The following is a 51,666-nucleotide window of genomic DNA, read 5'->3' as shown; positions in this document are numbered from 1 at the left end:
CTTCGATCTCTTCATGGTCTCTCTCCGTCTCCTCGGCCCAAGCCTAAACTGGAAAAGTCCAGCTCGGCGCGGTCCAGAAAACGGGCAGCAGGTCAATCGCCAAGGCTGTCGTGACGGTGCGGAGCAAGGACACCGAGGAGAGAACCCCCCGGATGTTCTCCGCAGCACCGTGAGAGGGCAATCATGTCTAAGGCTTCCCGCGTGAGTCCCCCGTGTGGGGGTGGGGCCTGATGGGCGAGGGGCGAGGCGGCATGAGGCAGGCGGATGTTGCTTGGATCGGGCGCATCGCTCCCCGGCCTTGAGGATGGGCGCTGCGCCGCCCCCGCCCGTCGTGTCTGACCCCTCTTTGTAACACTCACAACGAACGTTGACGTTTGCAACAGCCTGCCCTAAACCTCTTGTCACAGGCACAGGGGTTCAGCGATGCAGCGTTATGTAACTTACTTCCGGGTCAGCACGAAGGAGCAAGGCCGGTCAGGGTTGGGCCTTGAGGCGCAGGAGCGGGACGTGAAGCTGTTCCTTGAAGGATTTGCCGATGTTCCGTGGGAAGTGATGGGCACCTTCACGGACGTGCAGAGCGGGACCGAGGACGAGAGGCCCGAGCTAGGAAAGGCACTGGCACTGGTCCGCCAGACAGGTGCAACGCTGCTGGTTGCCAAGCTCGACAGGCTGTCCCGCAAGGTGTCGTTCATCGCCCCCCTCATGGACGACCCAAAGGTGCGCCTACGGGTTGCAGTCATGCCCCACGCGGACAAGTTCCAACTTCATATCTATGCCGCTCTTGCCGAGCAGGAACGGGAGTTCATCAGCGCTAGAACCAGGGCCGCTCTTGGACAGGCCAAAGCCCGTGGCGTGAAGCTCGGGGGGCTGCGGGACAAGACAGATGCCCGGAACGTCGCTGTCCAGGCTCAGGCCAGGGCCAACGCGGAACGGGTCGCCGGGATCGTCCAGCCCCTGCGGTCACAAGGGGAGACCTTGCGGGCCATTGCGGATGCGCTGAACGGGGCTGGGGTGTCCACCGCGCGGGGCGGAACGTGGTCGGCCTCGCAAGTCCAGCGGGTGCTTGAACGGCTGGCAGGCGGGGAAGTCCTCCCGTGACCCCTTATCCACCGGGGTTCTACACCAGCCTTGCCAGAGGCGCGACGAAAGCCTTACAAACAAGGGGTCCGAAGCCAAAACCGGGGCGTTCAATCCTCTCTCGCAGCACCATCTTTTTCCTCGTCCTTTCAAGAAGACGCACTGCGGCAGCGTATTGGATCCCTTCGCGTTCGGCACCGGGGTTCACCGCCGCCCGAACACCCGAACGGCACCGCCGTTCGCCGATGGCGCGGGGGCGATGCCTGGGGCGCCGTGCCGGTCACGCCCGTCGGCTCATCCGCCACGGTCCCGGAACGGATCGGGCCGGCGGCCGGGCCCGCGCGGCGGGCGCCGTCACGGCGGCCCGGACGCGAGATCCTCGGACTGCCGCAGATCGACATGGGCCTCGGGGACCGTCGGGCGGAAGCTCAGGTCCACCCAGTAGTTCGACGACACGAAGGTCTCGGAGGGCGCGACCAGCGCACCGCCGTAGCGGAAGACCCCGTTCCCGCCCGGAGCCGCGTCCGGCAACGCCCGGATCACGCCGAAGGGGTCCGAGAAGGCCCCGTCCTCCACCCCGTCGAAAGCCGCCTCGTTCGCGGCGGCGAAGAACCCCGATGTCGCCAGGTAGTCGTTCGCCGTCAGGTAGGACACGATGTAGCCCGTCCCCGGCTCCAGCGGCACCGGCTCGGGCAGGGTCCCCTCCTGCCAGCCGACCTGCCCCGACCCCGAGGCGATGGTCGCCGTCCCCAGCAGAGCGCCGTCGCCGTCCCGCCACAGGTGCCCCAGGCGGATGTCGGAGTCGCCCGCGTCCGCGTCGGTGCGCCAGTAGCGGATGCCGGTGGCCTCGCCCGGCAGGCCGACCTGGAACCTCATGCCGAGCTGCACCGACCGGCCGTCGTCGAAGACCACCGTGTCGGCCTGCGGCGGACGGGTCGCCTCGAACAGGCTGAAGGTCGCGGGCCGGAGCGGGGCCGTCACCTGCACCCGTCCGCCGTCGAGGGCCAGCCCGGCGACGTTCAGGCTGTCGTCTATCGCCCGCGCCCGGATCTCGTGCGGCCCCTCCGCCTCGGGCTGCCAGGCGTAGCGCCAGCGCGTCGTGCCCTGCGCCGGGTGCCAGCTCCGGCCGCCGTCCACCGAGACCTCGACCAGCGCCACCACGCCGTCCGTCGTCGCCGGGTCGCCGTCGTCGTCCGTCGCCGTCCCGGTCAGGAGGACGGGCGACTGCGCCGGGACGTGCGTGGGCAGCCCGTCCAGCGTCGCCCGCGCGCCCGCCCGGTCGGTCGAGGGCCGGGCCCGGGCCAGCCCCGGCTCGGGCGTGGCGGGCTGGACGCCCATGTCGGCCAGCAGGTTGACGGTGAACTGCTTGATCGCCGCGCTCTCGGCCCGGGCGTCGTAAGGCGACCCGTCATGCGCGTCGCTCAGGCCCCAGGACCAGAACACCGTCCCCGCCCCGAACACGAGCGCCCCGCTCTCGGCCCGGTAAAGCGTGAGGTTGTGCGTGGCCCGGCCCGGTGCGGCGAGGTTGCCCATGTCGTTGACGAGCTGGCCCCAGGGCAGGACCGTCTCGGACAACTCCACGAGGCCCGGCGGCCGGTTGGCGTCGTCGGGGACCAGGTCCCATTCGTAGCCGATGATCCCCGGCGCCAGGTCGAATTCGCCGTCCGCCGCCGCCGTGTTCCGCCAGACCCGCAGCGCCCCGTGCGAGGCGGGCACGTCCAGCGCGCCCCCGAACTCGCCGGTCCCGTCGGCCACGAAGAACTGCCCGGTGAGCGCGTTCTCCGCGCAATGGCAGTTGGGATAAAGGCCCGAGATCGGATCGGGCGCGGTGCCGCCGGCGATGTAGGTGCCGGCCTCGTCCCGCGCCCGCAGGAAGCGCGTGTCGCGCCACGTCCCCGTCCAGATGCTTGAGGGATCGAGGTTGGCATAGTCCTCGGGCGCGGCGTTGGGGTCGGCGTTGGCCCAGGTTTCCTTGTAGCAGACCAGCGTGCGGTGCGCCGTCCCGTCGGCGCTGATCGACGCCTCCCAGCGGGTCTTCCAGTAGACCTCGTTCCCCGACCAGAACAGCAGGTGGACGCCCGCGTCCCGCGCCGCCTCCACGTTGGCCCTCTGGTCGCCCGACCAGTATTCGTCGTGGCCGACCGAGATGAAGGCGTCGTATTTCAGCAGGTAGTCCGCCCCGAGCCGGTCGGTGTCCACGCCCGAGATGTAGGACACGTCGTAGCCGTTCTCCTCCAGCCACGAGATCGCGGCGTAGTCGGCGCCGAACAGGTAGTTCTGCCCGCCCCAGGCCGCGCCGCCGCCGCCGCGCGTGATGAAGGGCCGGTTGTAGCTCAGCGCATAGGCGCGGTTCTGCGCCCCGAGGCCCGGATCGGCCACCGGCGGGTGGTTCACCCGGCCCGAGGGGTCGCCGTAGAAGTTCGGCCCCGCCTCGCCGTTGTTCCCCGCCCAGGCGTTGTAGGCGTGCCACGTCGTGTCCGAGGTCTGGAGCACGATGTCCGCCGCCCGGTCGTCCTCGCGCACGACGAACGGGATCTGGTTGGTCGCCCCCTCGACGGGGGCCCCCTCCGCGTCGAGCCGCTGGAGCCGCGCGAGATAGACACCCGACACCGCGTCGGCGGGCACCACCCATTCGTCGGTCACCGACCAGTTGCCCGCGTCCACCAGCGCCCGCGCCTCGTCCCAAAGGGGCGGCGGCTGCACCGTGCCGTCGGGGTTCAGGATCTCGGCCACCTCGCGCGCGCCCGCGCCGCCGTAATGGCCCAGCCGAAAGATCTCCATCCGATAGGGCAGGTCGTCGGCCGCCGCGCCGTTCACGTTGACCTTGAAGCGGACCGCCTCGCCGGCATCGACGCTGAACTCGGTCGCGAAGCCCTCGATCTGGTCGCTCTGGGGCGCGTCCCAGTAGGACTGCTCCGCGCGGCCCTCCAGGACCGCGTTCTCCAGGGCGATCACGCCTTCGATCATGCGCGCCTCCGCTCCTCCGTCCTCGCCCGGCCAGCCGCCCGCTCCGGCGCGAAGGCCGGTCGCGCGCGGACGCCCGATGGAGCGTGGAAGGACCATAGGCCCGCCCGCGCGCCGCATCATAGCCCCGCCGCGCGGCCCTAGGCAACTTGCCGCACATGGTTGCCCCGGGAGGGCCGGAACATTACCTGAACGCCATGACCACGCTCAGCCTCCATGACAAGCTCGCGATCCTCTCGGACGCGGCCCGCTACGACGCCTCCTGCGCCTCCTCGGGAACATCCCGGCGCGACTCGCGCGATGGCAAGGGCCTGGGATCGACCGACGGCAACGGAATCTGCCACAGCTTCACGCCGGACGGCCGCTGCGTGTCGCTGCTCAAGATCCTGATGACCAACTTCTGCGTCTTCGACTGCGCCTACTGCGTCAACCGGGTGTCGTCGAACGTCCAGCGCGCCCGCTTCACCCCCGAGGAGGTGGTGGAGTTGACGCTCGAATTCTACCGCCGCAACTACATCGAGGGGCTGTTTCTGTCGTCCGGCATCATCAGGAGCCCGGACGACACCATGCGCGACATGGTGCGGATCGCGCGGACGCTGCGCGAGGAGCACGACTTCCGCGGCTACATCCACCTCAAGACTATCCCCGGCGCCGACCCCGACCTGATCGCCGAGGCCGGCCGCCACGCCGACCGCCTGTCGGTCAACATCGAGCTGCCCACGGAACAGGGCCTCGCCACCTTCGCCCCCGAGAAGGACCCCGGCACCATCCGCCGCCACATGGCCGACATCCGCCTCCGTCGCGAGGCGGCGCAGGACCGGACCCACAGCGGCAAGCCCGCGCCCCGATTCGTCCCCGCCGGCCAGTCCACACAGATGATCGTGGGCGCGGACCCGACCGACGACGCGACGATCCTCAAGCAGTCGGCCCGCCTCTACGGGTCCTACGGGCTCAAGCGCGTCTACTACTCCGCCTTCTCGCCCATCCCGGACTCGAGCGCCAAGCTCCCGCTGGTGAAGCCGCCGCTCCTGCGCGAGCATCGGCTCTACCAGGCCGACTGGCTCATGCGCTTCTACGACTTCGCGCCCGAGGAGATCGCGGGCGAGGGCAACCTCGACCTCGCCATCGACCCCAAGCTCGCCTGGGCGCTCCGGCACCGCGAGCGGTTCCCCGTGGAGGTCCAGCGCGCGCCCCGCGAGATGCTGCTCCGCGTCCCGGGCTTCGGCACCAAGACGGTGGACCGCATCCTGCGCGCCCGCCCGCACCGGACGCTCCGCTACGACGACCTCCTCCGCATGGGCGCGTCGCTGACCAAGGCCCGCCCCTTCATCACCCTGCCCGACTGGAGCCCCGGCGCGCTCCTCGACAGCGAGGGCCTTCGCGCCCGCTTCGCTCCCGAGCCCGAGCAGCTTTCGCTGTTCTGAGGCGTTCCGGCCACGACCTGGGACCCCTTCCCCCTCGGGGGCGTTTTCGCCATGTTGCGACTCGGATGCGCGAACAATACATGAACATGATGCCCCATGTGACGCTCCCCAAGGTCGGCACCGCCGAGGCCTGGCGCGAGGCCGCGCGCGCCTGCCTCTCCGCGCGCATCCCGCCCGAGGCGATCACCTGGAGCCGCGGCCCCGCCGAGTCCGTCCTCTGGGCCGAGGACGAGCCGCCCCCCGCCGCCAAGGCCGGCGCGATCCGCGTCCCGGAAAGCTTCGTCCACCTCGCCGCCCAGGTCTGCTGGCACGCCCACCCCGAGCGGTTCGCCCGCCTCTACGCCGTGCTCTGGCGGCTGCGGACCGAGCCCACGCTCATGCGGGACCCCGCCGACCGCGACCTCCTCGCGCTCCGCCAGATGGAGCGGGCGGTCCACCGCGACCTGCACAAGCTCAAGGCCTTCGTCCGCTTCCGCGAGATCGGCGACCGCACCGCCCCCCGCCGCCGCTTCGCCGCCTGGTTCGAGCCCGCGCATTTCACGCTGGAGCCCGCCGCCCCCTTCTTCGCCCGCCGCTTCGCCGACATGGACTTCTCCATCGCGACGCCCGACCTGATCCTCCACTGCGAGGACGGGGCGGTGCGCTTCGAGGACGGAGCCGAGAAGCCCGACCTGCCCGAGGACGCGGCCGAGGATCTATGGCTCACCTACTTCCGCCACATCTTCAACCCGGCGCGCGTCAAGACAGCGCGGATGCTGGCCGAGATGCCCAAGCGCTACTGGAAGAACCTCCCCGAGACCGCCGCCATCCCCGACCTCCTGGCCAACGCCGAGACCCGCGTCCGCGACATGGCCGAGGCCGCGCCGACCCGCGCGCCCTTCTACGCCAAGGCCATCGCCGCCCGCCCCAAGGCTCCCGCGTTGCTGCCCGAGACCGGGAGCCTCGCCGCCCTCCACGCCGAGGAGGCCGCCTGCGCGCGCTGCCCGCTCCACGCGGACGCGACCCAGGTCGTCCCCGGCGAGGGGCCGCCGAACGCCGCGCTCATGCTGGTGGGCGAACAGCCGGGCGACCAGGAGGACCTCCAGGGCCGCCCCTTTGTCGGCCCCGCCGGCCAGCTCCTCGACGACATCCTCGCCCAGGCGGGGCTCGACCGGCGCGAGCTGTTCCTGACCAACGCCGTCAAGCACTTCAAGTTCGCGCTCAAGGGCCGCCGCCGCATCCACGCCAGCCCCGCCAGCGGCGAGATCGCCGCCTGCCGCTGGTGGCTCCGCCAGGAGATCGAGCTGGTGCGCCCCCGCCTGGTCGTCGCCCTCGGCGCCACCGCCGCCGAATCGCTGACCGGCTCGCGCGAGGGCATCCTCAAGCGGCGGGGCACCATCGAGGAAGGCCCGGAGGGCCTGCCGGTGTTCCTGACCGTGCACCCGAGCTTCCTCCTCCGCCTCCCCGACCCGGTGGCCCGCGAGATGGAGACGGAACGGTTCCGCCAGGACCTCCTCGCCGCGCGCGAGCACCTGGAGCGGCTGATGGCGGCCTGAGCGGGAGGCGCCGCAGGGGGGCGTCGCCCCCCGTCGCTGCGCGACTCCCCCCAGGATATTTGAAGCCAAAGAAGGGCCAGGAGCGAGTTCCGATCGGGCCGGAGCGCGCTACCTTTCCGCCCGACCCCGCTTCAGCCGCGCGACGCGCCCATGCCCGAGACCGTCCTCCTCCCCAAGCCCGAGACGCGGACCGGGCGTCCGCGGCTCTTCAAGGTCATCCTTCTCAACGACGACTTCACGCCCCGCGATTTCGTGGTGAAGGTGCTCAAGGCGGTGTTCCGCATGACCGAGGGCGAGGCCCTGGGCGTCATGCTCACCGCCCATCGCAAGGGGGCCTGCGTCGTCGCGGTCTACACGCAGGAGGTCGCCGAGACCAAGGCGCGGCAGGCCACCGACATGGGCGCGCGCGCGGGCTATCCCCTGGCCTTCACGACGGAGAAGGAGGGGTGACGGGCTGCGTCACGGAAGCTCCGCCCCGTCGCGCCTCCTGCTCGCAGCCTTCCTCGCTGGAAACCAGCCCCCGGATGGTTCTCCGGGCGCCCGGAACTCCTCGGACGTCCGACGTTGGAAGAAGAGCCGGAAGCGACCCCCCCCCCCGGTCGCCTGGGGCGCCAGGGGTGGCCTCCTTCAGCACGGTCATCGGCGTCCCCGCCTGTCCCGTGACCCCGTCCTGCCCGACTCGGGTCGACAAAGGCCTGACGCCCTTCTTCAGCACCAAACATCCCGGGGGTGAGGCCCGGCACGGGCCGAGGGAGCAGAGCCCCCTGCCCTTACGTGTTGAACAGGAAGTGCATCACGTCCCCGTCCCGCACCACATATCCCTTCCCTTCCAGCCGCAGCTTGCCCGCGTCCCGCGCCCCGGACTCGCCGCCATTCGCCACGTAGTCGTCGTAGGCGACCGTCTCCGCCCGGATGAACCCCTTCTCGAAGTCGCCGTGGATCACCCCGGCCGCCTGCGGCGCCAGCGTCCCCGCCGGGATCGTCCAGGCCCGCGCCTCCTTGGGGCCGACCGTGAAGTAGGTCTGGAGATGCAGCAGCTCGTAGCCCGCCCGGATCAGCCGGTCGAGCCCCGCCTCCTCCAGCCCCATCGTCTCCAGGAACTCCGCCTGCTCCTCGGGCGGCAGTTGCGCGATTTCCTCCTCGATCCGGGCCGAGATCACCACGTGCGAGTTGCCCTCGGCGGCCGCCATCGCGGCGACCCGCGCCGACAGGGCGTTGCCCGTGGCCGCATCTTCCTCGGCCACGTTGCACACATAGAGCACCGGCTTGGCGGTCAGCAGTTGCAGCAGCCGCCACGCCCGCCGCTCGTCCTCCGCGACCTCCACGGTCCGCGCCGGCCGCCCCTCGGACAGCGCCGCCTGCGCGCGCTTGAGCAGCCCTTCCTGCTCCAGCGCCTCCTTGTCGCCGCCCTTGACCTTGCGCGCGAGGTTCTGGAGCCGCCGCTCGACCGATTCCAGGTCGGCCAGCATCAGCTCCGTCTCGATGGTCTGGGCGTCGGCCACCGGATCGACGCGCCCCTCGACATGGGTGATGTCCCCATCCTCGAAGCAGCGCAGTACATGGGCGATGGCGTCGGTCTCGCGGATGTTGGCGAGGAACTGGTTCCCCAGGCCCTGCCCCTGGCTCGCGCCCTTCACGAGGCCCGCGATGTCCACGAAGGTCATCCGCGTGGGGATGATCTGGCGGCTCTTGGCCAGCCCCGCCAGCTTGTCCAGCCGCGCGTCGGGCACCGCCACCTCGCCCACGTTGGGCTCGATGGTGCAGAACGGAAAGTTCGCGGCCTGCGCGGCGGCGGTGCGCGTCAGCGCGTTGAACAGGGTGGACTTGCCCACGTTGGGCAGCCCCACGATCCCCATGCGAAAGCCCATGTCGCCCTCCGTGGCCAAAACGCCGCGCTTCTAGGGCGGCCCGCGCCCGACCGCAAGCAAGGCTTGAGAACAAAACAGGAACGACGTATACTTGGGCGCCTCATGGAAAGGAATCGGTCATGACCATTCCCCGCCTCCTGCTTGAGGACCCCCGCCCCGACCGTCGCTCCGACGCCCGCCGCGCCTACGCGGCGATCTTCCGGCCGAGTGGGGCCGTCGTCTACGCCGCCCTGCGGACGCCCAGGGGCTGGCGCACGATCACCGACCCCGCGCGGGACGCGCCGCCGCCGGGCGCGACCCTCGCCGTGACGCTCTGCGGCCCGGCCGAGGGGCGGCGCGTCTTCGATGCCCTGGCCGAGGGCGGGGCCATCGAGACCCCGTTCCAGCCCTCCGCCTGGTCGCCCGGCTTCGCGCGGCTCACCGACCGCTGGCGCACGGGCTGGATGCTGGACAGCCTGCCCGCCCCGCGCGGCGGCGCCTGATCGACGGGGGTGGCCGCGCCCCCACCCGGCAGCCCATGAGACCCGATGACGGCCGAGCCGATGAGGTCGGCCATGAACTCCCCTGGCGGGTGCCCACGACGTTCGCCGCCTCGACCTCCGGAGACCCGAGGCTCCCGGCCAAGGCTGGCCCCGGGACCCAAGCGCGTCCCGGGCCGACCGTCCGCGACGGCGACCACTTCGGACAGTCGTCCACCCTCGGCGCCCGACCCCGGATCGGCCGGCTCCGACCCACCTTAGAGCCCGGCGCGCCGATCCGCCTGCTTCTGCCAGATGATGATCCAGGCGAGCAGGACGAAGATCGGATGCCCCAGCCCGCCGGAGAAGATGATGGCGGGAAGCCAGAACAGGAACACCACGACGGCGAGGATCGGCCGACCCGCGAGGAGGATCGACAAGGGCGGGAGGAGGAGGGCGAGCACGTAGTTCATGCTCCCTGATCTAGGGACCGCCCGTGCCCGATTCACCCCGCATCGGCGGAAAAATGACGTGAGGGCAAGTCGGCACTTTGGAACGTAACGGGAACATGATACTCGGATCCCACGCCGCCGACTCGCCCGCGCCCCACGAACGGCGCGCACGGGGAACGGCGCGCACGGGCCGACCTTCGCCCGGGACCACCGCCGGGCTCCGCTCCCGCTTGGCCCGAGGCGGGACCTTTCCGGCCTTTCGCCCCGACGCCCGATCCCACCCTCGGAGGACCGACCATGACCCCGATCCCCTACCTCTTCTTCCCCGGCACCTGCGAGGAGGCGCTCCGCGCCTACGCCCGCGCCTTCGGCTCCCCCGAGCCCGAGCTGATGCGCGAGGCCGACGCCCCGCCCGGCGCATCCATGGGCGGCGAACCGCACCATGTCCTGCACGGCTGCGTGCGGATCGGCGACGGCCTGCTCTACGCCTCCGACTGGTCGCAGGCGCGGCCCATGGCCGGCAGCTCCATCTGCCTCACCGCCCCCGACACGACCGAGGGGCGGCGCCTCTTCGACGCCCTGTCCGGCGGCGGCGCGGTCGAGATGCCTTACGCCCCCACCTTCTGGTCCCCCGGCTTCGGGGCCTTCACCGATGGCTGGGGCACCCGCTGGATGATCGACACCGCCCCCCAGCCCGCCGCCCAGCCCGCCGCGCTCCCCGAGGCCGTGGCCTGACGTCAAGGGTGACCCCAAGGGCCGCCGCGCCGGCTCGCGGCGCGGCGGCCCCCTTGCGGCAAGGGACGACCGCCGGGCGGGGCCCGCCGCTACCGAACCGCGCGCCGCCCGGCGAACATCGGGCCGTCGAGCCGGGCGGGACCGCCAACCGCCCGGCTCCCGCGGCCCCGTTCCGAGATCCACGGACTCCAGGCCGCCCGGTCCGTGGCGCCCGGACATATTGGCCCTTCCCCTCCCGCACGCGCGCCCAGGCCAGCGACGAGATACTGGCCGCACTCGTCTGCCGGCCAACCTCCTCTCCCCGCCCGAAGGTGCGGGAAGCGCCATGCCAACGCCCGCACCCTCAATGGACTGCGGGCGTCCTCTCCCCGCGCGTGGGTGCGGGGAGCACCTCGGCCTTGACGGCATTGGATCGGAGGCCTCCTTCCGCACCCGTGCGCGGGGCGGCAGCCTCGCAGGCGTCGCAGAGGCAGGCGTCGGCGGGGCTGCCGCCCCGCGCGCGGGGCAGCGGAGGCCGGGGGCGAGGCGTATCGTCCACCTGCTGCCTCCTTCCGCACCCGCGCGCGGGGCAGCGGCGTCTACACGGGCGACCTCGTGGAGATCGGGCTCCGCCTCCTTCCGCACCCGCGCGCGGCGCAGCGGGGCGTGCAGTGACGGACCCGCCGATCAACGCGTCCCCTCCCCGCAGCGTCCCAGGCCAGCGGCACCCTCCCGGGAGTCCGCGCCGCCCTGCCCGCATGTCCCTCCCGCTCCCATCGCTTCCGCAGGGCGGGCTTCGGCCCGCCACGCCACCAGCCGGCCCGGGCGACGGCGGGCGCCATCCCCATCCCCACGCCCCCCCCCCGCCAGCGCCGCTTCGACCGGACGACGCACGGCCGCCGTTTCGCCACCTTCCATGACCGGCGGCCCCTCCATCCCGAAGGCTGCGCCCAGCCAGCCGCCATGGCCCGGAGGAGTGTCGATCCGGCCTGTCGCCCTCCTGGCGGATCACGGCGGGCGCTTCGGCTGGGATGGCTCGCCACGGGACGGGCAGCGCATGGGCAGGGCTGCGGCGAGGGCGACGAGGATGGCCTGCCGGACGTCGGTCACGCTGGGCCAAGGCGGCGGGCCAAGGATTCGCCCTTTCCCGCCCGGCTTGGGTCAGGCTGCGGGGCGGCAAGGACGCAAGGGCGGTCATGGTTCCAGGCGCACGTCGCTGACCCTCCTCATGAATCGGGCGCCGACGCGCCGGATGCGACGGCGGCAGGAACGGCTCCAGCCGGCGCTCAGGTCCACTGGCCAGGGTCCGTCCCAGCGCCATCGCTGGTGAGCCTGTCCGCCCACGTCGGCAGCGGAGTCCGCGCCAGCCTCGATCGTTCCGCTCGGATCGCCGAAGGAGCGCTGGCCCGGAGGTTCCCGACGCGGAGGCATCGGGGCAGGCCCGGGCGGGGTCCGCTGGCCCCAGCGGCTCGGCCCCGGGCGGCGGGGTTCGGGCGTGCCGGATCGTCGAGATGGCGCGCAGGTCGCGCGACGCCCGGCCGACGCGAGCCAGCGTCCCGGCCGCCATCGGCCCGGGCGCGGCCCGTGCGTCGGACCGGAGCGCGTGGCCGGCGTCCGGCCGTCCCCATCCTGGATCGCCCATGCCCACCCGGCCTTCCGGACGCGCCCCGTCCGCGCGCTCCCGGCCCGGAGCGCCGCCGCCGCTTCGGCAAGACGGTCCTCCCGTCCCGGGGCCCCCTCGGCCGGCGCCCCGCCGGCCGTCCGGGACCTTGCCTTTCGCCGCGTCCTGACGCATCCCCGTTCCAAACGGGGGCCCAGGCAGATGACACGGATCGACGACACCTTCGCGCGGCTGCGCGCCCAGGGGCGCAAGGCCTTCGTGGCCTACGTCATGGCGGGCGATCCCGACCACGAGACCTCGCGCGAGATCGTGCTGGGCCTTCCTGCCGCCGGCGTGGACATCATCGAGCTCGGCCTCCCCTTCACCGACCCCATGGCCGACGGCCCGACGATCCAGCTCGCCGGGCAGCGGGCCCTTGCCGGGGGGCAGACCCTCGACCGGACGCTCCAGATCGCCCGCGACCTGCGCGCGACCGGGGACCAGACCCCCATCGTGCTGATGGGCTACTACAACCCCATCCATTCGCGCGGGGTGCCGCTCTTCCTCGAACAGGCGCGCGAGGCCGGCATCGACGGCCTCATCGTCGTGGACCTCCCCCCCGAGGAGGACGAGGAGCTCTGCCTGCCCGCCCAGGCCGCGGGCCTGAACTTCATCCGCCTCGCCACCCCCACGACCGACGACCGCCGCCTGCCCCGGGTGCTGCGGAACACCTCGGGCTTCGTGTACTACGTCTCGATCACCGGCATCACCGGCGCCGCCGCCGCGCAGGCCGCCGACGTGGGCCCCGAGGTCGCGCGCATCAAGGCGCAGACCTCCCTTCCCGTGATCGTGGGCTTCGGCATCCGCACCCCCGAGGCCGCGCGCGAGATCGCCGCCGTGGCCGACGGCGCGGTGGTGGGCTCGGCCATCGTGGCCGAGATCGCGCAGGGCCGCAGCCCCGCCGAGGTGCTGGCCTTCGTCCGCTCCCTCGCCGAGGGCGCCCACGCGGCCTGACCTCCCGGGCTCGATCCCGGTGCGGAGCCATCCGGCCCGAGGTCCCGGTCCCGCCGCGGAGACCTCGCGCCGGACGCGGCCCCTCCGCCCCGATCCGGGCTCGCCTCCCCTGCGTGCGCCCCGGACCGGACCAGCCCACCCATCCCGGACCCCGCCGGGACGACGAACCTGCCCCGCTGCCACCGCCCGCCCCGCCCTACACCGCCGCCCGCAGCGCCTCGGCGGCCCGCCCCGCCTCGGCCTCCAGCATCGCCGCCACGCCCTCGGCCGGCTGGGGGCGGCCCAGGAGGAACCCCTGGCCCAGCGCGCAGCGCCGCTCCGCCAGGAAGGCCAGCTCCTCGTCGCGCTCGATGCCCTCGGCGGTCACGTCCAGCCCCAGCGACCGCGCCAGCGCCAGCACCCCCGACACGATCTTCCCCCGCTCGGGCAGCAGGTCCACCTCGGCGATGAAGCTCCGGTCGATCTTGATCCGGTCGATGGGCAACTGCGTCAGGATCGCGAGGCTCGACGTCCCCGTCCCGAAGTCGTCGAGCGAGATCCGCACCCCCACCGCCGCCAGCTGGGCGATGATCCGTCGCGCCACCTCCAGGTCGGCCAGCACCGCCCGCTCGGTGATCTCGATCTCCAGCCGCGACCCCGGCAGGCCGTGGCGATCGAGGATGCCCAGGACGCGGCGCGGCAGCGAGGCGTCGGCGAACTGGCGCGGCGACAGGTTGAACGAGATCGGCAGATCCGTGGGCCAGCCCGTCAGAGCCGCGCAGGCGCGGTCGAGCACCTGCTCGCTCAGCCGCTCGATGAGCCCCAGCTCCTCGGCCAGGGGGATGAACAGGTCGGGCGGCACGTAGCCCCGCTCGGGGTCGTTCCAGCGCGACAGCACCTCGAAGCCGCGCAGCCGCCGCCCCGGCAGGTCGTAGATCGGCTGGAAGAACGGCGTGATCCGGTCCTCGGCCAGCGCGCGGCGCAGGTCGTGCTCCAGCGCCGCCCGTACGCGCAGCGCCTCGCCCAGGGCCGCGTCGTAGCGCGCCCAGCCGTCGCGCCCCGCCTGCTTGGCGCGATACATCGCCTGGTCGGCGCGGCGCAGCAGCTCGGGCGGGGGCACCCCCTCCTCCCCGTCGGCGATGCCGATGGAGCAGGAGATGCTGGCCGACCAGCCGTCGAAGTCGAAGGGCTCGGACAGGCCGCGCAGGACGTGCTCGGCCAGGGCGGCGCCCCGGCCCGGTCCGCAGGCCCCCCCCGCCGCGACGACGAACTCGTCGCCGCCCAGCCGCGCCACCAGCGCGTCCTCCGGCACGATCCGGCGCAGCCGCCCCGCCACGGCGCAGAGCAGCTCGTCCCCCGCGTCGTGGCCGCGCAGGTCGTTGACCGGCTTGAAGCGGTCGAGGTCGAGGAGCAGCAGCGTCAGCGCCCGCCCGGTCCGCGCGGCGTCCCGCAGCCGGTGGTGCAACCCCCGCCGATTGGGCAGCCCGGTCAGCGGGTCATGGAGCGCGACGCGCTGCGCCTCGGCCTGGGCGGCGGCGGTCTCGCCGTGGGCGCGGGCGAGGCTGCGGTTCCAGCGCCACAGCAGCAGGGGCGCGACCAGCGCCGCCACCGCCACCAGCGAGAAGATCTCGTCCAGCTCCCAGTCCTCGTGGGCGCGGGAGAAGGCGAAGAACCGCTCCAGCAGGTCGGCCCGGTGAGCCAGCCAGAACAGCGCCAGGACGAGGAGGAGCCCCGCCACCTCCGACGGGCGACGCGCCAAACGGAAAAGATATTTCATCACGCACCACAGGTTTCACGTCCCCATCCTACCACCCGACCTGCAAACAGGAGGTTAAGGCCGCCCGTGTTCCCCTCCCGTTCCGTCGCCGCGCTTGCCCCGGCCCCGCGCCTGCCCTAACCCGGCGGGCAAGGTCCGCAGGGGGATGCGCCATGGCCGAGCCCGATCCGTTCTTCCCGCTCCGCTGGCGCCGGGCCCTGCGCGACCTGCGCGGCCCGCTCGCCCGCCTGTATGGCGACGCCCACGACATCCCCGCCCTCCTCGACCGCGTGCGCGCCCTCGCCGAGGCCGCCTCCGCCGCCCGGCCCGCCGGCCTCCGCGCCCTTGATCTCGCGCGCGACGTGGACCCCGACTGGTTCCTCTCCCAGGAGATGGTGGCCTACGTGGCCTACGCCGACCGCTTCACCGGCCGGCTCTCGGCGCTGCCCGAGGCGATCCCCTACCTGCGCGACCTCGGCGTGACCTACCTGCACCTGATGCCCTGCCTCCTGCCCCGCCCCGGCCAATCCGACGGCGGCTACGCGGTGATGGACTACCGCCGGATCGACCCCCGCGTGGGCACCATGGACGACCTCGAAGCCGCCGCCGCCGCGCTCCGCGCCGAGGGGCTGTCGCTCTGCCTCGACCTCGTGCTGAACCACACCGCGAGGGAGCACGACTGGGCGACGCGCGCCCGCGCCGGCGACCCTTTTTACCGGCAATTCTACCTGATCTTCGACGACGACACGCTGCCGCGCGCCTACGGGGAATCACTGATCGACATCTTCCCCGACCAGGCGCCGGGCTCCTTCACCTTCGACCCCGACCTGGGGGCGTGGGTCTGGACCACCTTCAACGCCTACCAGTGGGACCTGAACTGGGCCAACCCCGAGGTGTTCCTGGCGATCCTCGACACCATCCTCCACCTCGCCAACAAGGGGGTGGAGGTGTTCCGCCTCGACGCCGTGGCCTTCATGTGGAAGCGGATGGGGACCACCTGCCAGAACCTCCCCGAGGTCCACGACATCCTCCAGGCGCTCGTGCAGGCCACCCGCGCCGCCGCCCCCGCCGTGATCCACAAGGCCGAGGCCATCGTCGGCCCCCGCGAGCTGGTCCCCTATCTCGGCCAGGGCGGCCACGAGGGGAAGGTCGCGCAACTGGCCTACCACAACAACCTGATGGTGCAGTTCTGGTCGTCGCTGGCCTCGCGCGACACGCGCCTGATGACCCACGTCCTCAAGACCCACTTCCCCGAACGCTTCACCCGCGCGTCCTTCGCGACCTACATCCGCTGCCACGACGACATCGGCTGGGCCATCACCGACGAGGACGCGGCCCATGTCCCCCATCTCCAGGCCCACGCCCACCGCCGCTTCCTCGCCGACTTCTACAACGGCACCTTCCCCGGCAGCTTCGCCCGCGGCGCCGACTTCCAGACGAACGAGGCGACCGGCGACCGCCGCACCAACGGCAGCCTCGCCTCGCTCGCCGGGCTGGAACGCGCGAAGGACCCGGCCGAGACGGACCTCGCCATCGCCCGCATCCTTCTCGGCCACGCGCTGATCGCCAGCTTCGGCGGCATCCCGCTCCTTTACATGGGCGATGAACTCGGCCTGCTGAACGACCATTCCTACGAGGCCGACCCCGACCTCCGCGACGACGGCCGCTGGATGCAGCGCCCCCGGATGCCCTGGGACCTCGCGCGCCATCCCACCGGCCCCGCCGCCCGCATCCACGCCGGCACCCGCGCCATCCTCGCCGCCCGCAAGCGGCTCCCCGCGCTCGCCGGCCACGTCCCGACCCGCATCCTCGACACCGGCCACCCGGCGCTCTTCGCCTACCTGCGCGCCGACGAGGCCGAGCCCGTGACCTGCGTCCTCAACGTCACGGAATCCGAGCAGCGCATCGCCGCATGGGCGCTCCGCCTCGACGGCCCGCACGAGGACGCGCTCGGCCAGCCGCTCCGCTGGGACAACGACACCCTGCTGGTGCCGCCCTACGCCGCGCTCTGGCTCCGGCGATCCGCCTGACGCCTCAGGCCGGCTGCAACGCGGCCGGCCGACGCGCCAGCAGCAGCGCCAGCGGGATCGCCCCCGCCACCAGCACCGCCATGCAGGTGAAGGCCCAGCGCAGCCCGAAGCCCTGGCTCACCAGCCCCATGATCACGGGGGCGAAGAAGAAGCCCGAGAAGCCCATCACCGCCGCCCGGCTGATCGCCTCGGTGCGGAAATGCGCGGGCACCATCTTGCCCACCAAGGCAAGGCCCATCGGCCCGATCACCGACACCCCCAGCCCGAACATCCCGAAGCCCAGATAGGCCACCCCCGGCCCCGGCGCCCAGGCCGCCACCAGCGCGCCCAGCGCCGCCAGCGCGCTCGCGCCCACGACCACCGCCACCTCGCGCAGCCGCTCGGCCACCACCTGCCCGCCGAAGCGCCCGACCGTCATGGTCAGCCCCAGCATCGCCGGGCCCAGCGCCCCCTCGGCCGCCTGCCCGCCCAGCGTCCGCTCGATGTGGAGCGCCGACCAGGCCTCGGTCGCGGCCTCGGTCATGAAGGCCGCCAGCACCACGCCGCCGCACAGCAGGATCGCGACCCACGGATAGCGCCCCCGCCCCGCTGCCGGATGGGGGACCACGTGCGGCTCCTGCCGCATCCACGGCACCATGGCCACCAGCACCAGCGCCGCCACGCCCGCCAGCGCCGCGACCGGCGCCAGCCCCGCCGTCCGCGCCACCGCCGCCCAGAGCGCCCCCAGCGTGTAGCCCACCGAGAACATCCCGTGCGCCGCGTTCATGAGGCTCCGCCCCGTGACGGCCTCCCGCTCCGACACCCGCGCGTTCATGGTCACGTCCAGGAGCCCCGAGCAGAGCCCGACCACGACCAGCGCCCCGAAGAACGGCACGGCCCCGCCTGCCAGGGTCGGCAGCAGCCAAGCCAGGGCGAAGCACGACGCCAGCACCTGCATCGCCCGCGCGCCCAAGGCCTTGTCCGTGCGCGGCGCGATCCACATGGCCGAGACCAGCCCGCAGGCCGAGCCCAGCAGCAGCAGCCCGAAGGTGCCGTCGTCCACGCCCAGGCCCCCCTTCACGACCGGCACGTAGCCCGCCCAGGTCCCCCAGAAGAGCCCCAGCGACGCAAAGGCGGCGCTGGGCCGCGCCGACAGGCGCACGGCGGTCAGGACGGACATGGGATCACCTGGGGTCGGGGTTTCGGAAAACGCGCACCGGGGACGGCGCATGGGCCGCTTCTCGCAATCTCCCGTGCCGCCCGCAACGCCGCGCGGATCACCGATTGTTACTCCAGGCGCTGGAGTTTTCGCGCCGTCGCGCGACGTTCCACGCCGCCATCCCCGGCCGCCTCACTCCGACGCCACCTTCATCAGCACGATCCCCGCCACGATCAGCCCCGCCGCCGCCAGCCGCAGCGGGCTCGCCGCCTCGCCCAGCGCCAGCACGCCCACCGCGAAGGCCCCGACCGCGCCGATCCCCGTCCAGACGGTGTAGGCCGTCCCCAGGGGCAGCACCCGCATCGACCAGGACAGCAGCCCGAAGCTCAGGAGCATCCCCGCCAGCGTCACCACGCTCGGCCCCAGCCGGGTGAAGCCCTCCGACTGCTTCATCGCCGTGGCCCAGACGACCTCCAGCAGTCCCGCGACGACCAACGCGATCCAGGCCATGCCGGCCCTCCCCCTCCAAACGGCCGGGCCGTCCCGGACTGGCGCTCATGGCGGGGCCGTCCCCGCGCCGGGCAGGATGGTCCGCCCCGCCGGCGTCGGCAAGCCTCGCCGGCCGCCGTCGCGAGGGGGCTTCGCCCCCGTCCCCTTCGGGGCCTCCCCCAGGATACTTGAAGTCAAAGAAAGCCAAGGGCGCGCCCCTTCCCTTTTCCCCCCGCCTGCGCTAAGGGACCGCCCTCAACCGGGCCGTTCACCCTTGGAGGGCGGCCCCTTTTCATATTGGAGAACACCATGGCTGGTGAGGTCATCGATCTCGTGGCCCAGGTCCGCGCGGGGACGGGCAAGGGGGCCGCCCGCGCCGCTCGCCGCGACGGCGACGTGCCTGGCATCGTCTACGGCGGGGGCGAGCAGCCCCTCCCGATCAACCTGGAATTCAACGCCCTGATGAAGCGGCTCAAGGCCGGCCACTTCCTCAGCACGATGTTCAACCTCAAGGTCGAGGGGCAGCCCGACCAGCGCGTCGTCTGCCGGGGCGTGCAGCGCCACGTCGTCAAGGACCTGCCGACGCACGTGGACTTCCTCCGCATCTCGCCCACGACGCGGATCAACCTGCTGATCGACGTGGAGTTCACCAACCACGGCGCGGCGCCCGGCCTCAAGCGCGGCGGCACGCTGGTCGTCGTCCGCCCGCAGGTCGAGCTGGAGGTCACCGCCGGCGACATCCCCGACCACATAGAGGTGGACCTGACGGGCCGCAACATCGGCGACGTCATCCACATCAACGACATCCCGCTCCCCGCCGGCGCCCGGCCGGTGATCGACCGGAACTTCGTCGTGGCCAACATCTCGGCCCCCTCGGGCCTGCGCTCCTCGGACAACGAGGACGACGCCGCCGCCTCCTGACGGCCCGGCCGCCCTGCGGATCGACCGACGGGACCCTTCGGGGTCCCGTCTCCGTTCCGGGGGCAGGATCACCGCCCCAGGCCCCGCCCGCCCTAGTGCCCCACCGTCCCCGAGAACAGGTTGACCACCAGCACCCCCGCCACGATCAGCGCCAGCCCCAGCACCGCCGGCGCGTCCAGCCGCTGGCCCTGGCCGATCCAGGCCACGCCGGCGATCAGCACGATCCCCAGGCCCGACCAGATCGCGTAGACGATCCCCGTCGGGATCACCTGCAAGGCCAGCGACAGCAGCCAGAACGCCACCCCATAGCCCGCGAAGGCCACCAGCGACGGCCCCCACCGCGTCAGCCCCGCCGACCGGGCGAGCGCGCTCGTCGCCACCACCTCGGCCACGATGGCGACCGCCAGGATTCCATACAGCTCGATTCGCCCCACGACGCACCTCCGCCCCGTCTCGTGCCACGCCCCGCCGCCCGCGTCACGTCGCCCGCGACCTCCGCCCGTTTCCTTCGAGGCCGCCCCGCGCTACAACGCCCCCCATGAAACTCCTCGTCGGCCTCGGCAACCCCGGCGCGCAATACGCCCGCCACCGCCACAACATCGGCTTCATGGCCGTGGACCGCATCGCCGCCGCCCACGGCTTCGGCCCTTGGCGCGCGCGCTTCCAGGCCCTGACCGCCGACGGCACCCTGGGCGGCGAGAAGGTCCTCCTCCTCAAGCCGCAGACCTTCATGAACCTCTCGGGCCAGGCGGTGGGCGAGGCGATGCGCTTCCTCAAGCTCGCCCCCGCCGACCTGATCGTGTTCCACGACGAGATCGACCTCGCCCCGGCCAAGCTCAAGGTCAAGACGGGGGGCGGCCACGCCGGCCACAACGGCCTGCGCTCGCTGCACGCCCACGTGGGCGACGCCTACCACCGCGTCCGCATGGGCGTCGGCCACCCCGGCCACAAGGACGCGGTGCCCGGCTACGTGCTCCACGACTTCGCCAAGGCCGACCGCGAGGGCTGGGTCGAGGACATGCTCCGCGGCGTCGAGGACGGCGCCCCCGCCCTCCCCGCGCTCGACTGGGCCACCTTCCAGAACAAGGTCGCCCTGCGCCTCTCGCCCCCCCGCCCGTCCAGGCCCGCGCCCGACGCCGCGCCCAGGGCGCCCGAACCCGAGACGCGCCAGCCCGCAGCCGACCCCCGCACCCCGCTGCAACGGCTCGCCGACCGCTTCCGGTGACCTCATCGGATGGGGTCCGCCCATGGCCATCGCGGGGGCCCCACGCGGCGCCGGCCGGGAGGCGAGGGGCGGACCCCGGCCGACCACCCGCCCGCGTCCGGCCCGTCGCCCGTCCGTCTCACGTCCGTCTCCCGTCCGTCTCCCGTCCGGCGCGGCCGTCGGAGAGCCATCCGCCTCTCGCCTCCCGCGCCGGCCCTTCAACTTGGCCCAAATACGCCCTTCGCGCCCTCGGCCCCCCGCGCGACCTGTCGCCGTCCATCCCCGATCCCCGACGCGCCGGATGGTGCGCGCCCCCTTCCCACGCCCTCCGCCCGCCCCACATCCCCCGTCGCAACCGCGAGGCCGCCATGACCCCCGATCCGTCCCGCCCCGATCCGTCCCGCCCCGACCCGTCCCTCAGCGTCCTGGGCCAGCCGCTCGCCCCCTGCTCCGCCGACCCCCTCACCGGCTTCTTCCGCAACGGCGCCTGCGACACCTGCGCCGCCGACCACGGCTCCCACACCGTCTGCGCCGTGATGACCGCCGAGTTCCTCGCGTTGTCGAAATACCTGGGCAACGACCTCTCCACCCCGCGCCCCGAGTTCCGCTTCCCCGGCCTGAAGCCCGGCGACTCCTGGTGCCTCTGCGCCGCCCGCTTCCTCCAAGCCCACGAGGAAGGCTGCGCCCCCCGCGTCCGCCTCGCCGCGACCCACCGCCGCGCGCTGGAGATCGTCCCGCTTGAAACGCTCCGGCGTCACGCGGCGGACTGACGCCCCCATCCGCCAGGGCCAGGAATCGTCGCCGAAGGTGCCTGGCCCCTCGCTCCGCGCGCCCTCACGACGCGGCCCGCCCCGACCCCCGCTCGCGCCCTTCCAGCGGCCCCTCCATCAGGTCCTCGATGAACAGCGACAGGAGCTGCGGCCGCCCCGCGACCCCCGCCTTGCGGTAGATCGCCGCCGTCTGCGCCTTGACCGTCCCCTCGCTCACCTGCCGCAGCCGGGCGATCTCCGGCGTGCTCAGGCCCTTGATGGCGAACAGCGCCACGTCCCGCTCGGCCGGCGTCAGGCCCCAGGCGGCGAAGCGCTCGTCCAGCAGCTCCATGAACGCCCCCGAGGCCGCCCGCAGCCGCGCCTCGGCGACCAGCGCGCGGGCGCGGGACCGGCGCAGCGCGAGGCCCCCCAGCACGGTCCCGAGCACGAGGCCCAGCGCCGCGCCGATCTCGGTCAGCTCGTGGACGACCCAGGCGACCGGCGCGATCCCCAGCACCGAGAAGGCGATGTTGGCGATGAACACCAGCCCCGAGGCGGCCTGGACCGCCAGGACGGCGACGATGATTCCGGTCCGCTCCAAGCCGCCCTCCCCGTCCGGCCCCCCCGTTCAGTCGTCCTGCCCGCCGCCGTTCCCCCCGCCGCCGTTCCCCCCGCCGCCGTCGCCCCCGCCGTTCCCGTTCCCGCCGTTCCCGCCGCCGTCCTTGCCGCCGTTCCCGTTCCCCCCGCCGTCCCCGCCGCTCCCGTTCCCGCCGCTCCCGTTCCCGCCGCTCCCGTTCCCGCCGCTCCCGTTCCCGCCGTTGTCCGAACCCTCATCGGACCCGCCGCCCGTCCCGCTTCCCCCGCCGTTCCCGCGTCCACCGTCGTCGCTCCCGCCGTCCCGCCGGTCATTGCCGCCGCCTGCCCCCTTCCCGTTCCCGCTCTCGCCCCCATCGTCGCCGCCGGAGCCGCCGTCGTCCGATCCGCCGTCGCTCCCGCCGCCATCGCTCCCGCCGTCCGAGCCGCCGCCGTCTCCGTCCCCGCCATCCTCGGACCCGCCGTCCTCGGACCCGCCACCGCCCGACCCGTCGTCCCCGCCGTCGCTCCCTCCGCCGTCCGACCCCCCGCCGTCCGACCCGCCACCGTCCCCATCGCCGCCGTCCGACCCGCCGCCGCCGCCGCTCCCGCCACCCTCGGAGCCGCTGCTCCCGTCGCCGCCGCCGCTCCCGCCGTCCGAGCCCTCATCCGACCCGCCGCCATTCCCGCCGGCGGCGTCCGAGCCGCTCGCCGGGGCCGCGCCCGGCTCCCCCGCGCCGCCCCCGTCCCGGCCCAAGCCGTCCCCGCCCGAGCCGTCCCCATCCTCCCGGCCACCGGAGGCGCTCCCGGCCATGCCGTCCCCGCTCCCCGAATCCGCGTCCCCCGAGTCAACGCCCCCCGAATCCCTGCCCCCCGCATCCCCCGAGCCCCGCTCCGCCGCCCGCTCCTCCTCGCCCGCCCGCTCCGGCACCCCCGCCGCCGGACCCCCCGCCGCCAGATCCCCCGCCGCCAGATCCCCCGCCGCCGGGGCCACCCCCTGCGACGCCGCCGGAGCCGGCTCCGCCGCCGGCGCGCTCCACCGCTCGAACAGCCGGGGCGCCCGCTCGCCCTCCTCCGCCGCGCCTTCCGCGTAGTCGCGCAGGATCTCCCCCGTGCGCGGGTTGAACACGATCTCGCGCCGCCCCGGCCCGCCCTCGGCGATCACCTGGATGCGGCCCAGCAGCGTCCGCGTCACCAGGAACTCCTCGTAGCCCTGCGCCCGGAGCTGCTCGACCACCTGCTCGGCGGGCGAGGACTGCGCCCCGGCCGCCCCCGGCCCCAGCGCCACCAGTCCCGCCACCGCCCAAGCCAGCCGCCGCATCGCGCCCTCCTCCCGCACACCTCGCCCGCATCCTCGCCCGGGGCCCGCCGCCGTCCAACCCCCTTCCCCGCACCTAGGCCCGCGACCGGACACGAAAACCCCCGCGCCCCAGGGTGGGGACGCGGGGGCGGGGACTCGGGGGCGGGGACTCGGGGGCAGGGACTCGGGGGCGGGGCCGCCCGGCCGAGCGGGGTGGCGTCAGGCCTTGACCTCGACGCCCAGGTGCTTGGCCACGGTGAAGATGTCCTTGTCCCCCCGCCCGCACATGTTCATCACGATCAGATGCTCGCGCGGCAGCGCCGGCGCGATCTTCATGACGTGCGCCAGCGCGTGGGACGGCTCCAGCGCCGGGATGATCCCCTCCAGCGCGCAGCAGAGCTGGAACGCCTCCAGCGCCTCCTTGTCGGTGATGCTCACGTACTCGGCCCGCCCGATGTCGTGCAGCCACGAATGCTCCGGCCCGATCCCCGGATAGTCGAGCCCCGCCGAGATCGAATACCCCTCCAGGATCTGCCCGTCGTCGTCCTGGAGCAGATACGTCTTGTTCCCGTGCAGCACCCCCGGCCGCCCGCCCGTCAGGCTGGCGCAATGCTCCATCCGGTCATCGACGCCCTTGCCCCCGGCCTCCACCCCGATGATCCGCACGCTCGGATCGTCAAGGAACGGATGGAACAGCCCCATGGCGTTCGACCCGCCGCCGATCGCCGCGACGATCGTGTCGGGCAGCCGCCCCTCGGCCTTCTCCATCTGCCAGCGGACCTCCTTGCCGATGATCGACTGGAAGTCGCGCACCATCGCCGGATAGGGATGCGGCCCCGCCACCGTGCCGATGCAGTAGAACGTGTCCCGCACGTTCGTCACCCAGTCCCGCAGCGCGTCGTTCATCGCGTCCTTGAGCGTGCCCCGGCCGCTCGTGACCGGCACCACCGTCGCCCCGAGCAGCCTCATGCGGAACACGTTGGGCGCCTGCCGCTCCACGTCGTGCGCGCCCATGTAGACCACGCATTGCAGCCCGAACTTGGCGCAGACCGTGGCCGTGGCGACCCCGTGCTGCCCCGCCCCGGTCTCGGCGATGATCCGCGTCTTGCCCATGCGCCGCGCCAGGATGATCTGCCCCAGCACGTTGTTGATCTTGTGCGCGCCCGTGTGGTTCAGCTCGTCGCGCTTGAGATAGACCTTCGCCCCCCCCAGATGCTCCGTCAGCCGCGAGGCGTGATACAGCGGCGACGGCCGCCCCACGTAATGCTCCCACAGGTCGTCCATCTCGGCCCAGAAGGTCGGATCGTCCTTGGCCCGCTCGTACTCGTCCTCCAGCGCCAGGATCAGCGGCATCAGCGTCTCCGAGACGAAGCGCCCCCCGAACTCCCCGAACCGCCCCGTCCCGTCCGGCCCGGCCCTCAAGCTGTTCTGTCGCGTGTCCGGCATGGCGGCCCCTCCTGCTGTCGGCGCGCGCGAGCGTCGCGCGATCCCCCTGTCAGCCCCGGCTTCTAGCGCGATCCCGCCCCCGGCGGAACCCTCGCCCACACGCGCGCCACCCCCGCCCGCGATCTTCCCGGCCCGGCACCGCCCGCGCGCCCGACCTGCCCCCGCCGCGCCGCGCCGGCAACAGATTGTTGCCGCGCCGACCGGCCACCCGCCTCAATTCCGCCACGCTCCGGCCCGACGCCCGCCCCCGCGCCACCTCCGGCGCGTCACGAGAGAATCCGTCCCCGATGCCCAAGCCCCTCCTCGCCGCCCTCGCCTTCGCCGCCACGGCGGGCCTCGCCCCCGCCGCCCAGGCCGCCACCATCGACCTGTCCGCGATCGTGCCCGCCGACGCGACCCTCGCGCCGCTCGCCGCCCACGGCTTCGCCTCGGCCTTCGGCGGGCTCTACACCCTCGCCACGCCGCTCTACGAACAGATCACCCACATCGCCTTCTTCGACACGCCCGACAGCGTGGACCACGCCACCGCCGACTTCGGCGTCCTCGCGGCCGGATGGCTGACCTCCGTCGGCCTCGTGGACGGCGTGGAGCGCTTCACCGGAAGCCTGTTGATGGCGCCCGCGATCATCGCCGACGGCGCCTACGTCACCGGCTACCCCGAGATCCTCGGCCAGATGGACTTCGCCGCCGACGGCACCTGGACCTGCTCGGGCCCCTGCGCCACCTACGACCGGGACCCCGAGACGGGCGACCTCCTCATCACCGCGGGGGTCATCACCACCGGCACCTACGGCCTCGCCGCCGCGCCCTCGGCCGTGCCCCTCCCGGCCTCCGCGCCGCTCCTCGCCCTCGGCCTCGCCGGCCTCGCCGCGCTGCGCCGCCGCAGGGCCTGAGCCCCGTCCGGGCGCGGCCTCCCGCCGCGCCCCCCGCTCCCGCCCGATCCCGGGGCAACCGCGCCGCCCCGGGAACATCGCCCCGCGACCGGCGTTCCGGCGCCTGGACATGGCATCGCCCCGCCCTCGTCCCAGGAACGCCACACGCGTCGCGCAGAGGCTCCCCCGACCGGCCTCGCCGCGCCGCCCGATCCGGAAGGAGCCCCCCATGCGCGCCACCCTCCTCGCCCTCGCCGCCGCGACCGCCCTCGCCTCCCCCACGGGCGCCGCGACCATCACCCGCGAGGAGGTGCTCGCCGCCATCGGCCTGCCCGCCGACACCGCCACCCAGCCCTTCGCGCCGGATGGCACCGGCGCGGGCCTCCTCGTGGGCCTGCCCTCCGCCGCCACCGACGGCGCGTATTTCGCCCTCTTCGACGTGCCCGACACCCTTGCCGCCCTGGGCGTGGACCTCGGCATCCTCGCCTACGGCACCCTGACCCCCGCCGGCACCGTCCGGGGCGAGAGCCGCTTCCGGGGCTCCCTGACCGACGCGAGCTTCACGCTCCTCGTCAACGACGGCGCGGCGCCGACGCTCTGGTCCTGGCTGCCCTTCGGCGGGCGCCTCGACCTGTCCGCCAACGGCACCTGGACCTGCGCGGGCGACTGCCGGCTGCTGGGCTGGGACGACGCGGCCGGCGAGTTCGTCCTGACCGAGGCCGCCCTGGCGCGCGGCACCTACGTCGCGGACCCGGACCTCGACGCGCCGCTGCCGCGCCTCGCCCCCGTCCCGCTCCCCGCGACCGCGCCCCTCCTGGCGCTGGGCTTGGCCGCCCTCCTGGCGCTCCGCCGCCGGAGCACCTGACGCCGGGCTCCCCGACGCCTCGGCGCCGCCGGGCCTAGCCCCGCGCGGCCGCCACGAAGGCCCGCACCAGCGCCTCGTCCTTCACCCCCGGCGCGCTCTCCACGCCCGAGGACACGTCCACCTGCCGCGCGCCGCTCACCCGCACCGCCTCGGCGACGTTGCCGGGCGTGAGCCCCCCCGCCAGCATCCAGGGCAGCGCCCAGCCCCGCCCGGCCAGGAGCCCCCAGTCGAAGGCCGCGCCGTTCCCGCCGGGCAGCGCCGCGCCCGCCGGCGCCTTGGCATCGAGAAGGAGCTGGTCCGCCACCCCCTCGTAGGCCCGCGCCCGCTCCAGGTCGGCCGGCCCGCCGATCCCCACCGCCTTCATGACGGGAAGCCCCCAGCGCGCCCGCACCTCGGCCACCCGCTCCGGCGCCTCGGACCCATGGAGCTGCACCATGTCCAGCGGCACCCGGTCCAGCACCGCCGCCAGATCGTCGTCCGTGGGGTCCACGAACAGCCCGACCTTCGCCACGCCCACCGGCGCGGCCCAGGCCAGCGCCCGCGCGGCCTCCGCGCCCAGCGCGCGGGGCGAGCGCGGAACGAACACCAGCCCCACGTAGCCCGCCCCGGCCGCCGCCGCCGCCTCGACCTGCGCGGGCGTCGTCGCCCCGCAGAGCTTGACCCGCACGGGCCCGGCCCCGGACCCGCCCGCGCGCCCGGCGGCCCGCGCCCCGGCGGCCCCCGGCCCGGTGACGCGGAAGGCCATCAGGCCCGCCGCGCCGGCAGCGCCGGGGCGTCCAGCACCGCCAGCACGTCGTCCTTGGGCGCGACCTCGGCCCGGGTCCGCGCCAGCTCCCGCCGCAGCCGCTCCAGCTCGCGGGCGGTGGCGCGGGCCTGCGCCCGCTCGGGGATCTCGCGGATCCATTCCCAGACCAGCCCCAGCACCAGCCCCAGCGCCACGCCCAGGAAGATCACCAGGAACAGCGGCAGGTCCAGGTCCGGCGACAGGCCCAGCGCGGCCCCCAGCGCCTCGGGCAGCACCCGCAGCGTCACCAGCCCCCGGTTCGCCAGCCCCACGGTGACAAGAGCGAGGGCCACGAGCCCCCAGAAGGCGGTCTTGAGGAATCTCATGGCAACAGGCCCCGTCAGGCCGCCCCGTCGCGGACGGCACCCCGACAGATGCCACCCCCGCGCGATGGACGCAACTCCACGAGCCGTCGCGCGGGGCCGTCGCGCGGGGCCGTCGCGCGGGGCCGCCCGGCCCTTCGGTCGCATGGGGGCCCTGCCCCCCGCGCGTGCCGCGCTCCCCCCGGGATACTTGAGGCCAAAGAAGGGCCGGCCCCCGGACGACGGACGACGGACGACGGACGACGGCCGCCCCCGCCCTCCCGACCCGGCCCGGATGCGCCCTCGCGCCGCCGCGCGGCGGCCCCGCTCAGGCGGCGTCGTCCTCGTCGTCGCCCAGGTCCGCCGCGTCGTCCGGCCCGGCGACGCCGCCGACCTTGCCGTTCAGCCGGTCGCGCAGCAGCTTGCCGGTCTTGAAGAACGGCACGTGCTTCTCGTCCACCGTCACCGCCTCGCCGGTGCGGGGGTTGCGCCCGGTGCGCCCGTCCCGCTTCTTGACCGAGAAGGCGCCAAAGCCCCGCAACTCCACCCGGTTGCCCTTGGCCATCGCCGCGACGATGCAGTCGAAGATCACGTTGACGATCTTCTCCACGTCGCGCTGGTAGAGGTGCGGGTTCTCCTCCGCGATCTTCTGAATCAGTTCGGACCGGATCATCTCACCCCCAGCAACGATCAACAATGGCGCGCTTCGCCCCGCCTTGTCTCCAGCATAGGCGAAAGTCTCGCCCGCTCAAAGGCCTGCCGCGCAGCCCCGGCAGCGAACGGCCGAACGAAGCGGGCGGCTCCCGCGCGCCCACGGCCCGCTTGATCCCCCCGCGCCCCGCGCCAGATCACCCCCCCGTGAGGCCCGCCCGACCGTCGCGGGCCCAGCCATGGGGGAACGCATGAGACTCACCGTCCTTCTCGCCACCGCCGCCACCGCGACCGCCGCCCTCGCCCAGCAGGAGCCCGCCGCCCCCGCCGAAGCCGCCGAGATCGCCCCCGGCTACGCCACCGACGCCGACCTCCGCGACGCCGCGCAGGGCCTCTTCGGCGTCATCCTCCCCGCCGCGCCCCCGGCCGACGGGATCGAGGCCGCCCGTCGCGAGCTCGGCGCCCAGCTCTTCTTCGACCCCCGGATGTCGTCGTCGGGCCTCTTCTCCTGCCAGACCTGCCACAACGTCGGGATGGGCGGCGTGGACGCGCTCCCCACCTCCATCGGCCACGGCTGGCAGAAGGGCCCGCGCAACGCCCCCACCGTCTACAACGCGCTCTTCAACGCCGCGCAGTTCTGGGACGGCCGCGCCGCCGACCTGGCCGAGCAGGCCATGGGCCCCGTCCAGGCCGCCGTGGAGATGAACAACACCCCCGACCAGGTGGTGGCCACCCTCAACTCCATGGAGCCCTACCGCGAGGCCTTCGCCGCCTCCTTCCCCGACGAGGCCGAGCCGGTGAGCTTCGCCAACTTCGCCACCGCCATCGCCGAGTTCGAGGAAACCCTCGTCACCCCCGGCGCGGCCTTCGACCGCTGGGTGAACGGCGACGACGCGGCCATGACGCCCGAGCAGAAGCGCGGCCTCGCGCTCTTCATGGATTCGGGCTGCGCCGGCTGCCACAACGGCGTGAACTTCGGCGGCCACGACTACTACCCCTTCGGCGTCGTGGAGCGTCCCGGCGCCGAGGTCCTCCCCGAGGGCGACCGCGGTCGCTTCGCCGTGACCGAGACCGCCTCGGACGACTACGTGTTCCGCGCCGCGCCCCTGCGGAACGTGGCGCTGACGCCGCCCTACTTCCACTCCGGCGCGGTCTGGTCCCTGCCCGAGGCGGTGGACATCATGGCCAACGCCCAGCTCGGCACGGAACTCGCCGAGGCCGACATCGGCGCCATCGCCGCCTTCCTCACCGGCCTGACCGGCGAGCAGCCCCAGGTCCCCCACCCCGTCCTGCCCCCCCGCACCGACGAGACCCCCCTCCCCGCCCCGTTCTGACGCGCCCCCCGGAGGGCGCCCCCGCGCCCTCCCCCGCCCCGTCCTCGGCCCCAGGCCCTCGTCGGCCGCGCGTCGGCGCACCGCCCCCGCACGGGGGGGGGCCCCACCCTGCCGCCTCTCCCGCCCGGGCCTCGACCCGACAGGCCCATCCCGGACCCCTCGGCCGCCCTCGCCCCTCCCTCTCAACTTGGCCCAAATACGCCAGCGACGCCCCCGCCCGCGCCCCGGCCTCCCGATCGCGCGCCCCGCCCCGGCGAACCGCCCCCACCCCCAACGGAAAAGGGCCCCGCCAACCGGCGAGGCCCCCCATTCCTCAAGCCGCCCGACCGTCCGGCCGGGCGTCCCGATGCGTCAGCTACGCTCCCGCAGCGCCGCGCCGAGGATGTCCCCGAGGCTCGCGCCCGAGTCGGACGAGCCGTACTGCTCCACGGCCTCCTTCTCCTCGGCGATCTCGCGGGCCTTGATGGACAGGCCCAGCTTGCGGGCCTTGGCGTCCACGCTCACCACGCGGACGTCCACCTTGTCGCCCGGCTGGAACCGCTCGGGCCGCTGCTCCGACCGGTCGCGCGACAGGTCGCTCCGGCGGATGAAGGACTTCATCCCCTCGTAGTCCACCTCGATGCCGCCGTCCTCGATCTTCGACACCGCCACCGTGATGACGTCGCCGCGCTTCACGCCGCCGATCGCCTCGGCGTAGGGGTCGTTCTCCAGCGCCTTGATCGAGAGCGAGATGCGCTCCTTCTCGACATCCACCTCGATGACCTTGGCCTTCACGGTGTCGCCCTTGCGGAAGGACTGGATGGCGTCCTCGCCGCGCTGGTCCCACGAGATGTCGGACAGGTGCACCATGCCGTCGATGTCGCCCGGAAGGCCCACGAACAGGCCGAACTCGGTGATGTTCTTGACCTCGCCCTCGACGTTGGTCCCCTCGGGGAACTGCTCGGCGAAGACCTCCCACGGGTTGCGCTGGGTCTGCTTGAGGCCCAGGGACACGCGCCGCTTCTGGCTGTCGATCTCCAGCACCATGACCTCGACCTCTTGCGAGGTGGAGACGATCTTGCCGGGATGGACGTTCTTCTTGGTCCAGGACATCTCGGACACGTGCACGAGGCCTTCGATCCCCGGCTCCAGCTCCACGAAGGCGCCGTAGTCGGTGATGTTGGTCACGCGGCCCGTGTGCGTGGAGCCATACGGATACTTCCGCTCCACGGTGTCCCACGGATCTTCCTGGAGCTGCTTCATGCCCAGGCTGATGCGGTGGGTTTCCTTGTTGATCTTGATGACCTGCACCTTGATCGACTCGCCGATCGACAGGATCTCGCTCGGGTGGTTCACCCGGCGCCAGGCCATGTCGGTCACGTGCAGCAGGCCGTCCACGCCGCCCAGGTCCACGAAGGCGCCGTATTCGGTGATGTTCTTCACCACGCCCTCGATGGTCTGGCCCTCGAAGAGGTTGCCGATGACCTCGGCGCGCTGCTCGGCGCGCGACTCTTCGAGGATCGCGCGGCGCGACACGACGATGTTGCCGCGGCGACGGTCCATCTTGAGGATCTGGAACGGCTGCTTCAGCCCCATCAGCGGCCCGGCGTCGCGCACGGGACGGACATCGACCTGGCTGCCCGGCAGGAACGCCACGGCGCCGCCCAGGTCCACGGTGAAGCCGCCCTTGACGCGGCCGAAGATGGCGCCCTCGACGCGCTCCTCGCGCTCGTAGGCCTTTTCCAGACGGTCCCAGGCCTCTTCGCGCTTGGCCATCTCGCGCGAGATGACGGCCTCGCCACGGGCGTTCTCGACGTTGCGGAGGAACACCTCCACCTCGTCGCCGACGTTCACGTTGGCCTGCTCGCCGGGGAGGGCGAATTCCTTGAGATCGACGCGGCCTTCCATCTTGTAGCCGACATCGATGATGGCCTGGCCCGCCTCGATGGCGATGACGCGGCCCTTGACCACCGTCCCCTCGGACGGCGTGTCGATCTCGTACGATTCCTTGAGGAGTTCCTCGAACTCCGCCATGCTGGTGCTGGCTGCCAAATGCGTATCCTTTTGCACGGTTTTCGGGCCTGGCGGTTGTATCCGCCGGTCTGGGGGGGAAGTCGTCCCCATATGGGACGCGCCCCCCTAGCGCACAAGGGCGCGCGGGGCAAGCGCCAAGGCGCGACGCCCCGGCCCGAGGGAATCAGGCCGCCGCGCGGGCCGCGATGGACGGCCGGGCCGGCGCGCGACCCAGGAAGGCCAGCGCCAGCAGCGGGCTCCGCGACAGCGCCAGATGGGCCGCCCAGGGCAGCGCCACCGCGACCGCGACCAGCGCCCCCGGCGGGACGCCCCGCCGGGCCAGCATGACCTGGATCGCGTGGTGCAGGAACAGCACCACCAGCGAGGCCCGCCCCAGCGAGGCCAGCGCCGGTCCAAGCCCTCGGACCCGCGCGAGGAGCCGTGCCCCCCGCATCGTCAGCACCGCCAGCGCCCAGGCCAGCGCGAGCCCCGCCCCCGGCGGGCCGTAGTCGCCCCCCCTCATGTCGAACGAGAACTCCCAGCCCGCCAGCGCCAGCCCGCCGCAGATCGCCGCCACCGCCAGCGCGGCGGCCAGCACGCCCCGCGACGCGATCCGTTCCTCGGCCAGCCAGCCGCCGGCCCAGATCCAGGCAAAAGCCAGCGGCACGGCGTCCAGCGAAAAAGGCACGCGCGGCCCCGGCGGGGCGGACTGCAGCAGCAGCGCCGCCGCCAGCGCCAGCCCCGCCAGCGCCGCCATCCCCGCCGAGCGCGGCGCCGCCACCCGAGCCGCCGCGTCCCAGGCGACCAGCGCCGCCCAAAGGCAGGTCACGAACCAGAACGGGCCAAAGTAGCCGTAAAGGTAGGGGCCCCCCAGCACGGCGGCCCACAGGGTCCGCCAGAGCGTCAGCGGCCCGCCCGCCGCCGCCTGCTCCGCCACCACGACCCCCACCAGCAGGAGGAAGAAGGACAGGTAAGGCAGCAGGAGGCTCCGCGCCCGCCGCGCCGCGCCAGTCAGCGGCGCGAGGGGCCGCGCCACGAGGCCGGACAGGAGGAAGAACAGCGGCATATGGAACAGGGTCACCGCCTCCTTGGCCACGAGCCATGCCCCCGTTCGGCCATGGCTGACGTGCCCGACCACCACCGCGACGATCCCCAGCCCCTTGGCCACGTCGATCCAGACGACCCGTTCCCGCATCCGCGTCCCCCGCTCGGTCCCCGCGCCGCCTTTCCGTCCGGCACTCGCCGAAGGCAACCCTTCAGGTCGTCCGCCGCCCCGCCCCGAAGCACTCTCCCGGATCGCCCCGCGCGCAGCCGCCGGGGGCGTTGCGCGAATCGCCCTCTGACCGTTCGTTGCTGTCGGACGGCGTTAACCTCTCGCTGCGATCCTCCGGGCTCCCGCCCCTTTCCCGCACACGGAGCCCCGCCATGCCCTTCGACGACGCCGCCGACGACGACCTCCCCGACCGCCGGGACCACCGCGCCTGGCTCGAACGGCTCGACCATCGCCTGCGGGTGATGGGCGGCGGCATCCCCGCGCTCGCCTTCGCGCGCCGCCGCGCGCTCCTGGCCTTCGCGGCGCTCCTGCGCTCGTCCGCCGGCCCCCTCGCCATCGCGGCCCACGCCTCGGCGCTCCGCGAGGGCTTCGCCCAGGCGATCCAGGCCACCCCCTGGGCCGACCTGCCCCCCTGGACCTTCCAGCCCGACGAGCCGCTCGACGCGATCCTGGCGCCCGCCCTAGCGCCCCAGCCGCGCGCGGGCGACGCCGAGAGCGCGGGCGACCGCCTCGTCGATCCCCAGCCCCGAGGTGTCGATCACCACGGCATCCCCGGCGGCGCGCAGGGGGGCGTGGTCGCGCCCCTCGTCGCGGGCGTCGCGCGCCCGGATCTCCGCCAGCGTGCGCTCCAGGCTCGATTCCTGCCCGGCGGCGACCTGCTCCGCGTGGCGCCGGGCGGCCCGCGCCTCGGCGCTCGCGGTCACGAACAGCTTCACCTCGGCCTCCGGGCAGACCACCGTGCCGATGTCGCGCCCGTCCAGCACCGCGCCGCCCTCGGCCCGCGCGAACGCCTTCTGAAAGTCGAGAAGCGCCGCCCGAACCTCCGGGATCGCGGCGACGCGGCTCGCCTCCTGCGCGACCTCGGGCTGCCGGAGGCGCGGGTCGGCGAGGTCATCCGGGCCGAGGCCGCGCGCCACCGCCACGGCGTCCTCGCCCCCCAGCACCCGCAGCGCGACGGCGCGGTAGAGGCTCCCGGTGTCGAGGTGCCGCAGCCCCAGCTCGCGCGCCAGGGCCTTGGCGATGGTGCCCTTGCCGGCGGCGGCGGGGCCGTCGATGGCGACCGTCAGGACCACCATGGAAGCCACCCCCGCCGCACCGCCGCCATCGTCCAGAACACGCCGGCCAGCACCAGCAGCACGATGCGGGTGACGCGCCGCCGCCTGGCGCTGGCGACCAGCGCCCGCTCCTCCAGCAGGGCCTCGTGCGCGGCGATGCGGGCCTCCTTCTCGGCCCAGACGGCGCGGGCGCGGGCCAGCGCCCGGCCCTCGGCGCTCCCCTCGCCCGGCCCCTCCGGCCCGGCCGGTCCCTCGGGCCCGGTGCCCCTCGCCTCGGCCTCGCCGCTCATCCACTCATCCCCGAACCAGCGCGGCCCCCAGGCCCGCCATCAGCGTCTCGAAGGCGGGGAAGCTCGTGGCGATCGGCGACCCGTCGTCGATCCCCAGGCCGCGCCGCGCCGCCATCCCCAGGATCAGCCCCGACATGGCGATTCTGTGGTCGAGCCGCGTCGAAACCGTGGCGCCGCCCTCGACGCCCTCCGCCCCGCGCCCGTGCACGATCATCCAGTCCGGCCCCTCCTCGACCTCCACGCCCGCGGCGCGGAGCAGCACCGCCATGGCGTCGATCCGGTCGCTCTCCTTGACGCGCAATTCCCTGACGCCGCGCATCACGGTCGGCCCCTCGGCGAAGGCGGCCACGACCGACAGGATCGGATACTCGTCGATCATGGAGGCCGCCCGCTCGGGCGGCACCTCGACGCCGCGCAAGGCCCCGCTGAACCGGGCGCGAAGGTCCGCGACCGGCTCCCCGCCCTCGTCGCGCAGACCCTCGAAGGTCAGGTCCGCCCCCATCTCGCGCAGCGTCTCGAACAGCCCCGCCCGCGTCGGGTTCAGCCCGATGTTCGGCACCAGCACGTCCGACCCCGGCACGACCAGCCCCGCGCAGACGGGGAAGGCCGCGCTGGAGGGATCGCGCGGCACGACGATGCTCTGCGCCCGCAGCTCGGGTTGTCCGACCAAGGTGATGGCCCGTCCCTCGGCGGAGTCCTCGACCCGCACCTCCGCCCCGAACCCCCGCAGCATCCGCTCGGTGTGGTCCCGCGTGGCCTCCCGCTCGATCACCACGGTCTCGCCGGGGGCATTGAGCCCCGCGAGCAGCACCGCCGACTTCACCTGCGCGGACGGCACCGGAAGCGCATACGTCACCGGCAGCGGATCGCGCGCGCCCACCACCGTCATCGGAAGGCGACCGCCCTGGCGGCCAAAGCTCTGCGCGCCGAACAGCGCCAGCGGCTCCGTCACGCGGCCCATCGGGCGGCCTCTCAGCGAGGCATCCCCCGTGAAGGTCGCCGTGATGGCGGTCGTCGCCATGCACCCCATGACCAGCCGCACGCCCGTGCCGCTGTTCCCGCAGTCGATCACGTCCGACGGCTCGGCGAACCCGCCGACGCCCACGCCGTGCACGCTCCAGGTGTCGCCCTGCTTCTCGACCTCCGCCCCGAAGGCCCGCATGGCCTTCGCGGTGTCGAGCACGTCCTCGCCTTCCAGCAGCCCCGTCACGCGGGTTTCCCCCACGCTCAGCGCGCCGAGGATGAGCGAGCGGTGCGAGATCGACTTGTCGCCGGGGACGTGCGCGACGCCGCTCAGGGGATGCCCCGGACGGGCGGTCATCGGGATGGGTTGGCCGTGGCCGGACATGGCGCCTCCTTGTTCGGGGGGCGTCATAGCCCGCCGCTACCGACGACGGAAGGTCATGTAATGGGGCGACCGCCCCTCGCGCAGCGCCTTGGCCTCGTAGCGCGTCCGCGTCCAGTCGCCCCAGGCGTCGTCGGTCGGGCCGCGCAGCAACTCGAAACCCGCCTGCGGCACCTCCTCCAAGGTCTGGCGCACGTAATCCTCGATGTCGGTCGCGACGCGGAACTCCGCGCCGCGCGCCATCGCGCGGGCCAGCAGCCCCAGCGGCTCGGGCGTGACGAAGCGCCGCCGATGGTGCCGCGCCTTGGGCCAGGGGTCCGGGTAGTTGAGGAACGCGCGTCCCAGGCACCCCTCGGGCAGGACCTCCAGCAGGTCGCGCGCATCCCCCGGATGCACGCGGACGTTCCCCACGCCCTCGGCCTCCAGCTTCCCCAGGAACTGCGCGATCCCGTTCACGTAGGGCTCCGCCCCGAGGATCGTCACCTCCGGGTAGGCCTTCGCCATGTGAACGAGATGCTCCCCGCCCCCGAACCCGATCTCCAGCCAGAGCGGCTCGGGCACCCCCTCCAGCACGGCCCGCGCGGGGTTCTCCTCCCGCGTGACGCCGCGCAGGGTGAGCCTCGGCAAGACCTCCTCCAGCCGCTCGCGCTGAAGGGGCCGGAGCGTCTTGCCCCGCGTCCGGCCATAGAAGTTGCGCCACTGGCGATCCGGTTCGTCGGTCATGGGACCGGGCGGATAGGCACGCCCTCCGCCCCCGTCAAGTCAACCGCGCGCCGATCCGTCCTCGTTCAGCTCGATCCACCGCCCCGCCTCGGCGGCCGACCGGTAGACCGCCGCGATCAGCCGCACGTCGCGCAGCCCCATCTCGCCCGGCGTCTTCACGTCGCTGTCGGTCAGGATGGCCTGGCTCAGGTGATCGATCTCCCGGTCGAACTGGACCTGGCTGCCGAACTCCGACTGCATCTCCTGCGTCCCTTGGGCCATGGAGACCATCAGCCGGTTCCCCATGTATTCGGTCGCCGGATCGAGCACGGCGACCGCCTCCGACCCCCACACGTCGATGCGCTTCTTGTCGGCGATGTAGCCCGAGGACAGCGTGGCGAGCCGCCCCGACGGGAACCGCAACTGCACCGTGCAGACCGCCTCGACCTCCGCGAACCGGGCGTCGCCGGGAGGGCTATGGGTGCGCGCCGACAGCGCCTCGGGCGCCTCGCCCATGAACCAGATCACCCCGTTCAGGGAATAGATGCCGATGTCCGTGAACGATCCGCCGCCCGCAAGGTCGCGCTTCATCCGCCACTGGTCCTTGGGGTCCTCCGGGACCAGCGGCCGGTGGTGGTCGGACGACAGGAAGCTCAGGTCCCCCATCCGCCCCTCGCGGATCATCGTGGCGGTCATCAGGTTGATCGGCTCGAAATGCGCGCGATACGCGACCATGAGCTTCCTGCCGGCGGCGTCCCGCGCGGCGATCATCGCCTCCGCGTCCTCGGGCGTGGTCGCCATGGGCTTCTCGACCATGACGTGCTTCCCGGCCTCGAAGGCCCGGATCACAAGGTCGCGGTGGAGCGAGTTCGGGGTGACGACATAGACCACCTCGATCTCCGGGTTGTCCCGGATGCTGTCGAAGCTGTCGTAGGAATAGACGCTCCCCTCGGCCACCCCCGTGCGCCGGGCGATCTCGGCCGCCTTCTCGGGGTTGCCGGAGACAAGGCCCTTCAGCTCCGAATACCGCGCCCGCCCCAAGGCCGGGATCTGATACGAGGTGGCGAAGTGGCCCAGGCCCGCCACGGCCCAGCCCACGCGCCGCGCCTCGGGCTGGCGCAACTCGGTCTCGATCTCGGCCGGACGGCCCACGAGCCGGTTCGGCGGGTCCTCCCCGCGCACGACCTCCGCCGCGCCCTGGCCGGACTCTTGCGCCTGCGCGGCCCCCGCCAGCACGGCGCCTGCGGCGATCCCGCTCGCCCCCGCCATGAAGCCGCGCCGGGACAGGCCCGCCGTGAAGATGTCCTGCGCCATTCCATGCTCTCCCGCGTCGATGACACGGGAGAACAAGGGCGCGCGCCCGATCCGGCAAAACACGCGCGCGTGATCGGCGCCCCTTCAGGCCGCCAGCGCCACCGCCTGCCGCAGCGCCTCGGCAAGATCGGTCCGTTCCCAGGAGAAGCCGCCGTCCGCGTCCGGCGTCCGGCCGAAATGCCCATAGGCGGCGGTCCGGGCGTAGATCGGCCGGTTCAGCCCCAGGTGCTCGCGGATGCCGCGCGGGGTGAGGTCCATCACCTGATCGATGGCCCGCTCGATCAGCGCGGCATCGACGACGCCCGTCCCGTGCAGGTCGGCATAGATGGTGAGCGGCCGGGCGACCCCGATGGCGTAGGACAACTGGATCGTGCAGCGGTCGGCCAGCCCCGCCGCCACCACGTTCTTCGCGAGATAGCGCGCCGCATAGGCGGCGGATCGGTCCACCTTGCTCGGGTCCTTGCCCGAGAACGCGCCGCCCCCGTGCGGGGCCGCGCCGCCGTAGGTGTCGACGATGATCTTGCGCCCCGTCAGCCCCGCGTCCCCGTCCGGACCCCCGATCACGAAGGCCCCCGTCGGGTTCACCCACCACTTCGTGGCCGGCATGATCCAGCCGTCGGGAAGCACCTCGCGGACATAGGGCTCCACGATGGCGCGGATGTCGGCGCTGGTCTGCGCCTCGGACTCGTGCTGCGTGGACAGCACGATGGACGTGACCTCGACCGGCCGCCCGCCGGCGTAGCGCAGGCTGATCTGCGACTTGGCATCGGGCCGCAGCAAGGGTTCGGCCCCGGACTTCCGCGCCTCGGCGAGGCGGCGGAGGACGGCGTGCGAATACTGGATCGGCGCGGGCATCAGCTCCGCCGTCTCGCGGGTGGCGTAGCCGAACATGATCCCCTGGTCGCCCGCGCCCTCCTCGCCCCGCTCGCCGGTGACGCCCTGGGCGATGTGGGCCGACTGCTCGTGGAGCAGGTTCGTCACCTCGACGGTGGCGTGGTGGAACTTGTCCTGCTCATACCCGATGTCGCGCACGGCCTCGCGGACGATGCCCTCCACGTTGCCCTTGAAGGCCCGCAGGCGACCCTGGTCGCGCAGGCCCACCTCGCCGCCGATGACGACGCGGTTGGTGGTGGCGAAGGTCTCGCAGGCGACGCGCGCCAGCGGGTCCTCGGCCAGAAGGGCATCGAGCACGGCGTCCGAGATGCGGTCGCAGAGCTTGTCGGGGTGCCCCTCGGAAACGGACTCCGAGGTGAACACATAGTCGAGGCGGGACATGGGGGTTGCTCCATTCAAGTTCGCCCGTCACGCCAGGAAGCCGTTGTGACGGGGGTTCGGACATGGCTATGCCTGCCCGCCCCTCGGGTCAATCCCCCGGCGGCGGAACGCCGCGCCGAGCAGGACAAGGAGCCCGAGCCCATAGACGGGCCAATCCCCCAGCCGCGCGTAGGGCGTGGGCGCGAGCGCCGGGGGCAACCGCACCTCCAGCGCCCCGGCGGTGTCGAGCGGCAGGGACGCCAGCACCCGCCCCGTCCCGTCGATCAGCCCGGAAATCCCGGTGTTGGCCGCCCGCACCAGCGGCAGCCCGAACTCGACCGCCCGCAGGCGGCCGAGCGCGAAATGCTGCTGCGGTCCGGCATCCTTGCCGAACCAGGCGTCGTTGGTGACAAGGAGCAGGAGGCGCGGCCTCTCGGCCCCGAACTCCTCGGGGAAGATGCCCTCGTAGCAGATGAGCGGCCTTGCCCGACCGATGCCGGGCAGGTCGATCAGCGCGCCCTTGGTCCCGGCGGCGAACCCCTCGCCCTGCATCTCGGCAAGGCCGCCCAGCCCGATCTGCGTCAGGCTCCCCCGGAACGGGATGTATTCCCCGAAGGGCACCAGATGCGCCTTGTCGTAAAGCTCGCGCACCTCGCCGCGTTCGTCCGTCACGACGAGGCTGTTGAAGAACCGCCCCTGTTCGTCCCGCCGCACGACCCCCGTGGCGACCGGAGCGCCCCCGGCCTCCGCCCCCAGCGCCAGCGTCGGCCCGGCCCACTCCAGCAGGTCGGGGAGCGCCGTCTCGGGCCAGACCACCAGATCGGCGTCCTCCCGCTGCCGCGCGGACAGGGCAAGCAGCCGCTCCAGATGCCCCGGCATCTTCTCCGGGTCGTATTTCTGGGCCTGCGGCACGTTCGGCTGGACAATGCGGACCACCGGCGCCTCCTCGCCCAGGACGGGCGCCGGACCGGGCCGCAGCAGCACGGCCCCCGCGACCAGCGCCACCGGCACGGCCAGCCGCCCGAACCCCATGCGGGGCTCGGCCATGACGGCCGCCGCGAGCAGCGTGAGCAGCGTCAGCCCCTGCTGCCCCGTGACGGCGGCGACCTGCACCAGCGGCGTGTCGATCCAGACATGGCCGACCAGCGCCCAGGGAAAGCCGGTGAACACCACCGACCGCAGGGCCTCCGCCCCCGCCCAGAGCGCGGCGAGCCCGAGCACGCCCAGCCGCAGCCGCCGCGCCACCCCGAAGGCCGCGCCCCAGAACAGCGCGAGTCCCCCCGCCATGAACAGGAGCGCGAAAGGCGCCATCCAGCCCGTGCGCTCCGGCTCCACGAGGAAGGGCTCGACGATCCAGCGCAAGGCCACCGCGAAGTGCCCCAGCCCCAGCGCCCATCCCTCGGCAAAGCCCGCGCCCCCGCGGGCCAGCGCGAAGGCCAGCACCAGCGCGGCCAAGGCGGCGACCGGCCAGGAGACCGGCACCTGCCCCAGCGCCAGCACGGCGCCCAAGGCGGCGAAGGCCCCCATCCGCACCGGACGGGGCCAGGCGGCGACCCGCGCGGGCGCCGTCCCGAGGACCTGCGCGCCGATCACCGGCCCGAGGGAGGCAGCCGCACGCGAAGCCGCCGCACGCGGCGCGAGTCGGCGTCCAGCACCTCGAACAGCGGGCCGTCCGGGTGGGCGACCACCTCGCCCTTCTGCGCGACATGCCCGGCGAGCAGGAAGACGAGGCCCCCCATGGTGTCCACCTCCTCCGCGTCGATCTCCTCGTGCGCGGTGAGGTCCAGGCCGATCGCGTCCTCGAACTCCTCGATGGGCGTGGCGCCGTCCACGATCCAGACCCCCTCCCCCTCGCGCGAGACGTGCTGGGGCTCGGCCACGTCGTGCTCGTCGTCGATCTCGCCCACCACCGTCTCAAGGAGGTCCTCGATGGTGCAAAGGCCGTCCGTGCCGCCGTATTCGTCGATCACGAGGGCCATGTGGATGCGCTCCGCCTGCATCTTCTGGAGCAGCGTCGCCAGCGGCATCGACGGCGGCACATACAGCAGCGGCCGCAGCATGGCGCGGAGGTCGAAGTCGGCGCCGCGCCCGAAGCCGTGCTTCAGCGCCACGTCCTTGAGGTTCACGATGCCGAGCGGCTGGTCGAGGCTCCCCTCGTACACGGGGATGCGGGTGCGCCCCGACTCCCGGAACTCCTCCACGAGGTCGGGAAGGCCGATCGTCACCGGCACCGCGACGATCTCGGATTTCGGGATCGCCACGTCCTCGGCCCGCATCCGGCGCAGGTTGACGAGGCTGTGGTATGTCGGCGTCGCGGGCCGGGTGTCGGGCTTCTCGTCGTCGCCATCCGAGGCGCTCAGCGCCTCGATGATGCGCGAGAAGAAGCCGCGACTCGGACCCTCGGAGGGGTCGTCGCTTCCCTCGTCGCGGCGCGGCGTGGGGGTGCTGGCGTCAGCCATCGGTGATCCTCGTGGTGGCGGCCCCTTCTGCCCCAGGAGCATAGGGGTCCGCAAGCCCGAGGCCCATCAGGATCTCGGTCTCCAGCCCCTCCATCAGCTCCGCGTCGACCTCGCGCTCGTGGTCGAAGCCCAGCAGGTGCAGCGTCCCGTGCACGAGAAGATGCGTCGCGTGGGCCTCCAGGGACTTGCGCGCCTCCTCGGCCTCGCGGGCGCAGGTTTCCCAGGCGATGGCGATGTCGCCCAGGCCCACCGGCATCGGCGGCTCGGGCGCGGGAAGGTGCGGCATCTCGCCCGCCTTCTGCGCGCCCCGCTCCTCCGAGGGCCAGCTCAGGACGTTGGTCGGCTGCGGCTTGCCGCGGAAGTCCTCGTTCAGCTCGGCGATGCGCCGGTCGTTGCAGGCCAGCAGGCTGATCTCGTAGGCCGAGGGGTCCAGTCCCAGCCGCTCCAGGGTGGCGCGGCAGGCCCGTTCGGCCAACTCCTCCAGCCCGAGGTCCTCCCAGCGGTGATCCTCGGTCAGCGTCTCGACGAGCGGATCGTCCATCATTCTCTAGTCGGGGTCCTCCAGCCTCTCGCGGGCGCGCGCGTCGGCGTCATAGGCCTCGACGATGGCGGCCACCAGCGGGTGCCGCACGACATCGCGCGAGGTGAAGCGGCTGAAGCTGATCTTCGGCACCGCCGCCAGCAGCCGCTCCGCCTCGATGAGGCCGGAGGGAACCCCGCGCGGCAGGTCGATCTGCGTGCGGTCCCCCGTGACGACCATGCGCGACCCCTCGCCCAGGCGGGTCAGGAACATCTTCATCTGCATCGAGGTGGCGTTCTGCGCCTCGTCCAGCACGATGAAGGCGTGGCTCAGCGTGCGGCCCCGCATGAAGGCCAGCGGCGCGATCTCGATGATCTTCTCCTCGATCATCTTCTGCACCTGCTTCTGCGGCAGGAAGTCGTTCAGCGCGTCATAGAGCGGCTGCATGTAGGGATCGACCTTCTCCTTCGCGTCGCCGGGCAGGAAGCCCAGCCGCTCCCCCGCCTCGACGGCGGGGCGCGACAGGATGATCTTGTCCACGTGGCCGCCCAGGAACATGGACACGCCCACGGCGACGGCGAGGTAGGTCTTGCCCGTCCCCGCAGGACCGATGCCGAAGGCCAGCTCGTGCTCGAAGAGGGCGCGGACATAGGCCTTCTGCGCCTCGGTCCGGGGCTCCACGACCTTGCGGCGGGTGCGGATCTCGATCCGGCCGTTCGGCCCCTCGCCGAACATCTCGGTCTGGTCGCCGGCCTGCGGCCCGGTCTCGCGCAGGGCGGAGCCCATCCGCAGCTCGCGGTCGATGTCGCCGTTCTCCAGCCCCTTGCCCGATTCGAGCCGCTGGTAGAGCGCGCGCAGCACCTCGGCCGCGCGGGCGCGGGCGTCCCCGTCGCCCATCACCGAAAGTCGGTTGCCCCGGCGCAGGATCTGCACGCCGATGCGGTCCTCCAGGATGGCGATGTTGCGGTCATGCTCGCCGCACAGGTCGATGAGGAGGCGGTTGTCGGGGAACTCGAGCAGGGTCTCGCCGTTGGCGGGGGCGGCGGCGGAGGCGTTCAGCGCGGTCACGGGCAGGGTCGTGTCTCCTTCCTGCGGGGGGCGGCGGGCCGCGCAGCGCGGCCCCAGGCGCCCTGTCTCCCATGGTGGCGCGGCCCGGACGATGGCGCAAGCGCCGCGAGAGGCCGCTGGCAAGGCAACGCGCGGCGTGGCTTCCGGGTCCGAGGCCGAAGCGGTCCGATGCGCGATTTGCAGGCGCCCGCCGTCTCAGGCCGCGATCTCGCCCCCCAGCGAGTTCTGGAACGCCGCCGTCACCCGCACCGGCCGGATCTCGCCGCGCAGGGATTCGGGGCCGTCCACGGCCACGGCCATCAGGTGCTCGGACTTGCCGGCCATCTGCCCCGGCATCCGCCCCGGCTTCTCGAACAGGACCGGCACCACCTGCCCCACCACCGCCTCCTGCGCCTCGCGCTGCTGGCGGGCAATGACGGCCTGCAACCGCAGGAGCCGGTCATGCGCGACCTCCTCCGGCACGCCGGGCCGCCCGGCGGCGGGCGTTCCCGGCCGGGGCGAGTAGGCGAAGGTGAAGGCCGAGGCGAAGCGCACCGCCTCCACGAGGCCGAGCGTCGCCCGGAAATCCTCCTCCGTCTCGCCGGGGAAGCCCACGATGAAGTCCGAGGACAGCGCAAGGTCCGGCCGCGCCGCCCGCAGCCGCTCCACGAGCCGCAGGTAGCCCTCGGCCTCGTGCCTTCGGTTCATCGCCTTGAGCACCCGGTCCGATCCCGACTGCACGGGGAGGTGCAGGAAGGGCATGAGCTTCGGCTCCTCGCCGTGCGCGGCGACCAGGGCCTCGTCCATGTCATTCGGATGCGAGGTGGTGTAGCGGATGCGATCCAGCCCCTCGGTGGCGGCCAGCGCGCGCACCAGCGCCGCGAGGCCGCCGTCGGCCCCGTGCCAGGCATTGACGTTCTGGCCCAGCAACGTGATCTCGCGGACCCCTTGCGCCACCAGGGCGCGGGCCTCGGACAGGATGCGCTCGGCCGGCCGGCTCACCTCGGCGCCCCGCGTGTAGGGCACGACGCAGAAAGCGCAGAACTTGTCGCAGCCCTCCTGCACGGTCAGGAAGGCCGTGGGCGCGCGCAGGCGGCGGGTGGGCAGGTGGTCGAACTTGTCCTCGGGCGGGAACTCGGTCTCCACGACCTTCTCGCCCGCCTCCATGCGCGCCATGAGCCGGGGCAGGTTGTGGTAGCTCTGCGGCCCGACCACGAGGTCCACCATCGGCGCGCGGGCCAGGATCTCCTCCCCTTCGGCCTGCGCCACGCAGCCCGCCACCGCGATCCGCAGGTCGGGCCTGGCGGCTCGCAGCGGCCTCAGCCGCCCGATGTCGGAATAGACCTTCTCCGCCGCCTTCTCGCGGATGTGGCAGGTGTTGAGGAGCACAATGTCGGCCTCCTCCGCCTTGTCCGTCTGCTCGTAGCCCTGCCCGGCCAGAAGCTCCGCCATGCGCTCGCCGTCATGGACGTTCATCTGGCAGCCGTAGGTCTTGACGAAGAGCTTCTTGGTCATCGGAGCGACCTCGCGCTGGGGCGGCACGGGCATAGGCCCTCGGACGCGGCAAGGCAAGGATGCCGGCCCGCGACCGTCAGGCCCGGCGCGGCCTCAGACCTTCCGCAGCCGGATCACCACGTCCACCGCCGCGATCTCCGCGCCGTCGGGAGCCTGGGGCAGCCGCCGGATCTCAAGCTCCGAGGCCGGCGCGTCGGACAGACGGCACTCCTCCTCCCAGAAGAAGTGGGGGTGGTCGGTCATGTTGGTGTCGAAGTAGCTCTTGGAGCCGTCCACCGTGATCTCGCGCATCAGGCCCGCCTCGCAGAAGGCCCGCAGCGTGTTGTAGACGGTGGCGAGGCTCACCGGCTCGCCGGCGCGGGTGGCGGCGTGGTGGAGGCTTTCGGCGGTGACGTGCCGGTCGCGCCCGTCCCCCACGAGGAGCTGCGCGAGCGAGACGCGCTGGCGCGTGGGCCGCAAGCCCCCGCGCGCGAGCCAGGCCTTGCCCCGTCCCCCGGCCGTCGCGTCCGTCCTGTCGTCGTGCATCGGCTTGGTCTGTCCTTCATCCCTGGCTTCACGAGGATATGTCGTCGGCGGACCCCGATTCAACCGGAACCTCCCCGCCCTTGCCCCCCTTGGTGGCTGGGTGATAAGGCATCGCGCGGCGCGCAACAACCGGATGGACCCACGGCCTATGCCCGACTTCCCGCGACACTTCGACAGGGAGGCGCTGCTGGCCTGCGCCCGGGGGGATCTCTTCGGCCCCGGCAACGCCCAGCTTCCCGAGCCGCCGATGCTGATGATGGACCGCATCACCGACATCTCGGGCGACGGCGGCGCTTCGGCGAAGGGCCATGTGGTGGCCGAACTGGACATCCGCCCGGATCTCTGGTTCTTCCCCTGCCACTTCCCCGGCAACCCGGTCATGCCCGGCTGCCTGATGCTGGACGGGCTCTGGCAGCTCACCGGCTTCAACCTCGGCTGGCGCGGCTGGCAGGGCCAGGGCTTCGCGCTCGGCGTAGGCGAGGTGAAGCTGTCGGGCATGATCCGGCCCGACCGCAAGCTCGTGCGCTATCAGGTGGACTTCACGCGGGTCATCGACCGCCGGCTCAAGATGGGCGTGGCCGACGGCCGGGTGGAGGCCGACGGCGAGCTGGTCGCCGAGGTCAAGGACATGCGGGTGGGCCTCGCCGTGGCCCAGGGAGGCTGACCATGCGCCGCGTCGTCGTCACCGGGATCGGCATCATCTCCCCCATCGGCAACAGCGCCGCCGAGGTGCTGGACGCCCTCAAGGCCGGCCGCTCGGGCGTCGAGCGATCCGAGGAGATGGCCGAGCACGGCTTCCGCTCCCAGGTCGCGGGCACGCTCAAGATCGACCCGGCCGAGCACATCGACAAGCGCCGGATGCGGTTCATGGGCCCCGGCGCGGCCTATGCCTATCTCGCCATGGAGCAGGCCATCACCGACGCGGGCCTGACCGAGGCCGAGGTCAGCCACGAGCGAACGGGCCTGATCGCCGGATCGGGCGGGCCGTCCACGTCCAACCTGTTCGCGGCGGCGCAGACGGTGCTGCGAACCGGCAGCCCCAAGAGGATCGGGCCGCTGATGGTGCCGCGGGGAATGTCCTCGACGGTCTCGGCGAACCTGTCCACCGCGTTCCGGATCAAGGGGATCAACTACTCGATCACCTCCGCCTGCTCCACCTCGCTTCACTGCATCGGCTCGGCGGCCGAGCAGATCCAGATGGGCAAGCAGGACGTGATGTTCGCGGGCGGCGGCGAGGAGCTGGACTGGACGCTCTCGGCGCTCTTCGACGCGATGGGGGCGATGTCGTCGCACTTCAATGACGAGCCAACCCGAGCGTCCCGCGCCTTCGACCGCGACCGCGACGGCTTCGTGATCGCGGCGGGCGGGGCCATCGTCGTGCTGGAGGAGCGCGAGCGGGCACTGGCACGCGGCGCGAAAATCTATGCCGAAGTGACGGGCTTCGCCGCGACCTCGGATGGGGCGGACATGGTGGCCCCCTCGGGCGAGGGCGGGGAGCGGGCGATGAAGCTCGCGCTCTCGACGCTCCCGCAGGGGCGACGGGTCAGCTACATCAACGCGCACGGCACCTCGACCCCGGTGGGCGACGTGACCGAGGTGGAGGCCGTGCGCCGCGTCTTCGGCGACGACCACCCGCCCATCTCCTCGACCAAGTCGATGACCGGCCACAGCCAGGGCGCCACCGGAGCGCAGGAGGCGATCTACTGCCTGCTGATGCTGCAGGACGACTTCATCGCGCCGTCGATCAACGTTGACAACCTCGACCCCGCCCTGCGGGAGGGCGAGATCGCCACGATGCTCGTGGAAAACGCGGGCCTCGACACCGTGATGACGAATTCGTTTGGTTTCGGCGGCACGAACGGATCGATGCTCCTGAGCAAGCCCCTCGATTGAACGGACCCATTTCATGAACCTGTCTGGCAAGCGCGCGCTCATCATGGGCGTCGCCAACGATCATTCCATCGCCTGGGGCATTGCCAAGGCGCTCCATGGCGCCGGGGCGGATCTGGCCTTCACCTACCAGGGTGAGGCCTTCGGCAAGCGCGTGGCCCCTCTGGCGGCATCCCTTGGCTCGGACTTCCTGGTGGACGCGGACGTGACCGACGACGCTTCGCTGGACCGGGCCTTCGGCGCGGTGGCGGATCGCTGGGGCGGGCTCGACATCCTGATCCACGCCATCGCCTTCTCGGACAAGTCCGAACTGCACGGCCGGTTCATCAACACCACGCGGGAGAACTTCAGGACCAGCATGGTCATCTCCTGCTACTCCCTGATTGACGTGGCGAGGCGCGCGCGGGCGCTGATGCCGCAGGGGGGCACGATCCTCACCCTGACCTACCAGGGCTCGAACCGGGTGACGCCGCATTACAACGTGATGGGCGTGGCCAAGGCGGCGCTGGAATCAGCGGTGCGCTACCTCGCCAACGACCTCGGGCCCGAGGGCATCCGCGTCAACGCCATCTCCCCCGGCCCGATGAAGACGCTGGCCGGCGCGGCCATTGGCGGCGCGAGAGCGACCTTCCGGCACACCGAGGCCAACGCGCCGCTGCGCGCAAACGCCACGCTCGACGCCATCGGCGGCACGGCGGTCTGGCTCTGCTCGGAGGCTGGGCGCTGCACCACAGGCGAGGTCGTGCGCGTGGACGGCGGGTTCCACGTCCTGGGAATGCCGCAGGCCGAGAACCTCTAGGCTTGGCCGGCGCGCGGGGCTCCTTTAGGCTTTGTCCCATGAAGGAGCCCGTCATGTCCCAGATCGCCTTCGTCAACCTGCCCGTCACCGACCTGTCCCGCGCCCGGAGCTTCTACGCCGCGCTGGGCTTCTCCTTCGACGAGCGCTTCTCGGATGACCGCGCCGCCTGCGTCGTCGTCTCGGAGCACATCTTCCTGATGCTCCTCACCCGCGAGAGGTTCGCCGAGTTCACGCCGCGCCCCATCGGCGACCCCGCGCGCGCGACCTCGGTGCTGCTCGCCCTGTCCCGCTCCTCGCGCGAGGAGGTGGACGCCTTCATGGCGGCGGGCCTGCGCGCGGGCGGGACGGACAACGACATGATCCAGGACCACGGGTTCATGTACGCCCGCAGCATCTCGGACCCGGACGGCAACGTGCTGGAGCCCGCGTGGATGGACGTGACCGCCTACGAGCGCAGCCTCGGCGACGAGCTCAACTCGGCCATCGACGCATGACGAGCTTCGTCCTCCTCCTTCGCGGCGTGGGCGGCCGCGTGCAGGTCGCCCCGCGTCTCCTACGCGCGGTTCTCGGGGCCGAAGGCTTCGACCGGGTCCGCGTCATAGGGCACACCGGCAACGCCGTCCTGGATTGCTCCCTTGCGTCCGAGGAGGTGGCCGCCCGCGCCGCCGGTGCGCTCCTGCGCGAGATCGGGTTCCGCAACGACCTCCAGGTCGTTTCCGGCGTGGAGTGGCTGGAGATCGTGGCCGGCAACCCTTTTCCCTCCGCCACCGCCAGGGATGGCGCCCTGCACGTGGCGGTCATGGGGGCCGAGCCGGACCCGGCCCGAGTCGCCGCGCTCTCGACCCTGGGCGACGGCGAGGACGGGATCGTCGTCCGGGGCCGGGTGGCCTACCTGCACGCGCCGCACGGCTTCCGCCAGTCGCGTATCGCCAACCGCTTCGACCGCGGAATCGGCGTGCCTAGCACCACCCGGAGCTGGGCCGTCGTCCTGAAGCTGCACGCGCTCCTCGACCCGGTCCCGGCGGAGGCCGGCTGATGCCCTTCGCCAGGGCCGCCGACGGCGCGCGCCTCCACTACTCGGACGAAGGCGGGGGCCTGCCGCTGCTCGCCCTTGCCGGGCTCACGAGGAATGGCGGCGACTTCGACCATGTGGCCCCGCACCTGCCGGGTGTGCGGCTCTTGCGGCTCGACGCGCGGGGGCGGGGGCGGTCGGACTGGACGGGTCCGGCCACCTACACCGTCCCTCAGGAGGCAGCGGACGCGCTGGCGTTGCTCGACCAGCTCGGGATCAGCCGCGCCGCGATCGTCGGCACCTCGCGCGGGGGCCTGGTGGCCATGGCGCTCGGCCTCATGGCCCGGGGCCGGCTGCTGGGGGTCGCCCTCAACGACATCGGCCCCGTGATCGAGCGCAAGGGCCTGGGCGTGATCGAGAGCTATCTCGGCCGTCGTCCCGCGCAGGCGACATGGGAGGAGGCGGCGCGGGCGCGCGCGCGGCTCTGGACCGGCTTTCGCGACGTTCCGCACGACCGCTGGCTCCACGAAGTTCGAAACCACTACGAGGAAACGCCTGAGGGGCTCGCGCTTCGCTACGACCCCCGCCTGCGCGAGGCCTTCCTGCCGCCGGGCGACGCGCCGCTCCCCGACCTCTGGCCCGCCTTCGACGCGCTGGCGGGGCTGCCGCTCGCCGCGCTCCGGGGCGAGGCGTCCGACATCCTGTCCCGCACCACCCTCGCCGAGATGCGCCGACGCCGCCCCGACATGATCGCCGCCGAGGTGCCGGGGCGGGGCCACGTCCCCTTCCTCGACGAACCCGAGTCGCTTGCCGTCCTCCGCGCTTGGCTCGACCTCTGCCAGACCGAGGCCGGGCGGGGCTGACTGAACCCGACGGATACGGGCCGGACGGACACGGGCGGGCGCGAAACGCCGCGCCCAAGCTGGTGGCCGGGCGCGCGGCGGTCTAGGTCGGGGCCATGCGCTCGCCCCTGCCCTTCCTGATGGCAACCCTGTTCCTCGACGCGGTAGGGATCGGGCTCGTCTATCCGGTGATGCCCGACCTGATCGCCTCCATAGGGGGCGGGGCCATTGGCGGCGCGGCGCTCTGGGGCGGGGTGCTTGCCACCGTCTACGCGGCCATGCAGTTTCTCTGCGCCCCGGTGCTGGGCGCGCTGTCGGATCGCTTCGGGCGGCGGCCGGTGCTGCTCGCCTCCCTGGCGGTCATGGCGCTGGACTACCTGGGCAGCGCGCTCGCGCCGTCGATGGGGGTGCTGGTGGCGTTGCGCGTGGTGGCCGGGGTCGCCGCGGCCACCCACGCCACCTGCAACGCCGCCATGGCCGACGTGACCGCCCCCGAGGACCGCGCCCGCGCCTTCGGCCTCCTCGGCGCGGCCTTCCTGTCGGGCTTCATCCTTGGCCCGGTCCTCGGCGGTCTCCTGGGCGAGATCGGCCCGCGCGCGCCCTTCTGGGCGGCGGCGGCGCTGGCGGCGGCCAACCTCGCCTTCGGTGCCGTCGCGCTGCCCGAGACGGTGACCGATGCCACCCGCCGCCCCTTCGATCTGTCGCGGGCCAATCCCGTCGGGTCCATGCGGGCGGTGGCGGGGCTGCGGGGCGTCGGGCCGCTCCTCCTGATCCTGTTCCTGTTCGACCTGGGCTACATCTCCTACGTCGCGATCTGGTCCTTCTGGGGCAAGGCCGCCTTTGGCTGGACGCCCTGGGAGATCGGCCTGTCGCTGGCCGCCTTCGGCGTCGCCGCCGCGTGGTCGCAGGCGCAGGGCCTCGGGCTTTATCTCCGCTGGTTCGGGGAAAGGGGAACGATCCTCTTCGGTCTCTGGACCTCGGTGCTCTGGTTCGTGGTCTTCGCGCTGCTGCCGCCCACCCCGCTGGGTGGTTGGATCGCGCTCCTGCTCTGCCCCTTGTCCTCGCTGGCCGAGGTGACGGTCCCCGTCCTGCAAAGCCGCATCTCCAGGCTCGCGCCCCCGGACGCGCAGGGCGAGGCGCAGGGCGTCGTGGCCTCGGTCCGCTCGGCAGCGCAGGTGGTGGGGCCATTGGCGATGACAGGCGTCTTCGCCTGGGGCGCGTCGGTGCCGGGGGGCCACCTCCTCGGTGCGCCCTACCTCCTGGGCGCGCTGCTCACGCTCCCTTGCATCCATCTCTTCCGCCGCACGCCCGAGCCGCCGGCCGCCACTGCCTGAGAAGCCGTCGGCGACCGAACCGGGTGGACGCGAGACGCCACCCAGCCCCTTCGAGCCGGGTGGCGCGTGCTGGCCGCCGGATCAGAACCAGATCAGGTCGTCGGCGAGGATGGCCAGCGACTTGACCCCATGGACCGTCAGGGTATCGCCGGTGCCGAAGTCGAATACGGCATCCGTCCCCACGAGACTGGCGTAGGACAGGATCTGCGCCGCCGTCCTGGCGCCGCCGTCCCAAAGGGCATCGTCGATGCGGAGCGTGTCGATGTTGTCGACAAAGGCATTCACCTGGTCCTGGCCGTCGCCCTTGGCGAAGAAGAACACATCCGCGCCGTTCACCCCGTCGAGGACATCGTTGCCAGCGCCGCCGTAGAGGTGGTCCGCCCCGCCGCCGCCGATGAGCCGGTCGTCGCCCGCGCCGCCTTGCAGGCGATCCGCGCCGTTCCCGCCCTCCAGCACGTCATTGCCGGCGTTCCCGGTCAGGATGTCGTTGCCCTCGTAGCCCAGCAGCCTGTCGCCGGCGCTCGTTCCGGTCAGAGTATCGTTCCCGCTGGTGCCGTGCAGGGTCGCGCCAGTGGCGGGCGCATCGATGATCGTCAGCTTCACGGTGGCGGTCGTGGTTCCGCCTTGGCCGTCGGAAGCAGTAGCACTGAGGCTGACGGTCTGGTCGGCGCTGACGGCGAGGCTGGCGCCCGAGGCGACGACGACCTGGTTCATTGCGTTGAGCGCGAAACGGCTGTCGCCCGAGAGGGCGTAGCTCAGGGTGTCGCCATCGGCGTCGCTGGCCTGAAGGGTGCCAACGACGGTGCCGGCGGTGGCCGTCTCGACCACGGTGGCGGCCGAGAGCGCGAGGCCGGTGGGGGCGTGGTTGGCCGGCGTGGCCGGCGTGGCCGGCGTGGCTGGCGTGGCGCCGCTTCCGGCTTCGTAGGCGCCGAGGTCCACGGCGCCTGCGGTGCGGTCATCGCCGTCGAGGTCGGTTGCGGCCAGTCCGTGGGCGGCGCT

At 73.0% G+C, this 51,666-nt stretch carries 48 protein-coding genes, 1 pseudogene and 1 riboswitch; of the genes and pseudogenes, 21 read left to right on the top strand and 28 right to left on the bottom strand.

From position 1 onward, the window contains the following. Window positions 1-423: 423 nt before the first annotated feature. Window positions 424-1,098, top strand: a complete 675-nt coding sequence (locus tag J2Z33_RS15840; RefSeq protein ID WP_209842844.1) for a recombinase family protein — start codon at window positions 424-426, stop codon at window positions 1,096-1,098. A gap of 333 nt (window positions 1,099-1,431) precedes the next feature. Here J2Z33_RS15840 and J2Z33_RS15835 read toward each other — a convergent pair whose 3' ends face one another. Continuing rightward, window positions 1,432-4,044, bottom strand: coding sequence for a DUF4082 domain-containing protein (locus tag J2Z33_RS15835; RefSeq protein ID WP_209842842.1), 2,613 nt, complete (start codon window positions 4,042-4,044; stop codon window positions 1,432-1,434). 194 nt (window positions 4,045-4,238) lie between these two features. Between J2Z33_RS15835 and J2Z33_RS15830 the strand changes: the two genes are divergently transcribed. The 3 genes from J2Z33_RS15830 (at window position 4,239) to J2Z33_RS15820 (ending at window position 7,450) form a co-directional block, all read left to right on the top strand. Then, window positions 4,239-5,465, top strand: a complete 1,227-nt coding sequence (locus J2Z33_RS15830; RefSeq protein ID WP_209842840.1) for a putative DNA modification/repair radical SAM protein — start codon at window positions 4,239-4,241, stop codon at window positions 5,463-5,465. 89 nt (window positions 5,466-5,554) lie between these two features. Beyond that, complete coding sequence (locus J2Z33_RS15825; RefSeq protein ID WP_209842858.1) at window positions 5,555-7,000, top strand: UdgX family uracil-DNA binding protein; 1,446 nt, start codon at window positions 5,555-5,557, stop codon at window positions 6,998-7,000. A 150-nt stretch (window positions 7,001-7,150) separates the two neighbouring features. After that, window positions 7,151-7,450, top strand: coding sequence for an ATP-dependent Clp protease adaptor ClpS (locus J2Z33_RS15820; protein WP_209842838.1), 300 nt, complete (start codon window positions 7,151-7,153; stop codon window positions 7,448-7,450). Window positions 7,451-7,770: 320 nt separating this feature from the next. On the opposite strand, the gene ychF is transcribed toward J2Z33_RS15820, so the two are convergent. Continuing rightward, on the bottom strand, window positions 7,771-8,868 hold the full coding sequence (ychF, locus tag J2Z33_RS15815) for a redox-regulated ATPase YchF (protein ID WP_209842836.1): 1,098 nt from the start codon (window positions 8,866-8,868) through the stop codon (window positions 7,771-7,773). A 119-nt stretch (window positions 8,869-8,987) separates the two neighbouring features. Between ychF and J2Z33_RS15810 the strand changes: the two genes are divergently transcribed. Next, window positions 8,988-9,350 (top strand): VOC family protein, encoded by a 363-nt coding sequence (locus J2Z33_RS15810; protein ID WP_209842834.1) that lies wholly within the window; start codon window positions 8,988-8,990, stop codon window positions 9,348-9,350. Window positions 9,351-9,604: 254 nt separating this feature from the next. Here the strand turns inward: J2Z33_RS15810 and J2Z33_RS15805 are convergent, their stop codons facing one another. After that, window positions 9,605-9,799, bottom strand: coding sequence for a hypothetical protein (locus tag J2Z33_RS15805; RefSeq protein ID WP_209842832.1), 195 nt, complete (start codon window positions 9,797-9,799; stop codon window positions 9,605-9,607). Between the two features lie 276 nt (window positions 9,800-10,075). Between J2Z33_RS15805 and J2Z33_RS15800 the strand changes: the two genes are divergently transcribed. Continuing rightward, window positions 10,076-10,513, top strand: a complete 438-nt coding sequence (locus J2Z33_RS15800; protein WP_209842830.1) for a VOC family protein — start codon at window positions 10,076-10,078, stop codon at window positions 10,511-10,513. 1,801 nt (window positions 10,514-12,314) lie between these two features. Next, window positions 12,315-13,106 carry a tryptophan synthase subunit alpha gene (gene trpA, locus J2Z33_RS15795; RefSeq protein WP_209842828.1) on the top strand — a complete coding sequence of 264 codons (792 nt, stop codon included), beginning with the start codon at window positions 12,315-12,317 and terminating at the stop codon, window positions 13,104-13,106. A 196-nt stretch (window positions 13,107-13,302) separates the two neighbouring features. Here the strand turns inward: trpA and J2Z33_RS15790 are convergent, their stop codons facing one another. Beyond that, window positions 13,303-14,862, bottom strand: coding sequence for a putative bifunctional diguanylate cyclase/phosphodiesterase (locus J2Z33_RS15790; RefSeq protein WP_209842826.1), 1,560 nt, complete (start codon window positions 14,860-14,862; stop codon window positions 13,303-13,305). 152 nt (window positions 14,863-15,014) lie between these two features. Between J2Z33_RS15790 and J2Z33_RS15785 the strand changes: the two genes are divergently transcribed. Then, entirely contained in the window at window positions 15,015-16,871 is a 1,857-nt protein-coding gene (locus J2Z33_RS15785; RefSeq protein WP_209842824.1) for an amylosucrase, read from the top strand. A gap of 4 nt (window positions 16,872-16,875) precedes the next feature. On the opposite strand, the gene J2Z33_RS15780 is transcribed toward J2Z33_RS15785, so the two are convergent. After that, entirely contained in the window at window positions 16,876-18,030 is a 1,155-nt protein-coding gene (locus J2Z33_RS15780) for an MFS transporter (RefSeq protein WP_209842822.1), read from the bottom strand. 171 nt (window positions 18,031-18,201) lie between these two features. Beyond that, window positions 18,202-18,519, bottom strand: a complete 318-nt coding sequence (locus J2Z33_RS15775; RefSeq protein ID WP_209842820.1) for a DMT family transporter — start codon at window positions 18,517-18,519, stop codon at window positions 18,202-18,204. 288 nt (window positions 18,520-18,807) lie between these two features. On the opposite strand from J2Z33_RS15775, the gene J2Z33_RS15770 reads away from it, so the two are divergent. Next, window positions 18,808-19,419 (top strand): 50S ribosomal protein L25/general stress protein Ctc, encoded by a 612-nt coding sequence (locus J2Z33_RS15770; RefSeq protein WP_209842818.1) that lies wholly within the window; start codon window positions 18,808-18,810, stop codon window positions 19,417-19,419. Between the two features lie 92 nt (window positions 19,420-19,511). On the opposite strand, the gene J2Z33_RS15765 is transcribed toward J2Z33_RS15770, so the two are convergent. Beyond that, window positions 19,512-19,844: an SMR family transporter gene (locus J2Z33_RS15765; RefSeq protein ID WP_209842856.1), complete on the bottom strand. Its 333-nt coding sequence runs from the start codon at window positions 19,842-19,844 to the stop codon at window positions 19,512-19,514. A 113-nt stretch (window positions 19,845-19,957) separates the two neighbouring features. Between J2Z33_RS15765 and pth the strand changes: the two genes are divergently transcribed. Beyond that, window positions 19,958-20,644, top strand: a complete 687-nt coding sequence (gene pth / locus J2Z33_RS15760; RefSeq protein ID WP_209842816.1) for an aminoacyl-tRNA hydrolase — start codon at window positions 19,958-19,960, stop codon at window positions 20,642-20,644. Window positions 20,645-20,991: 347 nt separating this feature from the next. Then, window positions 20,992-21,393: a DUF2237 family protein gene (locus tag J2Z33_RS15755; RefSeq protein ID WP_209842814.1), complete on the top strand. Its 402-nt coding sequence runs from the start codon at window positions 20,992-20,994 to the stop codon at window positions 21,391-21,393. Window positions 21,394-21,457: 64 nt separating this feature from the next. Here the strand turns inward: J2Z33_RS15755 and J2Z33_RS15750 are convergent, their stop codons facing one another. The 3 genes from J2Z33_RS15750 to trpB all read right to left on the bottom strand — a co-directional run bounded on the left by J2Z33_RS15750 (window position 21,458) and on the right by trpB (window position 24,691). Then, the gene (locus tag J2Z33_RS15750; RefSeq protein ID WP_209842813.1) at window positions 21,458-21,973 is read right to left on the bottom strand and encodes a helix-turn-helix transcriptional regulator; all 516 of its coding nucleotides are present in this window, start codon (window positions 21,971-21,973) and stop codon (window positions 21,458-21,460) included. A gap of 27 nt (window positions 21,974-22,000) precedes the next feature. Further along, on the bottom strand, window positions 22,001-23,266 hold the full coding sequence (locus J2Z33_RS15745; RefSeq protein WP_209842811.1) for a hypothetical protein: 1,266 nt from the start codon (window positions 23,264-23,266) through the stop codon (window positions 22,001-22,003). Window positions 23,267-23,464: 198 nt separating this feature from the next. Continuing rightward, a complete protein-coding gene (gene trpB, locus J2Z33_RS15740; RefSeq protein ID WP_209842809.1) occupies window positions 23,465-24,691 on the bottom strand; it encodes a tryptophan synthase subunit beta in 1,227 nt (408 codons plus the stop codon). 287 nt (window positions 24,692-24,978) lie between these two features. Between trpB and J2Z33_RS15735 the strand changes: the two genes are divergently transcribed. Next, window positions 24,979-25,584, top strand: coding sequence for a VPLPA-CTERM sorting domain-containing protein (locus J2Z33_RS15735; RefSeq protein ID WP_209842807.1), 606 nt, complete (start codon window positions 24,979-24,981; stop codon window positions 25,582-25,584). A 208-nt stretch (window positions 25,585-25,792) separates the two neighbouring features. Beyond that, the gene (locus tag J2Z33_RS15730) at window positions 25,793-26,428 is read left to right on the top strand and encodes a hypothetical protein (RefSeq protein WP_209842805.1); all 636 of its coding nucleotides are present in this window, start codon (window positions 25,793-25,795) and stop codon (window positions 26,426-26,428) included. 34 nt (window positions 26,429-26,462) lie between these two features. On the opposite strand, the gene J2Z33_RS15725 is transcribed toward J2Z33_RS15730, so the two are convergent. The 3 genes and pseudogenes from J2Z33_RS15725 to ihfB form a co-directional block, all read right to left on the bottom strand. Further along, the gene (locus tag J2Z33_RS15725) at window positions 26,463-27,173 is read right to left on the bottom strand and encodes a phosphoribosylanthranilate isomerase (RefSeq protein WP_209842802.1); all 711 of its coding nucleotides are present in this window, start codon (window positions 27,171-27,173) and stop codon (window positions 26,463-26,465) included. Next, window positions 27,173-27,538, bottom strand: coding sequence for a lipopolysaccharide assembly protein LapA domain-containing protein (locus J2Z33_RS15720; RefSeq protein WP_209842800.1), 366 nt, complete (start codon window positions 27,536-27,538; stop codon window positions 27,173-27,175). Before J2Z33_RS15720 ends, J2Z33_RS15725 begins: the two co-directional genes overlap by 1 nt. A gap of 370 nt (window positions 27,539-27,908) precedes the next feature. Beyond that, a pseudogene (ihfB, locus tag J2Z33_RS15715) lies at window positions 27,909-28,205 on the bottom strand (integration host factor subunit beta); the annotation flags it as partial. Between the two features lie 211 nt (window positions 28,206-28,416). On the opposite strand from ihfB, the gene J2Z33_RS15710 reads away from it, so the two are divergent. Then, window positions 28,417-29,499 carry a cytochrome-c peroxidase gene (locus J2Z33_RS15710; RefSeq protein ID WP_209842799.1) on the top strand — a complete coding sequence of 361 codons (1,083 nt, stop codon included), beginning with the start codon at window positions 28,417-28,419 and terminating at the stop codon, window positions 29,497-29,499. A 351-nt stretch (window positions 29,500-29,850) separates the two neighbouring features. Here the strand turns inward: J2Z33_RS15710 and rpsA are convergent, their stop codons facing one another. The 14 genes from rpsA to irr form a co-directional block, all read right to left on the bottom strand. Next, window positions 29,851-31,512, bottom strand: a complete 1,662-nt coding sequence (gene rpsA / locus J2Z33_RS15705) for a 30S ribosomal protein S1 (protein ID WP_209842854.1) — start codon at window positions 31,510-31,512, stop codon at window positions 29,851-29,853. 163 nt (window positions 31,513-31,675) lie between these two features. After that, window positions 31,676-32,686 carry an acyltransferase family protein gene (locus J2Z33_RS15700; protein ID WP_209842796.1) on the bottom strand — a complete coding sequence of 337 codons (1,011 nt, stop codon included), beginning with the start codon at window positions 32,684-32,686 and terminating at the stop codon, window positions 31,676-31,678. 539 nt (window positions 32,687-33,225) lie between these two features. After that, the gene (locus J2Z33_RS15695; protein ID WP_245218919.1) at window positions 33,226-33,840 is read right to left on the bottom strand and encodes a (d)CMP kinase; all 615 of its coding nucleotides are present in this window, start codon (window positions 33,838-33,840) and stop codon (window positions 33,226-33,228) included. After that, window positions 33,828-34,109, bottom strand: coding sequence for a hypothetical protein (locus J2Z33_RS15690; protein WP_209842794.1), 282 nt, complete (start codon window positions 34,107-34,109; stop codon window positions 33,828-33,830). Before J2Z33_RS15690 ends, J2Z33_RS15695 begins: the two co-directional genes overlap by 13 nt. A 4-nt stretch (window positions 34,110-34,113) precedes the next feature. Next, on the bottom strand, window positions 34,114-35,457 hold the full coding sequence (gene aroA / locus J2Z33_RS15685; protein WP_209842792.1) for a 3-phosphoshikimate 1-carboxyvinyltransferase: 1,344 nt from the start codon (window positions 35,455-35,457) through the stop codon (window positions 34,114-34,116). Window positions 35,458-35,493: 36 nt separating this feature from the next. Continuing rightward, window positions 35,494-36,177 (bottom strand): tRNA (guanine(46)-N(7))-methyltransferase TrmB, encoded by a 684-nt coding sequence (gene trmB, locus J2Z33_RS15680; protein WP_209842790.1) that lies wholly within the window; start codon window positions 36,175-36,177, stop codon window positions 35,494-35,496. A gap of 39 nt (window positions 36,178-36,216) precedes the next feature. Beyond that, on the bottom strand, window positions 36,217-37,470 hold the full coding sequence (locus J2Z33_RS15675) for a Gfo/Idh/MocA family protein (RefSeq protein WP_209842788.1): 1,254 nt from the start codon (window positions 37,468-37,470) through the stop codon (window positions 36,217-36,219). An 84-nt stretch (window positions 37,471-37,554) separates the two neighbouring features. Continuing rightward, window positions 37,555-38,745 (bottom strand): methionine adenosyltransferase, encoded by a 1,191-nt coding sequence (gene metK, locus J2Z33_RS15670; RefSeq protein WP_209842786.1) that lies wholly within the window; start codon window positions 38,743-38,745, stop codon window positions 37,555-37,557. A gap of 6 nt (window positions 38,746-38,751) precedes the next feature. Then, window positions 38,752-38,800, bottom strand: a riboswitch (SAM-SAH riboswitch). 11 nt (window positions 38,801-38,811) lie between these two features. After that, the gene (lnt, locus tag J2Z33_RS15665) at window positions 38,812-40,317 is read right to left on the bottom strand and encodes an apolipoprotein N-acyltransferase (RefSeq protein ID WP_342454212.1); all 1,506 of its coding nucleotides are present in this window, start codon (window positions 40,315-40,317) and stop codon (window positions 38,812-38,814) included. Next, window positions 40,314-41,183, bottom strand: a complete 870-nt coding sequence (locus J2Z33_RS15660; protein WP_209842784.1) for a hemolysin family protein — start codon at window positions 41,181-41,183, stop codon at window positions 40,314-40,316. Before J2Z33_RS15660 ends, lnt begins: the two co-directional genes overlap by 4 nt. Continuing rightward, a complete protein-coding gene (gene ybeY, locus J2Z33_RS15655) occupies window positions 41,176-41,727 on the bottom strand; it encodes an rRNA maturation RNase YbeY (protein ID WP_245218918.1) in 552 nt (183 codons plus the stop codon). The genes J2Z33_RS15660 and ybeY overlap by 8 nt, the downstream gene beginning before the upstream one ends. Window positions 41,728-41,730: 3 nt before the next feature. After that, the gene (locus tag J2Z33_RS15650; RefSeq protein ID WP_209842846.1) at window positions 41,731-42,777 is read right to left on the bottom strand and encodes a PhoH family protein; all 1,047 of its coding nucleotides are present in this window, start codon (window positions 42,775-42,777) and stop codon (window positions 41,731-41,733) included. A 189-nt stretch (window positions 42,778-42,966) separates the two neighbouring features. After that, a complete protein-coding gene (gene miaB / locus J2Z33_RS15645) occupies window positions 42,967-44,265 on the bottom strand; it encodes a tRNA (N6-isopentenyl adenosine(37)-C2)-methylthiotransferase MiaB (RefSeq protein ID WP_209842781.1) in 1,299 nt (432 codons plus the stop codon). Between the two features lie 93 nt (window positions 44,266-44,358). Then, window positions 44,359-44,790 (bottom strand): Fur family transcriptional regulator Irr, encoded by a 432-nt coding sequence (irr, locus tag J2Z33_RS15640; RefSeq protein WP_209842779.1) that lies wholly within the window; start codon window positions 44,788-44,790, stop codon window positions 44,359-44,361. Window positions 44,791-44,938: 148 nt separating this feature from the next. Here irr and fabA point away from each other — a divergent pair, with 148 nt between their 5' ends. The 7 genes from fabA (at window position 44,939) to J2Z33_RS15605 (ending at window position 50,667) form a co-directional block, all read left to right on the top strand. Then, window positions 44,939-45,454, top strand: coding sequence for a bifunctional 3-hydroxydecanoyl-ACP dehydratase/trans-2-decenoyl-ACP isomerase (gene fabA, locus J2Z33_RS15635; RefSeq protein ID WP_209842777.1), 516 nt, complete (start codon window positions 44,939-44,941; stop codon window positions 45,452-45,454). Window positions 45,455-45,456: 2 nt separating this feature from the next. Beyond that, window positions 45,457-46,683 carry a beta-ketoacyl-ACP synthase I gene (gene fabB / locus J2Z33_RS15630; RefSeq protein ID WP_209842775.1) on the top strand — a complete coding sequence of 409 codons (1,227 nt, stop codon included), beginning with the start codon at window positions 45,457-45,459 and terminating at the stop codon, window positions 46,681-46,683. A gap of 13 nt (window positions 46,684-46,696) precedes the next feature. After that, window positions 46,697-47,479: an enoyl-ACP reductase FabI gene (locus J2Z33_RS15625; protein WP_209842773.1), complete on the top strand. Its 783-nt coding sequence runs from the start codon at window positions 46,697-46,699 to the stop codon at window positions 47,477-47,479. A gap of 53 nt (window positions 47,480-47,532) precedes the next feature. Further along, the gene (locus tag J2Z33_RS15620; protein ID WP_209842771.1) at window positions 47,533-47,973 is read left to right on the top strand and encodes a VOC family protein; all 441 of its coding nucleotides are present in this window, start codon (window positions 47,533-47,535) and stop codon (window positions 47,971-47,973) included. After that, a complete protein-coding gene (locus tag J2Z33_RS15615) occupies window positions 47,970-48,515 on the top strand; it encodes a DUF1697 domain-containing protein (RefSeq protein WP_209842769.1) in 546 nt (181 codons plus the stop codon). Before J2Z33_RS15620 ends, J2Z33_RS15615 begins: the two co-directional genes overlap by 4 nt. Beyond that, the gene (locus J2Z33_RS15610) at window positions 48,515-49,354 is read left to right on the top strand and encodes an alpha/beta fold hydrolase (RefSeq protein WP_209842766.1); all 840 of its coding nucleotides are present in this window, start codon (window positions 48,515-48,517) and stop codon (window positions 49,352-49,354) included. The genes J2Z33_RS15615 and J2Z33_RS15610 overlap by 1 nt, the downstream gene beginning before the upstream one ends. Window positions 49,355-49,449: 95 nt before the next feature. Next, entirely contained in the window at window positions 49,450-50,667 is a 1,218-nt protein-coding gene (locus tag J2Z33_RS15605; protein ID WP_209842765.1) for an MFS transporter, read from the top strand. Window positions 50,668-50,748: 81 nt separating this feature from the next. Here J2Z33_RS15605 and J2Z33_RS15600 read toward each other — a convergent pair. After that, window positions 50,749-51,666 (bottom strand): calcium-binding protein (locus J2Z33_RS15600; protein ID WP_425342576.1); only part of this gene is annotated, 918 nt, incomplete at its 5' end.

The organism is Rubellimicrobium aerolatum (assembly GCF_017872975.1).
In the GTDB taxonomy this organism is placed as follows: Bacteria; Pseudomonadota; Alphaproteobacteria; order Rhodobacterales; family Rhodobacteraceae; genus Rubellimicrobium; species Rubellimicrobium aerolatum.
Note: the sequence above shows the minus strand (reverse complement) of the source record. Positions and strands in the feature narration are given on the sequence as shown.

Excerpts from the sequence above, each read along its gene's own strand:
- J2Z33_RS15770 (WP_209842818.1), top strand. The coding sequence starts at position 18,808 with ATGGCTGGTGAGGTCATCGATCTCGTGGCCCAGGTCCGCGCGGGGACG.
- J2Z33_RS15780 (WP_209842822.1), bottom strand. The coding sequence starts at position 18,030 with ATGTCCGTCCTGACCGCCGTGCGCCTGTCGGCGCGGCCCAGCGCCGCC.
- J2Z33_RS15730 (WP_209842805.1), top strand. The coding sequence starts at position 25,793 with ATGCGCGCCACCCTCCTCGCCCTCGCCGCCGCGACCGCCCTCGCCTCC.
- J2Z33_RS15720 (WP_209842800.1), bottom strand. The coding sequence starts at position 27,538 with ATGAGATTCCTCAAGACCGCCTTCTGGGGGCTCGTGGCCCTCGCTCTT.
- J2Z33_RS15610 (WP_209842766.1), top strand. The coding sequence starts at position 48,515 with ATGCCCTTCGCCAGGGCCGCCGACGGCGCGCGCCTCCACTACTCGGAC.
- J2Z33_RS15825 (WP_209842858.1), top strand. The coding sequence starts at position 5,555 with ATGCCCCATGTGACGCTCCCCAAGGTCGGCACCGCCGAGGCCTGGCGC.
- J2Z33_RS15695 (WP_245218919.1), bottom strand. The coding sequence starts at position 33,840 with ATGGTGGTCCTGACGGTCGCCATCGACGGCCCCGCCGCCGCCGGCAAG.
- J2Z33_RS15700 (WP_209842796.1), bottom strand. The coding sequence starts at position 32,686 with ATGCGGGAACGGGTCGTCTGGATCGACGTGGCCAAGGGGCTGGGGATC.
- metK (WP_209842786.1), bottom strand. The coding sequence starts at position 38,745 with ATGTCCCGCCTCGACTATGTGTTCACCTCGGAGTCCGTTTCCGAGGGG.
- J2Z33_RS15675 (WP_209842788.1), bottom strand. The coding sequence starts at position 37,470 with ATGGCGCAGGACATCTTCACGGCGGGCCTGTCCCGGCGCGGCTTCATG.
- ybeY (WP_245218918.1), bottom strand. The coding sequence starts at position 41,727 with ATGATGGACGATCCGCTCGTCGAGACGCTGACCGAGGATCACCGCTGG.
- trpA (WP_209842828.1), top strand. The coding sequence starts at position 12,315 with ATGACACGGATCGACGACACCTTCGCGCGGCTGCGCGCCCAGGGGCGC.
- irr (WP_209842779.1), bottom strand. The coding sequence starts at position 44,790 with ATGCACGACGACAGGACGGACGCGACGGCCGGGGGACGGGGCAAGGCC.
- J2Z33_RS15835 (WP_209842842.1), bottom strand. The coding sequence starts at position 4,044 with ATGATCGAAGGCGTGATCGCCCTGGAGAACGCGGTCCTGGAGGGCCGC.
- J2Z33_RS15790 (WP_209842826.1), bottom strand. The coding sequence starts at position 14,862 with ATGAAATATCTTTTCCGTTTGGCGCGTCGCCCGTCGGAGGTGGCGGGG.
- J2Z33_RS15725 (WP_209842802.1), bottom strand. The coding sequence starts at position 27,173 with ATGGCCTTCCGCGTCACCGGGCCGGGGGCCGCCGGGGCGCGGGCCGCC.
- J2Z33_RS15745 (WP_209842811.1), bottom strand. The coding sequence starts at position 23,266 with ATGCGGCGGCTGGCTTGGGCGGTGGCGGGACTGGTGGCGCTGGGGCCG.
- J2Z33_RS15605 (WP_209842765.1), top strand. The coding sequence starts at position 49,450 with ATGCGCTCGCCCCTGCCCTTCCTGATGGCAACCCTGTTCCTCGACGCG.
- trpB (WP_209842809.1), bottom strand. The coding sequence starts at position 24,691 with ATGCCGGACACGCGACAGAACAGCTTGAGGGCCGGGCCGGACGGGACG.
- trmB (WP_209842790.1), bottom strand. The coding sequence starts at position 36,177 with ATGACCGACGAACCGGATCGCCAGTGGCGCAACTTCTATGGCCGGACG.
- J2Z33_RS15735 (WP_209842807.1), top strand. The coding sequence starts at position 24,979 with ATGCCCAAGCCCCTCCTCGCCGCCCTCGCCTTCGCCGCCACGGCGGGC.
- J2Z33_RS15840 (WP_209842844.1), top strand. The coding sequence starts at position 424 with ATGCAGCGTTATGTAACTTACTTCCGGGTCAGCACGAAGGAGCAAGGC.
- J2Z33_RS15830 (WP_209842840.1), top strand. The coding sequence starts at position 4,239 with ATGACCACGCTCAGCCTCCATGACAAGCTCGCGATCCTCTCGGACGCG.
- J2Z33_RS15785 (WP_209842824.1), top strand. The coding sequence starts at position 15,015 with ATGGCCGAGCCCGATCCGTTCTTCCCGCTCCGCTGGCGCCGGGCCCTG.
- pth (WP_209842816.1), top strand. The coding sequence starts at position 19,958 with ATGAAACTCCTCGTCGGCCTCGGCAACCCCGGCGCGCAATACGCCCGC.
- J2Z33_RS15710 (WP_209842799.1), top strand. The coding sequence starts at position 28,417 with ATGAGACTCACCGTCCTTCTCGCCACCGCCGCCACCGCGACCGCCGCC.
- aroA (WP_209842792.1), bottom strand. The coding sequence starts at position 35,457 with ATGTCCGGCCACGGCCAACCCATCCCGATGACCGCCCGTCCGGGGCAT.
- fabB (WP_209842775.1), top strand. The coding sequence starts at position 45,457 with ATGCGCCGCGTCGTCGTCACCGGGATCGGCATCATCTCCCCCATCGGC.
- rpsA (WP_209842854.1), bottom strand. The coding sequence starts at position 31,512 with ATGGCGGAGTTCGAGGAACTCCTCAAGGAATCGTACGAGATCGACACG.
- fabA (WP_209842777.1), top strand. The coding sequence starts at position 44,939 with ATGCCCGACTTCCCGCGACACTTCGACAGGGAGGCGCTGCTGGCCTGC.
- ychF (WP_209842836.1), bottom strand. The coding sequence starts at position 8,868 with ATGGGCTTTCGCATGGGGATCGTGGGGCTGCCCAACGTGGGCAAGTCC.
- J2Z33_RS15820 (WP_209842838.1), top strand. The coding sequence starts at position 7,151 with ATGCCCGAGACCGTCCTCCTCCCCAAGCCCGAGACGCGGACCGGGCGT.
- J2Z33_RS15755 (WP_209842814.1), top strand. The coding sequence starts at position 20,992 with ATGACCCCCGATCCGTCCCGCCCCGATCCGTCCCGCCCCGACCCGTCC.
- J2Z33_RS15620 (WP_209842771.1), top strand. The coding sequence starts at position 47,533 with ATGTCCCAGATCGCCTTCGTCAACCTGCCCGTCACCGACCTGTCCCGC.
- J2Z33_RS15660 (WP_209842784.1), bottom strand. The coding sequence starts at position 41,183 with ATGGCTGACGCCAGCACCCCCACGCCGCGCCGCGACGAGGGAAGCGAC.
- J2Z33_RS15615 (WP_209842769.1), top strand. The coding sequence starts at position 47,970 with ATGACGAGCTTCGTCCTCCTCCTTCGCGGCGTGGGCGGCCGCGTGCAG.
- J2Z33_RS15625 (WP_209842773.1), top strand. The coding sequence starts at position 46,697 with ATGAACCTGTCTGGCAAGCGCGCGCTCATCATGGGCGTCGCCAACGAT.
- J2Z33_RS15775 (WP_209842820.1), bottom strand. The coding sequence starts at position 18,519 with ATGGCCTGGATCGCGTTGGTCGTCGCGGGACTGCTGGAGGTCGTCTGG.
- J2Z33_RS15690 (WP_209842794.1), bottom strand. The coding sequence starts at position 34,109 with ATGAGCGGCGAGGCCGAGGCGAGGGGCACCGGGCCCGAGGGACCGGCC.
- J2Z33_RS15800 (WP_209842830.1), top strand. The coding sequence starts at position 10,076 with ATGACCCCGATCCCCTACCTCTTCTTCCCCGGCACCTGCGAGGAGGCG.
- J2Z33_RS15805 (WP_209842832.1), bottom strand. The coding sequence starts at position 9,799 with ATGAACTACGTGCTCGCCCTCCTCCTCCCGCCCTTGTCGATCCTCCTC.
- miaB (WP_209842781.1), bottom strand. The coding sequence starts at position 44,265 with ATGACCAAGAAGCTCTTCGTCAAGACCTACGGCTGCCAGATGAACGTC.
- J2Z33_RS15810 (WP_209842834.1), top strand. The coding sequence starts at position 8,988 with ATGACCATTCCCCGCCTCCTGCTTGAGGACCCCCGCCCCGACCGTCGC.